At 63.3% G+C, this 49,562-nt stretch carries 35 protein-coding genes and 1 riboswitch; of the genes, 19 read left to right on the top strand and 16 right to left on the bottom strand.

The window, feature by feature from the left end:
- The 4 genes from ACQ4WO_RS27605 to rpsL all read right to left on the bottom strand — a co-directional run.
- A partial coding sequence (locus tag ACQ4WO_RS27605) for a GTP-binding protein (protein ID WP_204317187.1) occupies window positions 1-114 on the bottom strand: 114 nt, incomplete at its 3' end.
- A gap of 72 nt (window positions 115-186) precedes the next feature.
- A complete protein-coding gene (gene fusA, locus ACQ4WO_RS27610; protein WP_034753184.1) occupies window positions 187-2,292 on the bottom strand; it encodes an elongation factor G in 2,106 nt (701 codons plus the stop codon).
- Window positions 2,293-2,400: 108 nt separating this feature from the next.
- On the bottom strand, window positions 2,401-2,871 hold the full coding sequence (gene rpsG / locus ACQ4WO_RS27615) for a 30S ribosomal protein S7 (protein WP_010394377.1): 471 nt from the start codon (window positions 2,869-2,871) through the stop codon (window positions 2,401-2,403).
- A gap of 152 nt (window positions 2,872-3,023) precedes the next feature.
- Window positions 3,024-3,407, bottom strand: coding sequence for a 30S ribosomal protein S12 (rpsL, locus tag ACQ4WO_RS27620; protein ID WP_010394376.1), 384 nt, complete (start codon window positions 3,405-3,407; stop codon window positions 3,024-3,026).
- 425 nt (window positions 3,408-3,832) lie between these two features.
- On the opposite strand from rpsL, the gene ACQ4WO_RS27625 reads away from it, so the two are divergent.
- Window positions 3,833-5,758: a phosphoethanolamine transferase gene (locus ACQ4WO_RS27625; RefSeq protein WP_436484077.1), complete on the top strand. Its 1,926-nt coding sequence runs from the start codon at window positions 3,833-3,835 to the stop codon at window positions 5,756-5,758.
- A 9-nt stretch (window positions 5,759-5,767) separates the two neighbouring features.
- Here ACQ4WO_RS27625 and ACQ4WO_RS27630 read toward each other — a convergent pair whose 3' ends face one another.
- Window positions 5,768-7,333, bottom strand: coding sequence for a MutS-related protein (locus ACQ4WO_RS27630; protein ID WP_436484078.1), 1,566 nt, complete (start codon window positions 7,331-7,333; stop codon window positions 5,768-5,770).
- 207 nt (window positions 7,334-7,540) lie between these two features.
- On the opposite strand from ACQ4WO_RS27630, the gene ACQ4WO_RS27635 reads away from it, so the two are divergent.
- The 8 genes from ACQ4WO_RS27635 to ACQ4WO_RS27670 all read left to right on the top strand — a co-directional run bounded on the left by ACQ4WO_RS27635 (window position 7,541) and on the right by ACQ4WO_RS27670 (window position 16,469).
- On the top strand, window positions 7,541-8,806 hold the full coding sequence (locus tag ACQ4WO_RS27635) for an efflux RND transporter periplasmic adaptor subunit (protein WP_436484105.1): 1,266 nt from the start codon (window positions 7,541-7,543) through the stop codon (window positions 8,804-8,806).
- 34 nt (window positions 8,807-8,840) lie between these two features.
- A complete protein-coding gene (locus ACQ4WO_RS27640; RefSeq protein WP_436484079.1) occupies window positions 8,841-9,557 on the top strand; it encodes an ABC transporter ATP-binding protein in 717 nt (238 codons plus the stop codon).
- 9 nt (window positions 9,558-9,566) lie between these two features.
- Window positions 9,567-10,889, top strand: coding sequence for an ABC transporter permease (locus ACQ4WO_RS27645; protein ID WP_436484080.1), 1,323 nt, complete (start codon window positions 9,567-9,569; stop codon window positions 10,887-10,889).
- Window positions 10,890-10,917: 28 nt separating this feature from the next.
- Window positions 10,918-12,156, top strand: coding sequence for an ABC transporter permease (locus tag ACQ4WO_RS27650; protein WP_436484081.1), 1,239 nt, complete (start codon window positions 10,918-10,920; stop codon window positions 12,154-12,156).
- A gap of 28 nt (window positions 12,157-12,184) precedes the next feature.
- Window positions 12,185-13,537 (top strand): sigma-54-dependent transcriptional regulator, encoded by a 1,353-nt coding sequence (locus tag ACQ4WO_RS27655; RefSeq protein WP_436484082.1) that lies wholly within the window; start codon window positions 12,185-12,187, stop codon window positions 13,535-13,537.
- Complete coding sequence (locus ACQ4WO_RS27660) at window positions 13,537-14,868, top strand: sensor histidine kinase (protein WP_436484083.1); 1,332 nt, start codon at window positions 13,537-13,539, stop codon at window positions 14,866-14,868. Before ACQ4WO_RS27655 ends, ACQ4WO_RS27660 begins: the two co-directional genes overlap by 1 nt.
- A gap of 237 nt (window positions 14,869-15,105) precedes the next feature.
- Complete coding sequence (locus tag ACQ4WO_RS27665; RefSeq protein WP_436484084.1) at window positions 15,106-15,630, top strand: FxDxF family PEP-CTERM protein; 525 nt, start codon at window positions 15,106-15,108, stop codon at window positions 15,628-15,630.
- A 59-nt stretch (window positions 15,631-15,689) separates the two neighbouring features.
- Window positions 15,690-16,469 (top strand): spermine/spermidine synthase domain-containing protein, encoded by a 780-nt coding sequence (locus ACQ4WO_RS27670; protein ID WP_436484085.1) that lies wholly within the window; start codon window positions 15,690-15,692, stop codon window positions 16,467-16,469.
- 29 nt (window positions 16,470-16,498) lie between these two features.
- Here ACQ4WO_RS27670 and ACQ4WO_RS27675 read toward each other — a convergent pair whose 3' ends face one another.
- Entirely contained in the window at window positions 16,499-17,104 is a 606-nt protein-coding gene (locus ACQ4WO_RS27675; RefSeq protein ID WP_436484086.1) for a hypothetical protein, read from the bottom strand.
- A 31-nt stretch (window positions 17,105-17,135) separates the two neighbouring features.
- On the bottom strand, window positions 17,136-18,680 hold the full coding sequence (pdxR, locus tag ACQ4WO_RS27680) for a MocR-like pyridoxine biosynthesis transcription factor PdxR (RefSeq protein WP_436484087.1): 1,545 nt from the start codon (window positions 18,678-18,680) through the stop codon (window positions 17,136-17,138).
- Between the two features lie 109 nt (window positions 18,681-18,789).
- Between pdxR and ACQ4WO_RS27685 the strand changes: the two genes are divergently transcribed.
- Both ACQ4WO_RS27685 and ACQ4WO_RS27690 read left to right on the top strand, forming a co-directional pair.
- On the top strand, window positions 18,790-19,446 hold the full coding sequence (locus ACQ4WO_RS27685; protein ID WP_436484088.1) for a pyridoxamine 5'-phosphate oxidase family protein: 657 nt from the start codon (window positions 18,790-18,792) through the stop codon (window positions 19,444-19,446).
- 85 nt (window positions 19,447-19,531) lie between these two features.
- Window positions 19,532-20,362 (top strand): class I SAM-dependent methyltransferase, encoded by an 831-nt coding sequence (locus ACQ4WO_RS27690; RefSeq protein WP_436484089.1) that lies wholly within the window; start codon window positions 19,532-19,534, stop codon window positions 20,360-20,362.
- Between the two features lie 45 nt (window positions 20,363-20,407).
- On the opposite strand, the gene ACQ4WO_RS27695 is transcribed toward ACQ4WO_RS27690, so the two are convergent.
- The 3 genes from ACQ4WO_RS27695 to ACQ4WO_RS27705 all read right to left on the bottom strand — a co-directional run bounded on the left by ACQ4WO_RS27695 (window position 20,408) and on the right by ACQ4WO_RS27705 (window position 26,439).
- The gene (locus tag ACQ4WO_RS27695) at window positions 20,408-22,045 is read right to left on the bottom strand and encodes a serine hydrolase (RefSeq protein ID WP_436484090.1); all 1,638 of its coding nucleotides are present in this window, start codon (window positions 22,043-22,045) and stop codon (window positions 20,408-20,410) included.
- A 22-nt stretch (window positions 22,046-22,067) separates the two neighbouring features.
- Window positions 22,068-23,927, bottom strand: coding sequence for a M1 family metallopeptidase (locus ACQ4WO_RS27700; RefSeq protein WP_436484091.1), 1,860 nt, complete (start codon window positions 23,925-23,927; stop codon window positions 22,068-22,070).
- 118 nt (window positions 23,928-24,045) lie between these two features.
- Window positions 24,046-26,439, bottom strand: a complete 2,394-nt coding sequence (locus ACQ4WO_RS27705; RefSeq protein WP_436484092.1) for a M1 family aminopeptidase — start codon at window positions 26,437-26,439, stop codon at window positions 24,046-24,048.
- Window positions 26,440-26,585: 146 nt separating this feature from the next.
- Window positions 26,586-26,755, top strand: a riboswitch (yybP-ykoY riboswitch).
- A 21-nt stretch (window positions 26,756-26,776) separates the two neighbouring features.
- Here ACQ4WO_RS27705 and ACQ4WO_RS27710 point away from each other — a divergent pair.
- Complete coding sequence (locus tag ACQ4WO_RS27710; RefSeq protein WP_436484093.1) at window positions 26,777-27,352, top strand: TMEM165/GDT1 family protein; 576 nt, start codon at window positions 26,777-26,779, stop codon at window positions 27,350-27,352.
- Between the two features lie 110 nt (window positions 27,353-27,462).
- The gene (locus ACQ4WO_RS27715) at window positions 27,463-27,684 is read left to right on the top strand and encodes a hypothetical protein (protein ID WP_436484094.1); all 222 of its coding nucleotides are present in this window, start codon (window positions 27,463-27,465) and stop codon (window positions 27,682-27,684) included.
- Here the strand turns inward: ACQ4WO_RS27715 and ACQ4WO_RS27720 are convergent.
- On the bottom strand, window positions 27,681-36,308 hold the full coding sequence (locus ACQ4WO_RS27720; protein WP_436484106.1) for a GH36-type glycosyl hydrolase domain-containing protein: 8,628 nt from the start codon (window positions 36,306-36,308) through the stop codon (window positions 27,681-27,683). The genes ACQ4WO_RS27715 and ACQ4WO_RS27720 overlap by 4 nt on opposite strands.
- A 393-nt stretch (window positions 36,309-36,701) precedes the next feature.
- Window positions 36,702-38,729, bottom strand: a complete 2,028-nt coding sequence (locus ACQ4WO_RS27725) for an aminotransferase class V-fold PLP-dependent enzyme (RefSeq protein WP_436484095.1) — start codon at window positions 38,727-38,729, stop codon at window positions 36,702-36,704.
- 150 nt (window positions 38,730-38,879) lie between these two features.
- Between ACQ4WO_RS27725 and ACQ4WO_RS27730 the strand changes: the two genes are divergently transcribed.
- The gene (locus ACQ4WO_RS27730) at window positions 38,880-39,377 is read left to right on the top strand and encodes an Lrp/AsnC family transcriptional regulator (protein WP_046682091.1); all 498 of its coding nucleotides are present in this window, start codon (window positions 38,880-38,882) and stop codon (window positions 39,375-39,377) included.
- Window positions 39,378-39,489: 112 nt separating this feature from the next.
- Here the strand turns inward: ACQ4WO_RS27730 and ACQ4WO_RS27735 are convergent, their stop codons facing one another.
- Window positions 39,490-39,990 carry a thioredoxin family protein gene (locus ACQ4WO_RS27735; RefSeq protein WP_436484096.1) on the bottom strand — a complete coding sequence of 167 codons (501 nt, stop codon included), beginning with the start codon at window positions 39,988-39,990 and terminating at the stop codon, window positions 39,490-39,492.
- A gap of 294 nt (window positions 39,991-40,284) precedes the next feature.
- Here ACQ4WO_RS27735 and ACQ4WO_RS27740 point away from each other — a divergent pair, with 294 nt between their 5' ends.
- The 5 genes from ACQ4WO_RS27740 (at window position 40,285) to ACQ4WO_RS27760 (ending at window position 46,927) form a co-directional block, all read left to right on the top strand.
- The gene (locus tag ACQ4WO_RS27740) at window positions 40,285-41,451 is read left to right on the top strand and encodes an HPP family protein (protein WP_436484097.1); all 1,167 of its coding nucleotides are present in this window, start codon (window positions 40,285-40,287) and stop codon (window positions 41,449-41,451) included.
- A complete protein-coding gene (locus tag ACQ4WO_RS27745) occupies window positions 41,448-42,545 on the top strand; it encodes a M48 family metallopeptidase (protein ID WP_436484098.1) in 1,098 nt (365 codons plus the stop codon). Before ACQ4WO_RS27740 ends, ACQ4WO_RS27745 begins: the two co-directional genes overlap by 4 nt.
- 134 nt (window positions 42,546-42,679) lie before the next feature.
- Window positions 42,680-44,500 (top strand): DUF885 domain-containing protein, encoded by a 1,821-nt coding sequence (locus tag ACQ4WO_RS27750; protein WP_436484099.1) that lies wholly within the window; start codon window positions 42,680-42,682, stop codon window positions 44,498-44,500.
- Window positions 44,501-44,657: 157 nt separating this feature from the next.
- Entirely contained in the window at window positions 44,658-45,755 is a 1,098-nt protein-coding gene (locus tag ACQ4WO_RS27755) for an SRPBCC family protein (protein WP_436484100.1), read from the top strand.
- On the top strand, window positions 45,752-46,927 hold the full coding sequence (locus ACQ4WO_RS27760; protein ID WP_436484101.1) for a zinc-dependent alcohol dehydrogenase: 1,176 nt from the start codon (window positions 45,752-45,754) through the stop codon (window positions 46,925-46,927). Before ACQ4WO_RS27755 ends, ACQ4WO_RS27760 begins: the two co-directional genes overlap by 4 nt.
- A 58-nt stretch (window positions 46,928-46,985) precedes the next feature.
- On the opposite strand, the gene ACQ4WO_RS27765 is transcribed toward ACQ4WO_RS27760, so the two are convergent.
- The 3 genes from ACQ4WO_RS27765 to ACQ4WO_RS27775 all read right to left on the bottom strand — a co-directional run.
- Window positions 46,986-47,825: an HDOD domain-containing protein gene (locus tag ACQ4WO_RS27765; protein WP_034753622.1), complete on the bottom strand. Its 840-nt coding sequence runs from the start codon at window positions 47,823-47,825 to the stop codon at window positions 46,986-46,988.
- Window positions 47,826-47,901: 76 nt separating this feature from the next.
- Window positions 47,902-48,453 (bottom strand): helix-turn-helix domain-containing protein, encoded by a 552-nt coding sequence (locus ACQ4WO_RS27770; RefSeq protein ID WP_355646011.1) that lies wholly within the window; start codon window positions 48,451-48,453, stop codon window positions 47,902-47,904.
- A gap of 923 nt (window positions 48,454-49,376) precedes the next feature.
- On the bottom strand, window positions 49,377-49,562 hold a 186-nt coding region (locus tag ACQ4WO_RS27775), incomplete at its 5' end, for a hypothetical protein (RefSeq protein WP_436484102.1).

A 49,562-nucleotide genomic window follows, 5' to 3' on the forward strand; every position in this document is an offset into this window, starting at 1 on the left:
CTTCGACAGAACCGTTGCGATTGCAGCGGTCAGCGTGGTTTTACCGTGGTCGACGTGGCCGATGGTGCCGACGTTGACGTGCGGCTTGGTCCGTTCGAATTTACCTTTTGCCATTTTATTCTTCCTTAGAACAATGATTTAAATGTAGGGACCGGCATTCTCGTGAAAGCCGGCCCGGAACTTCTATTACTTAGCTTTCGAGCTTACGATTGCTTCAGTCACATGCTTAGGTGCTTCAGCATAGTGCTTGAATTCCATCGTGTAAGTCGCACGACCTTGGGTCGACGAACGCAACGACGTGGCGTAACCGAACATTTCCGACAGCGGTACTTCGGCCTTGATGATCTTGCCGCCACCGCCAGCAATTTCATCCATACCTTGCACCATACCGCGACGCGACGACAGATCGCCCATCACGGTACCGGCGTAGTCTTCCGGCGTTTCCACTTCCACGGCCATCATCGGCTCCAGGATGACTGGCGATGCTTTGCGGCAGCCATCTTTGAATGCCATCGAAGCGGCCATGCGGAATGCATTTTCGTTCGAGTCAACATCATGGTACGAACCGAAGAACAGCGTGACTTTCACGTCAACGACTGGGTAACCAGCCATCACGCCCGAAGTCAGCGTGTCGCGCACACCTTTTTCAACTGCAGGGATGTATTCGCGAGGAACGGTACCGCCCTTGATCGCGTCAACGAATTCGAAGCCCTTGCCCGGTTCTTGCGGTTCGATCTTCAGAACCACGTGACCGTATTGACCACGACCACCCGATTGCTTGACGAATTTGCCTTCCGACTCTTCGCACACTTTACGGATCGTTTCGCGGTAAGCCACTTGTGGCTTGCCGACGGTCGCTTCAACGTTGAATTCGCGCTTCATGCGGTCAACGATGATGTCCAGATGCAACTCGCCCATACCGGCGATGATGGTCTGGCCCGATTCTTCATCGGTACGCACGCGGAACGATGGATCTTCTGCAGCCAGGCGGTTCAGCGCCAGGCCCATTTTTTCCTGGTCGGCCTTGGTTTTTGGCTCGACTGCCTGCGAAATCACTGGCTCAGGGAAGACCATGCGTTCCAGAACGACGCTGGCTTTTTCGTCGCAAAGCGTATCGCCAGTGGTGGTGTCTTTCAGACCCACAACGGCGGCGATGTCGCCAGCGCGCATTTCCTTGATTTCTTCGCGTTCGTTCGCTTGCATCTGCACGATACGGCCGATACGCTCTTTCTTCTGCTTCACGGAGTTCAACACCGAGTCGCCCGAATTCAGGGTACCCGAGTAGCAACGGATGAAGCACAACTGACCGACGAACGGATCGGTTGCGATCTTGAACGCCAATGCCGAGAATTTCTCATTGTCGTCAGCTGCGCGCTCGACTGGCTGCTCGTCCTCGTCCAGACCTGGGACAGGTGGAATGTCGATTGGCGATGGCAGGTACTCGATGACCGCGTCCAACATGGCTTGTACGCCCTTGTTTTTAAAGGCGGTACCGCACAACATTGGAACGATTTCGCTGGCGATGGTACGCTGACGCAGGGCAGCCTTGATCTCTTCTTCCGAGAGGTCGCCTTCTTCCAGGTACTTGTTCATCAGGTCTTCCGACGCTTCAGCAGCGGCTTCAACCATGTTTTCGCGCCACTTGGCAGCATCAGCGGCCAGGTGTGCAGGAATGTCGCCGTATTCGAACTTCATGCCTTGCGAAGCGTCGTCCCAGATAACCGCTTTCATCTTGACCAGATCGATAACACCGGTGAAGACGTCTTCAGCGCCGATAGGCATCTGAATAGGTACTGGGTTGGCTTTCAGACGCGAACGCATCTGATCGTAGACCTTGAAGAAGTTGGCGCCGGTACGGTCCATCTTGTTCACGAAGGCCAGACGTGGCACTTTGTACTTGTTAGCCTGACGCCATACCGTTTCCGATTGTGGCTGCACGCCGCCGACTGCACAGTAAACCATGCAGGCGCCATCCAACACGCGCATCGAACGTTCCACTTCAATGGTGAAGTCAACGTGGCCTGGGGTGTCGATGATGTTGATGTGGTGAGCTGGGAAGTTGTTTGCCATGCCTTTCCAGAAGCACGTAACAGCAGCCGAGGTAATCGTGATACCGCGCTCTTGCTCTTGTGCCATCCAGTCGGTGGTGGCAGCGCCATCATGGACTTCGCCCAGCTTGTGGTTCACGCCTGTGTAGAACAGGACGCGCTCGGTCGTGGTCGTCTTACCTGCATCGATGTGAGCGGAGATACCGATATTACGATAGCGCTCAATGGGGGTCTTGCGGGCCATAATTAATCCTAAATGAATGGACAAAACCGAGCAGCATTTTTTTGCAAAAATGAGCCCGGCCTCGAACAACAGATGCTTGACAGCCGCCTTGCGGTAGCTGGCTTTATATTAGAAGCGGAAATGCGAGAACGCTTTGTTCGCTTCAGCCATACGATGGACTTCGTCGCGTTTTTTCATCGCGCCGCCGCGGCTTTCAGCCGCTTCCATCAGCTCACCGCCGAGGCGTTGTGGCATCGATTTTTCGCTGCGCTTGTTAGCAGCTTCACGCAACCAACGCATGGACAGAGCCATACGACGGACTGGGCGAACTTCGACCGGCACCTGGTAGTTTGCACCACCGACGCGACGGGATTTCACCTCAACCAGCGGCTTGGCGTTGTTGATTGCGGTAGCAAAAACTTCGAGCGGATCTTTGCCCGATTTTGCTGCGATGTGCTCGAAAGCACCGTAGATGATGTTTTCTGCAACCGATTTCTTACCGGACAGCATCAGCACGTTTACAAATTTAGCGACATCAGTGTTGCCGAATTTTGGATCTGGCAAAATTTCGCGCTTGGGTACTTCACGACGACGTGGCATATCAATTCCTTTCAATCTTCAGTTGAGCGCGCGTTCTTCGCACACTCGCGGACGACCATCATAGTCTTCCACTTACTCGACCAGATGCGGTCGACTACATTCACTTAGCTAGTTGCCACTGAGCGAAACTTGGGTTTGCTGCGTACAACTTATTACTTCTTGCCAGCTTTAGCGCGCTTGGTACCGTACTTCGAACGCGATTGCTTACGGTCTTTAACGCCTTGGGTATCCAGAGCACCGCGAACCATGTGGTAACGCACACCCGGCAAATCCTTGACGCGGCCGCCGCGCAACAGCACAACACTATGCTCTTGCAGGTTATGGCCTTCACCGCCAATGTACGAAATGACTTCGAAACCATTGGTCAGGCGAACTTTAGCGACTTTACGCAGAGCCGAGTTAGGCTTCTTTGGAGTCGTGGTGTAAACACGTGTGCAGACGCCACGTTTTTGCGGGCTGTTTTCCAGCGCCGGCGATTTGCTCTTCACGGTCAAAGCGACGCGTGGATTGCGAATCAATTGATTGATGGTTGGCATCGTTATAAATCCAACAAAAAACTACGATTAATAACCCGGGCAAGATGCCCGGCGACTAAAACCTCGTCCCGCTTTCATCTACTGCGCACCGGAGGCGCCCGCAGCCACTCGATTAGGAGCGGCCATGAAATGCCAAGTAATGCGTAAACGATGAGCAGAATAAAATCGAGAACTCGCTAGTTTAGACCTTGTGCCACAGGGGGTCAATCGGTTTACCGCTTTTTGCTATAAAAAAAGGCAAAAATGGCAGGCGTTTGTGGCATTTTGACTAATCTTTGGCAACGATGCGCGGATGCCGGCATGCGCAAACCATTGATGATTTGGCATTCTTTCCCTCCAGCCAAGCATCTGCTGTGCACATTCTTGTGTGACCGCAAGACAACAAAAGGATTGATAATAGCGGACATTTTTCGCTGCCTCCCCTTATGCGCTCCTTGCTTCGCCCCGCCAATCTGATCCTGCTCCTGACGTATGCGTCGCTGACGGCCGTGCCCTTCATCCCCGCGCTGCTGGGGCGTGCGCTCGAGCATCCATGGCAGATGCTCACGTTCGAGCTGCTGGCCTGGCTGGCCGTCTGGAGCGTGTTCAAGCGCCCCGCCTATTTCCACTGGCTGCTGGTGCCCGCCTTCCTGGCCTTGCCGACGGAAATCTACCTGTTCATCTTTTATGGCCAGGGCATTTCCACGCACCACCTGGGCATCATCTTCGAAACCAGTCCCAAGGAGGCAATGGAATTCCTCGGGCAAAAAGTCTGGCTGATGGGCGCCGTCATGCTGGGCGTGATCACCTGGTGCGCCCTGAGCTGGTATGCGGCCACGCGCACGCGCGACCTCGACTGGCGCGGCAAGACGCGCCCGGCCGCCTTCGTGCTGCTGATCCTGCTGTGCGGCTTCTGGTGGTATGGCTACGAATTCGGTTTCGAGGCCAAGACCGTGCACAGCGCCGCCGCGTCCGCCAAGGCCAGCAAGCCGGCGGCCAGCGGCAAGCCGGGTGCTTCCGGCTTCGGCGACGCCAGCTCGGCCGACGACGAAACGGAAGAGGAAGACGAGGAAAGCAACAAGCCGGAAAACGCCAGCATCGCCGGCGCCGATGAAACGGGCCTGGGCTGGCCCAGCCTGCCCCACTGGGCGCGCCTGCCCTACGCCTTCGACACCGTCAGCAATTCCTGGCCCTTCGGCCTGGCCGCGCGCGGCTTTGATTTCTACAAGGAACGCAAATACCTGGCCAAGCTGGGACAGAAAAGCAGCAGCTTCCGTTTCGGCGCGCACCAGCAACAGCCCGATACCAACCCGGAAGTGGTGGTCATGGTGATCGGCGAATCGTCGCGCTACGACCGCTGGAGCCTGAACGGCTACGAACGCGACACCAATCCCCTGCTGAAACAGGAAAGCAACCTGGTGCCGCTGGCCGACGTCATCACGGCCGTTTCCGCCACGCGCCTGTCCGTACCCGTGATCATCTCGCGCAAGCCGGCCACGCAAAGCCTCAAGGATGGCTTCTCGGAAAAATCCTTCCTGACCGCCTACAAGGAAGCGGGCTTCAAGACTTACTGGCTGTCGAACCAGATCTCGTTCGGCCAGTTCGACACGCCCGTGTCCGTATTTGCCAAGGAAGCGGACGTGGTGCAATTTCTGAACCTGGGCGGCTTTACCAACAGTTCGAACTTCGACCAGATCCTGTTCGATCCGTTCAAGAACGCGCTGGCCGACCCGGCGCCGAAAAAACTCATCGTGCTGCACACGCTGGGCAGCCACTGGAACTACAGCCAGCGCTATCCGAAGGCCTTCGACAAGTGGCAGCCTTCGCTGTTCGGCGTCGACAAGCCCGTCTACACGGACACGGCCATCAAGCCGCAGCTGAACAACAGCTACGACAGCTCCATCCTGTACACGGACTGGTTCCTGTCGAACGTGATCGGCATGCTGAAGGACGACGGCCAGCGCACCGCCCTGCGCAGCTCGCTCGTCTATGTGGCCGATCACGGCCAGACCCTGTACGACGGCACCTGCCGCCTGGCCTTCCATGGCCACAACACGCAGTTCGAATTCCACGTGCCCGCCTTCGTCTGGTATTCGCCGCAATTCAAGCAGCACTATCCGGACAAGGTAACGCAGCTGCGGCGCCATCAAAAGGCGCGCCTGTCGACGGAAAACATGTTCCATACCCTGCTCGACCTGGGCGACATCCGCTTCGCCGGCGAACAGCCCGAATGGAGCATCGCCAGCGCCCGCTTCAAGCAGCACAAGCGCTACGTCGACAGCTACGGCTGGACCAACTACGACAACGCCATCATCCGCGGCGATTGCCGCGAAGTGATCGACAAGAGCACGCCGGAAAAGCAGGACAAATAAGGGCGGCCATCACGCCCGTTCCAGCACGCCGCCGCAATCGGCCGGTTGCGCCATGTGCGTGCTGAGCCAGTCAAAAACGCGTCCGGCCTTGTCCGCGATACCGGCGTCAAAACCGCGCTGCGCCAGCAGCACGATGCCATTCGTGGCCTGCAGCACGCCGGGCGCCAGCAGCAGCGCGCCCCCGTCATCGCGGCGCACGCACCACGGCGCCAGACAGTCTTCCAGCAGCGGCCCCAATACCAGGTTGTGCGAGGAGACGATCACCAGGTGCTGCGCCGCCAGGCTGTGCAGCACGGCGGCGGCCGCCGCCACCGATTCAAGGTGATTCGTGCCACGGAAAATCTCGTCGATCAGGAACAGGGCCGGCGCGCCCTCTTCAGCCAGTGCCAGCAATTCGCGCGCGCGCCGCAATTCGGCGATATACAAACTTTCGCCGCCATCGAGCGAATCCTCGTTCTGCATGCTCGCATACACGGCCAGGCGCGGCACATCGGCGCTGTCCGCATGACAGAAGCCAAAGGCCCGTGCGCAGACCAGGTTCAAGCCTATGCAGCGCAGCAAGGTGCTCTTGCCGATACCGTTCTGGCCTGAGATGAAACCACCCTTGCCCTGCACGCCGAACGACAGCGGCGCGGCGTTCTCCAGCAAGGGATGCCGCATGCCCTGCAAAGCCAGCGCGCGCGGCGCTGCGGTACCCGCCCAGCAAAACACGGGCGCCGCACGCAACTGCCGTGCCAGCGCCAGATCCGCCTCCAGCTGCGCCACCTGGCTAAAGCTGTCGCGCAGGAAGGGCAACTGCTGCGCCACCAGCTGGCGCGTGCGGAAATAGCGCTTGACGTTTTTCAGCAGCAACCAGTCGCCATATTCGACCAGTACCGTATCGACGAAGGGCACGTAATGCAGCAGCGAGCGCTCGATGGCGCGCGTCAGCCTGGCCGCCTGCGCGCTGCCGGCAGCCAATGGCAAGACTGCCGGCACATCGAGCCGCGCCAGTGCGGTACGGGTTTTCAGCAGATAGCGCAAGGTATCGAGCGTGCGCTCCCACGCTTTGGCACTTTCGTAAAAACGCACCTGCACAGCCATCAACGCGACACAGGCGGCCAGCACGCCAAACAGCGCCGGCCAGCCCACCAGCCAGGTGGCGGCGATGGCCAGCACCAAGGCCAGCGGCACCAGCCATAGCCAGGTGCGCCACCATGGCGCCGGCGGCAGCGCCGGGCCGAACAGGGTTTCGCTCAATTCCGTATCGGCCTGGCGCAAGGGCAGGCAGGCATGCTCCATGGCGGTCACCTGGGCCGGGTCATCCAGCAACTGTTTGACGCGCGCGATCGAGGCAGGGTCGGCCTGGCCGCCGCTCAAGCGCCGGTGCAGCTCCTGCTGGCCGAAGATGCTGGTCTCGCGCGCCAGCTGCGAGGCATACTGGTCGAGCATCAGCTCGTCCCAGGTCTGGCGATCGAGCGATGGAGCTTCGCCCGTCAGCTGCTGCAGCATCGCCACGTCGCTGCGCGCGAAAGGATAATCGAGCGCCGGCGCGAAGACGCTGGCAGGGAAAAGTTGCTGGAGGAACGGATGCATGGCGCCTGTGGTGGAGTCAATGAAGGGAACGCCACAGCAGATGCAGGCGATTGCCAATTTATCAAGTGCGACTTGCACACGGACAGCGCCTGGACAGCGCGGACACGGCGGACAGCCGGACACCCGGATTTTTTCCCATTCAAATCAATGATTTAATCATTGGCATGGATCGTGCGTTGGAAAGGAAATCCTTCACGAGACATGACCATGATCCGCGATACCTCTTCCCAAGACGCCGTACTGTCCGCCCCGCCGGGCCAGCGCCACAAGCAACGCGCCCTGCTGCTCGCTGGCGCCGTCGTCATCATCGGCGCCGCCATCGCTGCCGTTGCCGGCTGGCGCAACAGCGAGCATTCCGTCAACAGCAGCCGCCTGCGCATCGCCGACGTCACGCGCGGCACCCTGATCCGCGACGCGGCCGTCACGGGCCGCATCGTCGCCGCCATCAGCCCGACCCTGTATTCGACCACGGTGGCCACCGTCACGCTGAAAGCGAAGGCGGGCGACACGGTGAAAAAGGGCGACATCCTGGCCGTGCTGGAGTCGCCGGACCTGTCCGACGCGCTCAAGCGCGAACAATCGAGCGTGCAGCAGCTGGAGGCGGAAGTGGCGCGCCAGCAGATCCTGGCCAAGAAACAGAAACTGCTGGCGCGGCGCGAAGCCGACACGGCGGAAATCGACCGCCTGTCCGCGCAGCGCACGCTTGAGCGCTATGAAAGCGTGGCGCAGGTGGGCATCATCGCTAAGATCGATTACCAGAAGGCCAAGGACGCCTTGAATTCGGCCGATATCCGCAGCAAGCACGCCTCGCAGGCGGCGGGCCTGGAAAGCGAAGACGTGAGCCTGGCGCTCAAGACCAGGGTCAACGAACTGGAACGCCAGCGTCTCGTCCGCGACAACGCCCAGCGCAGGGTCGATGAACTGACCGTGCGCGCACCCGTCAACGGTTTCATCGGCACCCTGTCGGTGGCCAACCGCAGCGTGGTGCAAGCCAATACGGCCCTGATGACTCTGGTCGACCTGTCGCAGCTGGAAGTCGAGCTCGAGGTGCCGGAAACCTATGTCGCCGACATCGGCCTGGGCATGCGCGCCGAGATCGAAACGGGCGCCATCCGGGCCACCGGCAAGCTGTCGGCGCTGTCGCCCGAAGTGGTGAAAAACCAGGTGCTGGCGCGCGTGCGTTTCGACGGCGAGCAGCCGGCCGGCCTGCGCCAGAACCAGCGCGTGGCGGCGCGCCTGCTGATCGATGAAAAACCGAATGTGCTGATGCTGGCGCGCGGCTCCTTCGTCGAAGCGGAAGGCGGCCGTTTCGCCTACGTCGTGCGCGACGGCGTGGCGATGCGCACACCGATCAAGCTGGGCGCGACCAGCGTGTCGGCCGTGGAAATTCTCGACGGCTTGAAGCTGGGCGACAAGGTCGTCGTCGCCGGCACGGAAAACTTCGAGAACGCGGCCCGCGTCTCGCTCAACTGACACATCATTCAACTTATACCCTGAGAGGCCCTCCATGCTGCGCATGCAAAACCTGAGCAAAGTCTACCGCACCCACATGATCGAAACCCACGCGCTGCGCGGCTTCGACATCCATGTGCAACAAGGTGAATTCGTCACCGTCACGGGGCCGTCCGGCTCGGGCAAGACGAGCTTTCTGAACATCGCCGGCCTGCTCGAGGAATTCACCGACGGCGAATACATACTCGACGGCGTCAACGTCAGGGGCATGGACGACAATGCCCGCTCGCGCCTGCGCAATGAAAAGCTCGGCTTCATCTTCCAGGGTTTCAACCTGATTCCCGACCTGTCGCTGTTCGACAACGTCGACGTGCCGCTGCGCTACCGGGGCTTCAACCGCGCCGAACGCAAGGAGCGCATCGAGGAGGCGCTGGCCAAGGTCGGCCTGGCGTCGCGCATGAAACACTATCCGGCCGAACTGTCGGGCGGCCAGCAGCAGCGCGTGGCGATCGCGCGCGCGCTGGCCGGCTCGCCCAAGCTGCTGCTGGCCGATGAACCGACGGGCAACCTGGACACGCAGATGGCGCGCGGCGTGATGGAACTGCTGGAAGAAATCAACGCGCAAGGCACCACCATCCTGATGGTCACGCACGATCCGGAACTGGCGCTGCGCAGCCAGCGCAACGTGCACATCATCGACGGCCAGGTGTCGGACCTGGTACAGCACCGCGCCACGCTGTCGGCCAAGCCGCAGCACGCGGCGACCGCGTAAGGAGAGCCCATGTTCCGCTACTATTTCACCTTGGGCTTGCGCAGCCTGCGCCGCAACCGCGCCCTGACGGCGCTGATGGTGCTGACCCTGGCCGTCGGCGTGGCCGCCAGCGTGTCCACCGTCACCATCCTGCACGCCATGTCGGGCGACCCGCTGCCGCACAAGAGCGACCGCCTGTTCGTGCCGATGATCGACATCCTGCCCGTCAAGGGCTACGTGCCCGGCGACAAACCCAGCTTCGCGCAATCCCAGATAAGCTATATCGACGCGCGCAATTTCATGGCCAGCAAAGTGGGTGTGCGCCGCACCGTGATGTACGGCGTGGCCGGCCCGGTCGAGCCGTTGCGCAAGGATATCGGCGTCTTCAATGCGCAGGGCATGGCGCCCACGCGCGACTTCTTTGCCATGTTCGAGCCGACGTTCCTGTATGGCCAGCCATGGAGCGAAGCCGACGACGCCAGCGGCGCCGATGTGATCGTGCTGAGCCGCGCGCTGTCCGAAAAGCTGGTCGGCAGCAGCAATCCGGTCGGCCAGCGCGTCACGGTGCTGGGCCGGCCCTACATGGTGACGGGCGTGCTGACCACCTGGGACGTGGTGCCACGCGCCCATCACATTATCGGCAGCAAGGGCGCATTCGGCCCGGAGGATGAATTCTTCATTCCGTTTGCCAGCGCCATCCGCCACGAAACCGAGCACGATGGCGGCATGAGCTGCAACGGCGACAATAACGCACCCGGCTACCAGGGCAGGCTCGCGTCGGGCTGCACCTGGCTGCAGTTCTGGTTCGAAATGGCCAGCAGCGGCGAGCGCGGCCAGCTGCAGCAGTACCTGGATGCGTATGCGGGCGAGCAGCGCAAGCTGGGGCGCATGAAACGCAATGCGCCGAACAGCCTGTACGATCTGAACGAGTGGATGAGCTTTTTGCAGGTAGTCGACAACGACAACAAGCTGGCGGCCTGGCTGGCGTTCGGCTTCCTGTTGCTGTGCCTGGTCAATACCATCGGCCTGCTGCTGGCGAAGTTTTCCGTGCGCGCCAGCGAGGTGGGCATCCGCCGCGCGCTGGGCGCCACGCGGCGCGACATCTTCCGCCAGTTCCTGATCGAAAGCGGCGTGATCGGCCTGGCCGGCGGCGTACTGGGCTTGCTGCTGGCGCTTGGCGCGCTGGCCGTGGTCAGCCGGCAGTCCGAGGACCTGGGCACCGTCGCGCACATGGACATACCGATGCTGCTGCTGACGTTTGCCATGTCGGTGCTGGCGGCCCTGATGGCCGGCCTCTTGCCTACCTGGCGCGCCTGCCAGGTGACGCCGGCCATCCAGCTCAAATCCCAATGAACATCGTTTACCCTACATGAGGTCCAGCATGGAAATCCGTCCCATCCTGTCGGCGCTGATGCGCAGCAAAACCGGCGCCGTCCTGGTGGCCGTGCAGGTCGCGATCAGCCTGGCCATCCTGGCCAACGCCCTGTATATCGTCAACGTACGCCAGGCCGTCGCCGCGCGGCCCAGCGGCGTGGCCGCTGAAAACGACGTTTTTTACGTCAATATCCAGAACCTCAACCGAGGCAGCCATGAGCGCCAGCTGGCCGAACAGAAGCGCCAGGCGGCACTGCTGCGCGCACTGCCGGGCGTGATGTCGGTGGCGCAAACGTCACAGGCGGTGCTGTCACGCTCCGGCCACATCACCAGCGTGTCGGCCAAGCGCGGCCAGGCCTCGGCCAGCGCCGAAGTGTCAACCTATGTCAGTCCCGATTCGCTGATCAGAACGTATGGTTTGCGATTGGTCGAAGGGCGCGATTTCCAGCCCGACGAGGTGCCCGAGATCAACGAAGACGTCGACGAGAGCTCGCCCAAGGTGCTGATACTGACGCGGGCGGCGGCGCAAAAGATCTGGCCCGGCGAGGCCAGCTTTGTCGGCAAGACCTTGTACCAGGGCACCGGCTCGGACGACCCGGAACTGCGCGTGGTGGGCGTCGTCGAGCGGCTGCAGACCCAGGGAGCGCAAACCAAGCCCCGTGGCGAATACTCGGCGCTGCTGCCGGCGCGCCTGACGGGCGGGCGTGGCCTGCTGCTGTACGCCGTGCGGGCAGAACCTGGCCAGCGTGACCGCCTGATGCAGGAGGCGGAACAGGCCATCCGCACCTCCAGCACGGACCGGCTGCTGGTCACCACCGACACCCTGGAACAGCATCGCAAGGCGCGCTACCGGGCCGACCAGGGCTTGTCATGGATGCTGATCGCCGTCTCGACCCTGCTGCTGCTGGTGACGGCCAGCGGCATCGTCGGCATCGCCAGCCTGTGGGTGGCGCAGCGCCGCAAACAGATCGGGGTACGCCGTGCACTCGGTGCGCGCCGCATCGACATCCTGCGCTACTTCCTGACCGAGAATTTCATGATCACCAGCGTCGGCGTGGCGTGCGGCGTGCTGCTGGGATTGGGCTTGAACCAGCTGCTGGTCAGCCAGCTGGAAATGGCGCGCCTGCCGCCCGGCTATCTGCTGGCCGGCGCGCTCGTGTTCTGGCTGCTGGGTGTGGGCGCCGTGTACGGTCCGGCATGGCGCGCGGCCAGCATTTCGCCGGCCACTGCCACCCGCAGTACCTGAGCCGGCACCTGAGTGATATGCTGCGCGCATGCCTACCGTACTGATTATTGACGACAATGCCGCCGTGGCCATCGCGCTCGATGTGCTGCTCTCCCTGCACGAGATCGACGCCGTGCGCGCGGCCTCGCCCGAGGAGGGCTTGCAGCTGCTCGAGCGCCACGCCATCGACCTGGTGGTGCAGGACATGAACTTCACGGCCGACACCACGTCGGGCGAGGAAGGCGGCGCGCTGTTCCACGCGATCCGCGCACGCTACCCGGATCTGCCCGTGATTCTGCTGACGGCATGGACCCAGCTCGACGCGGCCGTCGACCTGATCAAGTCCGGCGCGGCCGACTACCTGGCCAAGCCATGGGACGACCGGCGCCTGATCGCCAGCGTGCAGAACCTGCTGGAGCTGGGACAAGCCAACCGCGCGCTGCGCCAGCGCGTGGTGGCCGAGCAGCGTCAGCGCCACACCCTGGAACACGACTTCGACCTGCGCGGCATGGTATGGCAAGACCCGGCCACGGAACGAGTCGTGCACCTGGCGTGCCAGGTGGCGCGGGCCGACGTGCCCGTGCTCATCTCGGGGCCGAACGGCAGCGGCAAGGAACGCATTGCCGCCATCGTGCAAGCCAATTCCCAGGTCGCCAGCGGCCCCTTCGTCGTGCTCAATTGCGGTGCCGTGCCCGTGGAGCTGATCGAGGCGGAACTGTTCGGCGCCGAAGCGGGCGCCTACACGGGCATCACGCGCGCGCGCGACGGCAAGTTCGACGCGGCCGACGGCGGTACCCTGTTCCTCGACGAGATCGGCAACCTGCCGCTGGCCGGACAAATGAAACTGCTGCGCGTGCTCGAAACGGGACGCTTCGAGCGCCTCGGCTCGAACCGCGAGCGGCAAGTGAAAGTGCGCGTCATCAGCGCCAGCAACGCCGACCTGCCGGCGATGATCAAGGCCGGCACGTTTCGCGAAGACCTGTTCTACCGCCTGAACGTGATCGAACTGCGCCTGCCGCCGCTGGCCCAGCGCCCGCTGGACATCCTGGTACTGGCGCGGCATTTCCTGGGCAGCGAAAAGACGCTGGATGCGCAGGCGCAGGCGACCTTGCTGGGGCACGGCTGGCCGGGCAATGTGCGCGAACTGAAAAACGTCATGCAGCGTGCCAGCCTTCTGACGGCCGGCCCGGTGATCGGCGCGCTGGAAACAGGCTTGCCGCTGGCCGGTGTGGCATCGCCGCGCGCGCCGCAGGATGCCGCCGCGACGGAACCGGACCGCGACAGCGTCACGGCCGCTCTTGCGCGCGCACACGGCGTGGTGGCGCAGGCGGCGCAGGAACTGGGGCTGTCGCGCCAGGCCCTGTACCGGCGCATGGAACGCCTGGGCATCGCGCGCGGCTGATGGCCTACCGTCCCATGCGCCTCTCCCTGCTCACGCGCTGGACGGCGCTGATCGTCACCCTGCTGGTGCTGGGCATCATCATCGCCCTGCTGCTCGCGCACTTTTTGCCGGGCCAGCCGCTGCTGGTGCTGGCCGGTACCCTGCTGTGCGTGCTGCCGGTGGCGATCATTACCATCCGCGCCCAGCTGCAATCGATGCTGTCGCTGTTTCGCGCCTTGAGCGGTACGGTGACAAGCTACCAGGACGGCGACTTCGGCTTCAGCCTGCGCTGGCCGCAGGACGATGAGCTGGCCGACCTGGTGGCGGCCCACAATGCGCTGGGCGACGTGCTGCGCAAGCAGCGCCTGGACCTGGTGCAGCGCGAACTGCTGCTCGACACCATGGTGCAAAACACGCCGGTGGCCATGCTGCTGGTGGCCGAGGGCAGCGCCATCGTCTACGCCAACCTGGCCGCGCGCCAGCTGCTGCACCAGGGACGCCGGCTCGAAGGGCATCACCTGGCCGACATCGTTCAACAGGCGGCGCCGGCCCTGGCCGAAGCGCTGGCGCGCCGCAACGACGGCTTGTTTACCAGCGGCGAGGGGGAGCAGGAAGAGGTGTATCACCTGGCGCGGCGCAGCTTCAGCCTGAACGGACGCAAGCACGAACTGCTGCTGTTGCGCCAGCTGACCCTGGAGCTGCGGCGCCAGGAAGTGCAGACCTGGAAAAAAGTCATCCGTGTCATCAGCCATGAACTCAACAACTCGCTGGCGCCACTGGCCTCGCTGGCCCATTCCGGCGCCGAGTTGGTGCGCCGCGGCCAGACGGAGCGCCTGCCGCAAATCCTCGCCACCATCGAAGAACGCACGCGTCACCTGGAAACCTTCATCCTCGGCTATGCGCGCTTTGCCAAGCTGCCCGCGCCGCGTCTGGCGCCATGCGAATGGCAGCCTTTCCTCGACAGCCTGGCCTCGCAAGCGGCCTTTACGCTCGACGGTCCGCCGCCCGCGCAAGCGGCCTTGTTCGATGCGGCGCAAATGCAGCAAGCGCTGCTGAACCTGCTCAAGAATGCGCTGGAATCGGGCTCGCGGGAAGAGCACATCGGCCTGCACGTCAGCCAGGCGCATGGCCAGCTGCGCATCGAAGTGCGCGACCGCGGGCCGGGCATGAGCGGCGCCGTGCTGGAAAACGCGCTAGTGCCGTTTTATTCCACCAAGCGCAGCGGTACGGGGCTGGGCCTGGCCCTGGCGCGCGAAATCGCCGAAGCCCATGGCGGGCGCATCACCCTGGCCAACCGCGAGGGCGGCGGCCTGGCGGTGACCTTGATTCTCCCATTGCTGGACAGAAATTAGTTATCAGCGCAACGATTTTTAGACCACAAATCCCGGCCGATCTTTGAGTAAAATATTGACAATAATAATTATCAATATTGAAATCACTCACGTCCCATGCCCGTGTGTTAGAAATAAGCTATTTCAGTTTGCATAATGATATTGAAATAACTAATTGACAATGTGATGCCCCAGCGATAATTTATCAGCGCGGTACGGTTTTTTTGAAACATCAATCGTCTTTTCGCGGGGATCAACATGAAATTAAAATCACTCATGGCAGCGGCAGTACTCAGTGCTGCTTCCATCGGCAGCGCCAGCGCCGCCGACTACGTCGTCAACCTCGTCAATACCACGGGCAATCTGTGGACCAGCGGCTTCAACGCCGTGCCCAGTCCGCTCGGCGACTTCACCGATACCTTCACGTTCACGCCGAACGCGACCTTCGGTTCCACCGCGCAAGCCTTCCTGGCCAACCTGTCCGTCACAGGTTCGGACAGTTCCTCCATCAGCTTCACCAGCGCCAACCTGAATGGCATCGACCTGACCGGCTTTGGCGGCCCCACCCCCTTTGGCTATGCGCAGGGTGAAGCCCTGGCGCCTACGAGCATCCTGTTCAATGGCCCGCTGGTCCTCACCGTCATCGGCAACACCAAGGGCGGCAGCTATGGCGGCGTCTTCAACCTGAACCTGGCTCCCGTTCCTGAACCGGAAACCTATGGCATGCTGCTGGCAGGCCTGGGCATACTCGGCTTCCTGGCGCGGCGCCGCAAACAATCTTGAGCGCTCCCCCCAAAAGACGCCACGGCGTCTTTTTCTTTGGCGGCTGCTAAACTGGCGCCATGACGACCGACTTTACCTCCACCAGCCATACCGCTTTCAGCCACCCGGGCCACCCGCCCGCCACCACCACCGAACACCGCGGCATCCGCTACCTGCACCTGGGCACCAAGTGGGTGCAGGGCGCCATGCGCCTGGACAAACCCGATGCCATCGAGCTCGAATACGTGCAGATGATGATGATGTGGATGCTGTTCAAGACGCAGCCCAGACGCATCGTGCAGCTGGGCCTGGGCAGCGCCGCGCTGACCAAGTTCAGCTACCGCCGCTTCCCCGACGCCTCGGTCACGGCCGTCGAACTCAATCCGAACGTGATCGCCATCTGCGGCGCCCAGTTCGCGCTGCCGCCGAACGACGCACGCCTCGATGTGCGCGAAATGAATGCGCTCGACTTCGTGCTCGACCCGGTCAACCATGGCACCGTCGACGCGCTGCAAGTGGACCTGTACGACGAAGACGCGCGCGGCCCCGTGCTCGACACGCCCGAGTTCTACCAGGCCTGCTTTGACTGCCTGACGGACGACGGCATCATGTGCACGAATGTCTTCGGCGACTTCCCCAACTACGACAAGAATTTGCAGGCTATGGAACTGGTATTCGACGCCGTCGTCTGGGTGCCGGAAATGGAAGATGAAAACATCGTCGTGCTGGCCTTCAAAAAATCGCCATCGCTCGACTTCAGCGATTTATACGAACGCGCCGCCACCATCAAGAAGCAGTTCAACCTGCCCGCCAAGAACTGGGTCAACGGCTTGAAACAGTGGATGCAGGACCAGCAGTAAGCCCCATCGGGCGCGGTGCCCGTGCGATCTCATTCAAGAGCCTCTTCCCATCGCCCTTCGGCGCGATAAAACCCCAGCTTCTTGTCGCCCTTGAAGCGCGCGGCCTTCATCAGGCCAGCGAGCTCGCTGGAGAGCAACAGGTCGCCCGATTGCGCATCCCTGGCGATCTGCCTGGGCGCCATGGCATCGTCGCGGAAAAATCTGCTCGTGAAATAGATGATGTTGCCCTTGTCATCTTTTTCCGCGATTGAACGCTCGAGGTCCACCGTCTGTACTTGTTGCGCCGCATTGACGATGTAAAACGGCTGCTCCACCAGTTCACCGCCCGCCATGATGCAGGCGGGGGCGAGCAATTCCACGTCCTGGCCGGCAGCGCCGGCGAGGAACTCGGCCAGGCGGGCCGAGACCAGCGGCACCTCACCGAGCAGCCACAGGCAGTCATATTTCAGCAGCCGTTCCCTGGGACAGACAAAATGCACGGGTGGCTTGTCCATACCAGGCGGAAAAGGCGCACCCTGCAGCAGGTCCAGATAGTCGAAGTTCGATCCGGCCGTCTCATACGACCCACGTTCCTTGTCGTAGGAACCGGTGAGTTTGTCATTGTAATAAATCGGGGCTTTCCAGCTCAGTATCATGGGCAGTACTCTTCCGCAGCCTGGCAAAAGCCTATTGTGCCAGCCTCGCCTGCCCAGCCGCGCCGGCTTGCGCAAGCACTGCGCCCAGACGGCGCGCCAGACCATCCATGTTCTCGGCCGGCACCTGCGCATAACCGAGCAAAAACCCGTTCCAGCCTGCCCCTTCTCCAGTCCCCTCGCCAGTCCCCTCGCCCGTCCCCTCGCCCGTGCCATGCGCGGACAGCGCCAGCGCCACGATGCCGTCCTGCGCGGCGCGGCGGCTCAGCGCCAGGTCATCCCATGCGCGATCGTGAAAACGCAGCGCCAGGTGCATGCCGGCCGTGCCGCCGTGGATGGCCGCGCCCCCACACGCATGGCGCTGCAGGGCCTCGCTCAAGGCATCGCGCCGCTGGCGGTACAGGCGACGCATGCGGCGCACGTGGCGCGCAAACAGGCCGCTGCGCAGGAACTCGGCCAGCGCCAGCTGTTCGGCCACGCGGCCACGCGCGGCGCCCTGCGCCTGCATCTGCGCGAAGGCTCCCGCCAGCGCGGCCGGCACGACGATAAAAGCCAGACGCAAGGCGGGGAACATGGTCTTGCTGAAGGTGCCCAGATATACGATGGGCGCGTCGGCCACCAGTCCCTGCATGGCTGCCAGCGGTGGCCCGCCATGACGAAATTCGCTGTCGTAATCGTCTTCGATGATCAGGGCGCCGGCCGCGCGCGCGCGTTCGAGCAGCGCCATGCGGCGCGCAGGACTGAGTACGCTGCCCGTCGGATACTGGTGCGATGGCGTCGTGTAGATCAGCCGCGGCGGCGTGTCGCGCCAGTCCTCGTCCGTCGGCGCGATGCCATCGATGTCGACGGCGATACCCGTCACCTGCAAGCCGGCGCCACGGCCCGCCGCCAGCGCGCCGCCATAGCCGGGATGCTCGATCCACAAGGTATCGCCCTGGTCGGCAAAGGCGCGCAGGCAGACATCGAGGCTGCTCTGCGTGCCGTCCGTGATGAACACCTGGCCCGCATCGCAGACGACGCCGCGCGCGGCGCGCAAATGCTCGGCGATGGCCATGCGCAGCTGCGGCTCGCCGGCCGGGTCGCCGTAATTGAGCTGACGCGGCGTCAGCGCGCGCCACGCGCGGTCCAGCATGCGGCGCCACTGCGCCAGCGGAAATTCGTCGAGCGCCGGCACGCCAGGCGCAAACGCACCCATCGCGTCGGCGGGAAACACCACCGCCGCGATGGCATCCTGCCCCGCCACGCCGCGCAAACGCCGGGCGCGGCGCGACAAGCCGTCATTGCTGCCTGCAGCAGCAGGTGCCGCTTCCGGCACGCCAACGCTGCCGGCGACGACGGTGCCGCGCCGGTCCGGCAAGACAAACCCTTCGCTGGCCAATTGCTCGTAGGCGTACAGCACGGTATTGCGCGCCAGTCCCAGTTCGGCCGCCAGCACGCGCGTGGCGGCCAGGCGCGTTCCCGGCGCCAGCTGGCCGCTGCGGATCGCCGCGCGCAGGCATTCATGCAGCAGGCGCTGGCGCGGCCAGCCCCGCTCACGGTGCGTGCGCTCGAATACGTTCAGCAGCAAAGCAAAATCCATGTGGCCCCCTCAACTGTGGCTCTAAATTATTTCTTACTTCTGGATCTTTTTTCAGGGCCAGATGCCGATTATAGTGCGGCCTTCCTCTTCAACCAACGGGATTTCCGCCATGACCGCTACCGCCCTGCCTCCCAGCCCCCGTACCCGCGTGCGCCGCGTCGCCGAACTGGCCAGCTACGAGCAAGCCGCCCTGTACGCCATCCTCGACGCCGCCTACCTGTGCCATATCGCCTTCCACGACGACAAAGGCAGCCATTGCATCCCGACCGCCTGCTGGCGCATCGATGGCCACTTGTACATCCATGGCTCGAACGGCAGCCGCATGCTCAAGCTCTTGCAAGATAGCGACGTATGCGTGACGGTCACCCATCTCGACGGCCTGGTGCTGGCGCGCTCCGCCTTCAACCACACGATGAACTACCGTTCGGCGATGGTGTACGGACGGTTTGAAAAAGTCAGCGATATCGGCCAGCAGCATGCGGCCATGGACGCGCTGATGGAAAAGCTGATGCCGGGACGCCTGGCGCACGTGCGCGGCGGCAACACCAAGGAATACGCGGCTACCACCGTGCTGCGCATCGCGCTCGACGAATACGCCGTCAAGCAGCGCAAGGGCGGCCCGCTCGACGACGCTGGCGACATGGCGCATGCCGTCTGGACGGGCGAACTGCCGTTTACGCACGGCCATGGCGCGGCCATCGCCGATGCGCTCAATACCAGCGACATGCCCGCGTATGCCGCCGCATGGAGTACGGAATCCGCTTGACCGGCCAGCGTGCTTGGCCGATGATCGGCGTTGATGGCGATCGCCACCAAGTTAGCAACCGATCCAATCACGCATGGAGCATATGATGATGAAGCGAGTATCCCAGGCCGCAGCCCTGACGGTCATGCTGGCCTGTGGCGGCAGTGGCGCGGCACTGGCCGCCGATGCGGGCGACGCGGCCCTGAAGGCGGCCATTGCCGGCAGTGCGCGCACGCCGGCCAATGCGCTGCGCGACAGCGCCCGCCACCCGTATGAAACGCTGACGTTCTTCGGCATCAAGCCGACAATGACGGTGGTGGAGCTGGCGCCCGGCGGCGGCTGGTACACGGAGATCCTGGCGCCCTACCTGCGCGACAACGGCAAGCTGATTGCCGCCGGCAACGACCCGCAGTCAAGCAGCGAAGGCGCACGCCGTGGCGCGGCACGCTTCCAGCAAAAACTCGACGCCAATCCAGCCGCCTTCGGCAAGGTGGACATCGGCGCCTTCGCGCCGCCCACCACCTACCGCATCGCACCCAAGGGCACGGCCGACATGGTGCTCACCTTCCGCAATATCCACAACTGGATACCGATCGGCGAAGCAGGCATGCAGACCTTGTTCAAGGAAGTGTACGACAGCCTGAAACCGGGCGGCGTGTTCGGCGTCGTCGAGCACCGCCTGCCGGCGAACAAGGCGCAGGACGCCACAGCCAGCAGCGGCTACATGCACGAAGCGTATGTGATCAAGCTGGCCGAGAGCGCGGGTTTCAAACTGGCGGCCAAGTCGGAGATCAATGCCAATCCGAAAGACACGGCCGACCACCAGGGCGGCGTCTGGGCGCTGCCGCCCACCTACGCCAACAAGGACGTGGACCGGGCCAAATACACGGCCATCGGCGAGAGCGACCGCATGACCTTGAAGTTCGTCAAGCCATAGTGAGCGTGTCGGGTTACGCGCAGCGCGCTAACCCGACCTACCATCTTATTTCTTCACTTCCTTGGGCTTCACCGGCACCAGGCTCAGGTCCTGGAAGTCGTAGCTGAAATCCGTCTCGGCCGACACGGGCGCCATCTTCACCCGGTCGATGCTGCCATCGGGATTGAGCGAGAACGTCACGTAGGCGTCTGCGTTGAAGTTGCGCTCCTTCCAGCGCACGATGAAGGTGTCGTGCTGCCAGTGTTCCAGCTCGCCCGTCAGGTCCGGCGTGCGCGTGAAGCTGAGGATATGTTTTTTCCCTTCCGGCTTGATCACGATCTTGCCGTACCAGGCGTCTTCATACTCACCGTCGTACGATGCCAGCGGCAGCGACGGCTGCGATCTGGCCGCGCGCGCGCTCGACGCCTTGCCCTGCTTTTTCACCTCTTCCGCATGCTGGTCCTGCTCCACCTTGGCCACCAGCGCCAGCCAGTCCGATGGCGCCGCCTGCAGGTAATGGTCGAGGATGCGCCATTGCAACGCCGTCATCGAACCGCCATTTTCCGCATTGGTGAGGATGGCCACGCCCAGTTTCGCTTCCGGCACCATCACCACGCGCGAATAGAATCCCTGCAGCGCGCCCCCGTGCATGGCGACCTTCATGCCTTTGTAGTCGCGCAGCTGGAAGCCCAGGCCGTACGCGCTGAAGTTCGGTTTCGTCGCGGCCAATGCCGGTTTCGGCTCGGCAATCTTGATCGGCGTTTGCGCCGTCCACATTTCGCGGCCCTGCTTTTCGCTGAACAGGCGCGCGTCCTTGCCGTCCTTGTCCTTCACGCCGGCGATCTTGCCGCCGTCGAGCAACACCATCATCCACTTGGCGATGTCTTCCGCATTCGTGTTGATGCCGACGGCGCCCACGGCATTCGGCACGGGCATCGATTTGACGGCGGCGATCTTGCCGTCGATCTTGCTGTGCGCATTGGCGACGTCGGGATTGCCCGCATTTTCAGCCAGGCTGGTGGTGGTGCCCGTCATGCCCAGCGGCGCCAGGATGCGCTCATGCATGGCCTCGCCCCAGCTTTTCCCCGCCTTGTCGGCGATGATCTTGCCGGCCACGATGTACAGCAGGTTATCGTAGGCATAGCTGTTGCGAAAACTCGTGGCCGGACGGATGTAGCGCAGCTTCTCGATGATCTCGTCGGTGCTGAAGGTCGTCGTCGGCCACCACAGCAAGTCGCCGGCGCCCAGACCCAGGCCACTGCGGTGCGTCAGCAAGTCGCGGATGGTCATGGCGCCCGTCACGTAGGAATCGTGCATCTGGAAGCCGGGCAGGTGCTTGGTGACGGGATCGTCCCAGGCCAGCTTGCCCTCGTCGACCAGCATGGCCAGCGCGGCGGCCGTGAAGCCTTTCGAGTTCGATGCCACTTCGAACACGGTCTTCGCATCGACGGCGGCCGGATCGCCCAGCTTGCGTACGCCGAAACCCCTGGCGGTGATGACCTTGCCATCCATGACGATGGCGATCGCCATGCCGGGTACGTCGAACACTTTCAGGGCGGTGGCGACGTCGCGGTCAAGATCGAAGGCAGGCGCGGGCGCCGGTGCGGCAGCAACAACAGGGGCGGCGTCAACAGCCAGCGCCGGCACGGCGATGGCGGAAAACGCCAGCACGATGGCGGCGGCAAGACGGTTCATGGTATGCATGGTCAGGATGTCCAAAGAAGGTTCAATGCGCTTGCGCGGCCATCAATTTGTCGACGCTTTCCTGCGTCACCGGGTGGTAGCGTTCGCGCGCCTTCGCATACACGTCCTTGGCCCAGGCGTGGCCTTGCGGCGTCTTCATCAGGGCGCTGTACAGGGGCACGACGAACTTCTGGCGGCCCACGCTCATGAGGAATACCTGCAAGGGCTGCTGCACGTCGTAGCCGGCGTTCACGGAGGCCAGGTAGAAGCGGTAGGCGACTTCATTGTTGCCGCTCTTGCCCACGCCGTAGACCTGGTCCAGCTCACGCAATTGCGCCGCGCTGGCCTTGTTGTTGATGTCGTTCAGGAAGTGCATCGATTCGATGGCGATCCACTTGTCCATGCCCAGGTCTTTCGTCGGCAATGTGCCTTTCAACCAGGCGTCGCGATGCTGGTCGAGCAGCGCCAGGCGCGGCGAGACGACGCGCTGCGCGCTGGCCGGCACGCCCGTGCCATACAGCCATTCATCGAGTTCCGCTTCCGGCATCACGGCCGGATGCTGCGCCAGCAGGTTCTTGCGCAGGTAGGCGATGAACTGCTCCGTCGTCACGCTCTGGAACGCGTGCTGGTCGAACCAGCCGCGCAGGAAAGGATCGAATACGGCGCGGCCGGCACGGCGCTCCATGGTGGCCAGGAACCAGGCGCCTTTCGGGTAGATGATGCCGTCGTCCGTGTACGTTTCGGCCGGATTGGCGTCCGCATCGCGCGTGATCAGCGCCGTTTTCGCGGCCGGCAGTTCCTTGATCGAGGCGGCCAGTTCTTCCTGGTCGACCTGCACGCCCATCTGCGCCACTTCGCTGCCATACAGCTGCTCGACGATGCGCGTGGTGACGTAGGTGGTGAAGCCTTCGTTGAGCCACATGTGCTTCCACGAGGCGTTGGTGACCAGGTTGCCCGACCACGAGTGGGCCAGTTCATGCGCGATCAGGTCGACCAGGCTGCGGTCGCCCGCGATCATGGTCGGCGTGAGGAAGGTCAGGCGCGGGTTTTCCATGCCGCCGTAGGGGAACGATGGCGGCAGCACGATCATGTCGTAGCGTCCCCATCCATATGGGCCATACAGCGCTTCGGCTGCCTGGATCATCTTTTCCGTGTCGGCCAGCTCGTATTCGGCCGCCTTGATGCGCGGCGGTTCCGCATATACGGCGGAGCGGGGACCGAGCTTGCGCACTTCCAGTTCGCCGATGGCAATGGCCAGCAGGTACGATGGAATCGGCTGCGGCATCCTGAATTTCCAGCCGCCCTTGCCCGTCGCCTTTTCATCGTTCTCGGCGCTCATCACGACGCGCATGTCCGCTGGCGCATCGATGCGCGCGCTATACGTAAAACGCACGGCCGGCGTATCTTGCGATGGCACCCACGAGCGGGCGTTGATGCTTTGCGACTGGCTGAACATGAAAGGCAGCTTGCCCGACATGGTCTGCTGCGGCATGAGCCACTGCAACGCGATGGCGTTGGGCGCCGTGTGATAGTAGACGCGCACTTTGCCCGGCTGGCCCGTGGCGGTGATACGCAGCGCCTGACCCTTTTCCGGGTCGGCCTTGTCCAGCTGGTACGGCGCCATCTGCCAGGCGCCGCGCTTGTCCTGTACCTGCACTTTCGCGATCGACAAATCGCGCGTATCGAGCACCAAAGTGCGCGCCGCCGGATCGATCCAGTTCAAGGACAGCTCGGCATAGCCGGAGAGGGTCTTTTGCTTGAAGTCCGCTTTCAGGTCCAGCTGCAGGTCGCGCGTGCGCACCTGGTCGTAGCGCGCGTAGCTGAGGGGGTCGGCGTGCGCGGCCAGGGTTACCTGGCAAAGGAGCGCACAGCCCAGCGCGCGCAGGAAGGTCAAAGTTTGCATGGTCGTCTTTTGAATGATTTGCGAAAGCCCCGGTCCGTGTGCGCCGGGGCGTCGCGCAGAATAGCACTTCCGGCGCAGGCCGGCAGAAAAAAGCGCCGGACTGGCCGGCGCTGTTTCCCTATTTTGCTTCCGGCCTGGCCTCGGCCTTGGCCTCGGGCGCCTTGAGCGGCGTATTAAAATCCTTCATCAGGTTGTTCTTGTCGCGATCGAGCTTGAAAAGCTCCAGGCGCGATGGCGTGATTTTTCTCGGCCAGGCGTTGTTGCTGTTGTCAATATCGGCCGTCTCCCAGTACGGGTCCTGCACCAGGCCCACCATCGGTTCGTCCGTGACGATCACCTTGCTGATCTTGTGCGGTGCATAGCGCCACACTTCGGCCGGCACGCGCTCGATGATCTTCTTGCCGCTTTTCAGTTCGATCTCCAGGATCAGCGGCATCACCAGGCCGCCGATATTCGAAAAGTCGACCAGGTACAGATGCTTGCCCATGTTGCGCTGTTCCAGCAACTTTCTCTCCCACGGTTCCAGCGTTTCCTGCTCTTCCGCATAGCTGTTGCGGTCCTTGTTGGTGACCGTGAAGTCATCGTGCCGGTTGTAGAAATCCTTCAGCGCGGGATCGATGTCGACCTTCTTCGGCAGCGCCTTGTTGCGCTGGTCCGAGATCGAGATGGGCTGCGCGTCCTTCTGCGCCTTCTTCCACGCTTTCTCGACTTCCGGATTCTTCGTGCTCACGCCATATTCACTGATGCCGTCGATGCTGATATCGACCGCATCGGTGGTATAGAACCAGCCGCGCCAGAACCAGTCCAGGTCCGTGCCGGACGCGTCTTCCATGGTGCGGAAAAAGTCGGCTGGCGTCGGGCGCTTGAACTTCCAGCGCAGCGCGTACTGCTTGAAGGCGAAGTCGAACAGTTCGCGCCCGAGGATGGTCTCGCGCAGGATGTTGAGCGCCGTGGCCGGCTTGTCGTAGGCGTTCGCCGTGAACTGCAGCAAGGACTCGGAATTGGTCATGATGGGCACCTGGTTCTGGCTGCGCATATAGTCGACGATCTTGCGCGGCTCGCCATTCCAGGACGGGAAATGCTCTTCCCACGCCTGCTCGGCCAGGTACTGCAGGAAGGAATTGAGGCCCTCGTCCATCCACGTCCACTGGCGCTCGTCGGAGTTGACGATCATGGGGAAATAATTGTGGCCCACTTCGTGAATGATCACGCCGATCAGATCGTATTTCGTCGTTTTCGAGTACGTGAGTTCGCCCGTCTTCTTGTCCTTCACGGGGCGCCCGCCATTGAACGCAATCATCGGGTACTCCATGCCGCCCACGGCACCGTTGACGGAAATCGCGTTCGGGTACGGATAGTCGAAACTGTATTTGTTGTACTGCTCGATCGCGTGCACGACGGCGCGCGTGCTGTACTGCTGCCACAGCGGATTGCCCTCATTCGGATAATACGACATGGCCATCACGCGCTTGCCGCCGCTGTCCAGGCCCTGCGCATCCCAGATGAACTTGCGGCTCGAGGCCCACGCCACGTCGCGCACATTGGCCGCCTTGAAGTGCCAGGTTTTCATCCCCGCAGCCTTGCCCTTTTCCGCCGCCAGCGCTTCCTGCGGCGTGATCACCAGCAGCGGCGTGTTGCTGTTTTTCGCCCGCGCCAGGCGCTCGCGCTGCGCCGCGTTCAATACGGCCGCAGGATTTTGCAGCTCGCCCGTGGCGGCCACCACGTGGTCGGACGGCACCGTCAGATACAACTCGTAGTCGCCAAACTCCAGCGTGAATTCGCCGGAGCCGAGAAACTGCTTGTGCTGCCAGCCGACGGCGTCGTAATACGCGGCCATGCGCGGAAACCACTGCGCGATCTGGAAGATCGTGTTCTTGTCGTCTTCAAAATACTCATAGCCGGAACGCTCGACGAGCACCTTCTGGTCATTGATCCGATACGACCAGTCGATACTGAACGTGACGCTCTGGCCGGGCGCCAGCGCCACCGGCAGGTCGATGCGCAGCATGGTCTGGTTGACGGCATACGGCAGCGGCTTGCCGTTGGCCGCTTTCACGGCGGTGAGCTTGAAGCCGCCGTCAAATTCGCGCCCGGCATGGATGGCGCGCAAGTCCTCGAATTTCAGCGCCTCGTCTTCGTTACCACTGAGCCAGGCCTGGCGCGATGGCGCACTCAGTACGCGGCGCTGGTCGGCATCCTGGCGCAAGCCATTCTGGTCCAGCTGCAGCCACAAATAGGCGAGGCTGTCGGGCGAGCGGTTGTGGTAGGTGATCTGCTCGCTGGCCGTGATGGCGCGGCGTTCCTCATCGAGCGTGGCGCGGATCACGTAATCGGCGCGCTGCTGCCAGTAGGCGTGGCCGGGCGCGCCGGACGCCGTGCGGTAGCTGTTCGGCGTGGGCAGCAATTCTTCCAGCTGGCGGAACTTGTCGTCGAAGGGCGCGGCGGCGCACAGGCCGGGCAAGGGAGAAAACAAGGTCAGACACAGGGCAAGCAAGCGAACGAGGACCGGCATGGCGCATTCCATCTGGGAGTCGTGGACAGAACTGCATTCTAAGTCGAGTCTGTTTGCAAACCGACCATTGTTGTCGAAGTCCCACACACCGGGCCGCGCCCCACCCCGGCGCTACTGGCGCCGGGGTGGGCATTGGCGTATGATGCGCCTCGAACATTGGGGAGTAGTCGTCCTGCGGTCCTGCCGCGGGAACCTGTATCAACATGATTGGCCCGCAGGCCATGGTGCAGGTGGTTGCAGAACTTGACGAGACCATTGATCCAGGGCGGCCGCATGGGCCGGAGTCGCCCGTGGATCATTGGTTAATTCGTCCGGCCCGCGTACCTCTTGCAATCTCATGGAAGCATTCCTCATCTCCACCGGCATCGTCGGTCTCGCTGAAATCGGCGACAAAACCCAACTCCTGGCCTTTCTGCTGGCCGCCAAATTCCGCAAGCCCCTGCCCATCGTGCTGGCCATTTTCGTCGCCACCATCGCCAACCACGCGTTTGCCGCCGCCGTCGGCGCCTGGATCACCAGCATGCTGGGCCCCGACGTGCTGCGCTGGGTGCTGGGCGTCTCCTTTCTGGCCATGGCCGCCTGGACGCTGATCCCCGACAAGCTCGATGAAGACGAGACGAAGCTGGTCAAATACGGCGTCTTCCTGACCGCCCTGATCGCCTTCTTCATGGCGGAAATGGGAGACAAGACGCAAGTGGCGACGGTGGCGCTGGCGGCGCGCTACCACGATATTTATTCCGTCGTGCTGGGCACCACCTTCGGCATGATGCTGGCCAACGTGCCGGCCGTCTACCTGGGTGACAGGATCGCCAACCGCGTCCCGCTGCACCTCGTGCACGGCATCGCGGCGCTGGTCTTTGCCGTGCTGGGCGTGGCCACCCTGCTGGGCGCAGGCGCCGCCCTGGGGTTCTGAGGCGCCTTACATAATTTCTCATTTACAATATTCATGTTCATAATTACAATGTCGGCGACATGAATACCGGCGCGCCTATCCCGAACGGCCGGCGCTTTCTTGAGGAATGTATGCAGTTAAATAGAAAAGTGGCGGCGCTGTGCCTGGCCGCTTGTGCCAGCCAGCCTGCGGCCGCCATGGCGGCACCCGTGAACTACCACCGCCAGACGGCAACGCAGTCCGCGCCCGAAGTGCGCACGCGCGACCTGCTGCTGTTCGGCGCCGGCTTGATCCTGCTGGCCGGCCGGCGCCGTCCCGAACACGATACGTGGCAAGTACGCGGGCAAGACTAGAGCAGCAGTAGCACCGCATATTCGCGGCCCTCGTCGCGCAGGGTGATGCTGTTGCCGACCTGCGCCACGCCATCGAGCGACAATCCCGCCGGCCGCCCCTGCGCCCGCTCCACCGTGATGGCATAGCTGCTGGCGCCGAAGCGGTAATGCAGCTTGAAGCTGCCCCACTCGGCCGGCATGGTCGGTGCCATGCGCAGCACGTTCGCTTCGCGCGTCAATCCCAGCAGGGATTCGACGATCAGCCGGTACAGCCAGCCCGACGATCCCGTGTACCAGCTCCAGCCGCCCCGTCCCACGTGCGGCGCCACGGCATACACGTCGGCCGTCACCACGTACGGTTCCACCTTGTAGCGCGCCACCGCCTGCGCGTCAGCGCCATGGCGCACGGGACTGATCATGCGCAGCAGCTCCCACGCCTTTTCGCCGTCGCCCATGCGGGCAAACGCCATCGCCGTCCAGATGGCCGCATGCGTGTACTGGCCGCCGTTCTCGCGCACGCCCGGCACATAGCCGCGGATGTAGCCGGGATTGAGGTCGGCCTTGTCGAACGGCGGATCGAGCAGCTGGATCACGCCCGAATCGCGGCGCACGAGGCGTGCATCGACCTGGCGCATGGCGCCGGCGACCCGCTCCTTGTTGGCGGCGCCCGACAGCACGCCCCAGCTTTGCGAAATCGAATCAATCTGGCATTCCTCGTTCGTGTGCGAACCCAAGGGCGTGCCGTCGTCGAAATACGCGCGTCGGTACCACTCGCCATCCCACGCATGTTCCTCGACGTTGGCGGCCAGTTTCACGGCTTCATCGCGGCAGAACTGGGCAAACGCAGAGTCGCCGCGCAGCATGGCCACTTCGGCGAAACGCTGCAGCACTTCGTACAGGAAGAAGGCCAACCACACGCTCTCGCCCTTGCCATGTTCGCCCACCTTGTCCATGCCGTCGTTCCAGTCACAGGAACCGATCAGCGGCAAGCCGTGCACGCCCAGGCGCAAGCCATGGCGGATGGCGCGCACGCAATGCTCGTACAGGTCGGCCGACTCGCCCGAGCGCACGGGCAGGTCGTAATACGAATCCTCTTCCGGCTTGACGGCGCGGCCCTCGATGAAGGGCGCCACTTCCGACAGTACGTTGACGTCGCCCGTGGCGATCACATAGCGGCAGGCGGCCAGCGGCAGCCACAGGTAATCGTCGGAGCAGTGCGTGCGCACGCCGCGGTCCGACGGCGGATGCCACCAGTGCTGCACGTCGCCCTCGACAAACTGGTGCGCCGCGCACAGCAGCAAGTGCTTGCGCAGCAGCTGCGGCGCCGTGTGTATCATCGCCATCGCATCTTGCAGCTGGTCGCGGAAACCGTAGGCGCCGCCCGACTGGTAATAGCCGCTGCGCGCCCACAAACGGCAGGCAATGGTCTGGTACATCAGCCAGCCGTTGGCGATCACGTCGAGCGACGGATCGGGCGTTTCGATGCGCACGGCGCCCAGGGTGCTGTCCCAGTGCGCGCGTACCGCGTCGAGCGCACTGCGTGCCGCGTCCTTGCCCGCATGGCGCTGCACCATGGTGCTGGCATCGGCATTGCGGCGCCCGCCCACGCCGAGGATAAAGACGATTTCGCGCTCCTGTCCCGGCTGCAGTTCGAACGGTACCTGGATGGCGGCACACTGGTCCAGCCCCGTACCCGCCTTGCCGGACAGGCGCACGCGACGCAGTGCCGCCGGCTGCGCCAGGCTGCCGTTGCGGCCGATGAATTCATTGCGGTCGCAGGTGATGGAGCGGATGCTGGCGTCCGTATTGAAGAAGCCGACCCGGCCCGAAAACTCCGTGTTGTAGTTATTGCGCGCAAACAGGGCGCCGCTGATCGTGTCGACCTCGGTGGCCACGTGCATGCCGGACTTGGCGCGCAGGTCGGCCATCACCCATTCCACATAACCGGTGACGGACAGGCGGCGCGGCACGCCGCTGTCGTTGCGCACCTTGATCACCGAATATTTGACGGCCGCATCGAGCGCCACATAGGTGCACAATTCCGTGGCGATGCCGCCTTCGCTGTGTTCGAAAATGCTGTAGCCGAAACCGTGGCGCGTCACGTAGTCGCCGCTGCCGCGCGCCGGCAGTGACGTGGGTGACCAGAACTGGCCGCTTTGCTCGTCACGCACATAGAACGCTTCGCCGGACAGGTCGGAGACAGGGTCGTTCTGCCATGGCGTGAGGCGGAATTCATGCGCATTCTCGCTCCACGTGTAGGCCTGGCCCGCTTCCGACACCACCGTGCCGAATTGCGCGTTGGCCAGCACGTTCGACCACGGCGCCGGCGTCTGCTTGCCTTCTGCCGTGGTGATCACATATTCGCGGCCGTCGGGTGTAAAACCGCCGAGGCCATTTTCCAGGATCAGCTCGCGCTCTGGCGCCCGGTGCGGCACGCCGCCCTGTTCGCGGCCCGGGTCCTGCAGCAGCGGCGGCATGCGCAGCACGGGGCTCGGTGGACGCTTGACCTGCTCGGCCAGGGTGCCGCGCAAATCGCTGATGATGGCGCGCGCCACCGATTGCAGCAAGATGCGGTCTTCGTTGGCGATCTGCTCGGCCAGGCGCACGAAGATGCCGCCCGGGCGGTCGATCGCCTGCGCATCGATGCCCGACGCGATCAGGCCCATGATCTGGTCGTGCAGCAGCTGGCGGTAACCCGACTGCTCTTCGTACCAGATCACCAGGTCGACGATCAATCCTTTCAGGCGCCAGTAGGCATGCGCCTGCACCATCTGGCGCGCCAGTTCGATATTGGCCGCGTCGCGTATCTGCAGCAGCACGATGGGCAAATCGCCGGAAATGGCGTACGCCCACAGGCCGGACTGGCCGCGCTGGTTCTTGATCAGGATGCTGGCCTCGGCGCGCAGGGCCGCATTCGGATAGATCACGGCATTGGCCAGGCGCGCATACAGCTGCGCGTCCGCTTCGCTGGCATTCAACTGGCGCAGCACCACCTGGCTGTGCGTCCAGGCCAGCTCGAACACGCGGTCGGCCAGATGGCGGTCCTGGTATTTGTCGATCAGGTGCAGCGCCGCCTCGCGCTGCTCGGCCATGCCGGTCACGCTGTCGACGGTGACGGCCTGGTCGGGTTCTAGCGTGATGACGTAGCGGATGGCCACGATGGGGTCGAGCACGGAACCGTGGCCGCCACTGAGCGGGCCACCGTCCTGCAGCGCCTGCGGCAGCTGCGCCGTGTTGCCGCGGCCGATGAAGCGCGCACGGTCCGTCTCGAACGATACTTCGTAGCGCTCGATATCGTGCACGGTCATCACATGCAGCAGCCATGGCATCTGCTCCTCTTTCGAGCGGGGCCGGCGCGTGCACAAAATCGCCTTTTCATGCGCGAGGATTTCCGTCTGCACGAACAGTTTGCTGAACGCGGGATGGGCCGCATCGGCCGCCGCCGGCGCCATCACCACTTCGGCAAAGCTGGTGATCTCGATGCGCCGCTGGCGATTCGAATTATTGCTGATGCGCGTGCGCCTAATTTCGATGTCGTCCTCGGGCGAGACGACGATTTCCGTGTACAGGTCCAGGCCATGGTCGGCGCGGCGGAACTCGGCCCGCCCCTCGGAAAAAATCACTTCGTATTTCTTCGGTTCGGCCAGGGTCGGCTGGTACATGGTGGACCAGACTTCGCCATCATCGAGGTCGCGCAGGTAGCAGAAATTGCCCCAGTTATCGCGCGTGCTGTCTTCGCGCCAGCGCGTGACGGACAGGTCTTTCCAGCGGCTGTAGCTGCCGCCCGCATTGCTCACCATGACGTGGTAGCGGCCGTTCGACAGCAGCTGCGTTTCCGGCACGGCGCTGTTGGCTTGCGTGAGGATGCGCATCGGCATGGCCTGCTCGGGCGCGCCGCTGCGCAGCACCGCCAGTTCGGCCGTGTTCGAGTAAAACGCGCCCGCCTGCGGCGTGCGTTCCTGCAGCACCAGCAAGGCCGATTGCAGCAGCGGATCGGACTCGAAACGGCGCTGCATCGGGCGGTCGTGCAGCAGGTAGCTGAGTGCCAGAAAGCCCATGCCCTGGTGGTGCACCATGAAGGAGCGGATGATGGCGCTGCCCTGCCCGCGCGGCAGGCGCGCCGTGGTGAAATCGATCGCTTCAAAAAAGCCGTAACGGCCCATGTAGCCGGCCGCCTGCATGCGCTGCAGGTTCTGGCACGACGCTTCCGGCTGCACCATCAGGCCCATCATGCTGGCGTACGGCGCCACCACCAGGTCGTCGGCCAGGCCTCGCTTCAGGCCCAGCCCAGGCACGCCGAAGGCACGGTATTGATAGTTCAAACTGGCGTCGACCGTGTTGTAGCCGGACTCGGAAATCCCCCATGGCACGTCGCGCTGGCGCCCGTAATCGATCTGCGCCTCGATGACGGAATGGTAGGTCTGGTCGAGCAAGGTGTTCGGGTAGTTCGGCATCACCAGCAGCGGCATCAGGTACTCGAACATCGAGCCGCTCCATGACAGCAGCACGGGCTGGCCGGCCACCATGCACAGCTGGCGGCCCAGGGCGAACCAGTGCTCCTGCGGCAGCTGGCCCTGGGCGATGGCGACGAAGCTGGCCAGACGCACTTCGGAAGCGAGCAAATCGTAGTAGCTGGGGTCCAGGCGCCGTTCGCTGACGTTGTAGCCGATGGCCAGCAGTTTTGTCGACGGGTTGTACAGGAAGCCGTATTCGATCTGCGCGAAGTCGCGCGCCTGGCCTGCCGCGTGGGCGATGTCGCGCATGTGGCGGCCCGCCTGTTCGCGGCCCTGCGCCAGCAAGGCGGCCAGCTCCGGCTGCGTGCCTTCCGGCGTTTCCAGGTTGGCCAGTTCACGCAGGGTCGGCACGCGCAGCCACGCAGGATCGACGCCCGCCTGCGCCGCCCAAGGCGCCAGTTGCAGCAATTCGGCCAGCGCCGCGCGGCACTGGCGCGCCAGCGCACCCGCCCACATGGACAGCTCGCCATCCTCGCTTTGCAAGGTCAGCGACAGCAGCGCATCGGCCGCGCCATTCGCGGCGGCGAGATAAGCATGCCATTCGGCCAGGCTGGCGGGTGCGGCCTGCGCCTGCAGCAAGTGCAGGGCGTCGCGCATGGCCTTGCCCTCGCCTTCGGCGGCGATGAATTCCTGCAGCACCTGCGCCGTCGTGCGGATGCCCTGCACCACTTGCGCGCCGATGATCGGGGCGTCATACAGTTCCACCAGTCCCGGCTGCAAGGTCAGCAGATGGCCGGCCAGGTTGCCGCTGTCGACCGTCGAGATGTACATGGGCTGCAGCGCCTTCAAGGTCTGCGTGTCGTACCAGTTATAGAAATGGCCCTGGAAGCGCTCCAGCTCGCCCATGCTGTGCAGGGTGGCGCGGCTGCGCTCGATCAACTGGCCCAGGGTGATGTAGCCGAAGTCGTAGGCCGTCAGGTTGGCCAGCAGCGCCAGGCCGATATTCGTCGGCGAGGTGCGGTGCGCCACCACGAGGTTCGGATGTTCCTGCATGTTATCGGGCGGCAGCCAGTGATCGTCCGGCCCGACAAAGGTGTCGAAATACGCCCAGGTCTTGCGCGCCACGCCATGCAAAAACCGTCCCTGCTCGGCCGACAGGCGCGCCACGGCACGCTCGATGGGGCGGCTGATCCACCAGGCGATGGCAGGTGCGGCCAGCCACAAGAACAGCACCACGGCGGCGGCGGGCAAGGCTTCCGGACGCCAGTACAGCAAGGCAGCGAGGGTGGCAAGCGCCAGCGCGGGCGAGCACCACATGGCGCGCCAGCTGTCGGCCTGCGAACCTGACGATACATGCAGGTTCGAGGCGCGCCAGTCGAGCAAATGCTTGTGCGACACGCCCAGGCGCCACAGGGTGCGCACGATGGCATCGAGGCTGATCCACGCTTCGTACGGCAGGAAGACGAGGGTCAGCATGGCATGCGAAAACTGCACGCCGCAGCGCCGCTCGAAGGCGGCCAGGTGCTGGCGCCACAAGGTATCGCGCGGTTTGCGCAGCAAATCGTACAGGGCCGAAAAAACAGGCGGCAGGAAAATGATGGCCAGCACGGCCGCGCTCCAGAAGGCCACGTGCGGCAGGAAGCCCCACACCAGCAACAGCGACAAGGTGGTCGCGGGCGCGACGACGCTGCGGCGCAGGTTGTCGAACAGCTTCCAGCGCGACAGCATCGACAAGGGATTGCGTTCGCGCTTGCCCGCGCGGCCCGGCACACGACCCAGCAGCCAGCCGATCAATTGCCAGTCGCCGCGGATCCAGCGCTGGCGGCGGCTCACGTCGGCGTCGTAGCGGGCCGGGTATTCCTCGTACAGCTGCGAGTCGCTCAAGAGGCCCGCACGCAGATAACAGCCTTCCAGCAGATCGTGGCTGAGGATTTTATTGTCGGGCAGGCGCTGGCCCAGTACGCGCTCGAAGATGTCGAGATCGTAGATGCCCTTGCCGATGAACGAGCCTTCATAAAACACGTCCTGGTACAGGTCGGAGACGGTGCGCGTGTAGGGGTCGATGCCCGGCTCGCCGCCACACAGCAGCTCGTAGCGCGACGCGTTCGCGCTGGGTAGCGCCACGGCCACACGCGGCTGCAGGATGCCGTAGCCGGCCACGACGCGCGTGCCGGCCGCGTCGAGCACGGGACGGTTCAGCGGGTGCATCATGGTGGCGATGAATTCGCGCGCCGCGTCGCGCGGCAGTTGCGTATCCGTGTCGAGCGTGATCACGTATTTGATCGTGCGCAGGCCGCGCAACTCGCCTTCCACCAGCGAGAATTTGTCGCGCGCGCCGCCGCGCAAAAACGCGTGCAGGTCGGACAATTTGCCGCGCTTGCGCTCCTGCCCCATCCACGCATTCTGCTGCGAATTCCACAGGCGCGGACGGTGCAGCAGCAGGAACGGTCCCACATGGCCCAGTTCCTCGGGGTCGGCCGGGTCGCCGTTTTCCTTGAACTCGACGCCCTCCACACGGTATTTCTCGTTCAGGTTGCGGATGGTCTCCTGCGCCTGGCGCAGCAGGGCTTCGTCGCCGGGCATCGTTTGCGCCTCGGCGTCGACGAAGTCCGTCAGCAGGCAGAAACGCAGGTTCGGGTCGCGGTTGGCGAGATAACGCACTTCCAGCGCCTCGCACAGGGCCGCCACGTTTTCCTCGCTGTAGATCAGGGTCGGCACGACGACGATGCCGCGCGCATCCGACGGAATTTCAGCCTGGTAATCCATGCGCGGCAGCGGGTGCGGCGACGTCATCAGGGTCGCCAGCCAGTTCACCACGGCCACAGCCAGCTGGCTGCTGCCCAGCAGCGCCAGCGCGCCCAGCGCCGCCAGGGGCCAGCCCTGCACGCCATGGCGCACGGCGCGCTCGAGCAGCAAGGCGCTCGTCGCCAGGGTCAGGAACGAGATGGCACCCAGGTAGACGGCCAGCGGCGCAGCGCGCGCCGTATGTTGCAGTGCCTCGACGAAGGGCAGCTTGGCGCCGGCCTGCTTTTCCAGCACCAGCACGCCGCGCCCCACCAGATAAAAGCCGATGTGGCCGCGGCGCGCGTCATTGCCGTTGCCGTGCGTGTGCGCCAGCTGCACCACCATCTCGGCCACTTCCACTTCGCTGCGCGCGCTGCGCCTGGCGATGCGTTCGATGGCGTGGCGGTAGCTGTCGCGCGTGGCGAAATCCATCAAGCCATACGTGCCGGCCGGATCCAGGCGCAAGGTTTGCTCGACCACGCTCATGGTCTCGACGAATTCCTGCCAATCCATGGTGCCGAGAAAACGCAGGCTGCCGATGCTGTTGGCGATCGACACCTGGTCGGCCGCCTGCTGCCCGATTTCGGACTGGATCTGCTGTTCGATGGTGAGGCCCGACTCGGCCAGCTTGTGCGTCAGCCACGACAGCGCCAGGGTCAGCGAGGAACTTTGCCCCTGCAGGCGGCGCGACAATTCGGCCACGAAGGCGCTGGTCATCGGCGGATTCGAACGGGCCATGTCGGCGACGAGCAGGATCAAGCCGCTGGGATTGCGCTCGGCGATCTCCGTCATCTGGTCGGCCCAGGTATTGGCCAGGTCGCGCTGCATGCGGTCGTCGGCCACGCGCACGGCCACGCGGCGCAGGTTTTCGATCAGGGCAAGACGCAACATGATGGGCACGGCCCACAGTTCACCCAGGGTCAGGGTGGCCACATCCTGGTAAGCCTCGACGAAGTGGCACAGGTTTTCCAGGTCGACCCTGCCATCGCCGTGCGAGATGATTTCCAGCGCAATTTTATAGACGCGCGGGCAGCCGGCGTCCGGGCCCGACGCCAAGCGCGGCAGCTCCTTGCTGTAGTTCTTCGGCAGGTGGCGCCGCGTGGTGCGGATCTGCTCTTCGATCAGATAAAAATTATCGAGCAGCCACTCCGAGGCGGGCGTGACCTGGCGTCCGCTTTTGACGGTCGCCGTCAGCTCGTTGACGGTGGCCGTGATCAGGGCCGCATTGTCAGCCAGGCGCGCCAACAGGCGGTCGCGGCCGTGATGCTTGCCCACCGCATGGCCGGTGGCCACGTGCTTGCCGTGGGCGGCCATCTGCATGGCGCTGAATAATTCGGAACGCAGGGGCAAGGCATCGTCGCGCGCGGCGTCGAAGGTGTCCGGTGCAAGGGAATGGTCGCGGAAGATTTCTTTAACTTTGGAAATCTGTTCCTTGATCTGCTGCGTGACAACTGCTGTGTACTCTTTCAACTTGGGCCTCGCTAGGTGCGCGCACGCAGCCAGCGGCCACCGTCACGCGGGCCCAGTCTGGAAGAACACGATCGGACACTGGCGAAGACGGAAAGCGAAGCGCCGGAGCGTTGCGACGAATCTCAGGGTATAGGGAGATTTTCTGAACTTCATCGTAGGAGGGCGACGCAGGCAAGACCGTGCGCTAGCGTACATAGCTGGCGCTTTGGCAGCGTGTCGGCAAAGAAATTTGCAGACTGGACAGCAAAAGAATGCCACAGGGAAACGAACGGCTTGCTCCGTGCGGATAATGGCACGGAGCAATATTTCAAAGAGGAAACCTCAATCCGTTCAGGCAGCGATGGCCAGCGGATGGCGCGTCGCCTCCGCCATCGCCATGCCGCCATTGAGTTGCCATGCCGCGCCGTGACCGAGGCGGCGCAGGCAGGCGGCGGCGCGCGCGCTGCGGTTACCGCTGCGGCAGAAAAAGACCAGTGGACGCTGCGGCTGCTGCAGCCACGCCGCCACCTGTCCCGCCAGGCGGCTCAGCGGTACGTTGCGCACCTCGCAGCCCTCGAACACCGTGCCGGCGCACGCCGCGTGTTCATACGCTTCGCGCACGTCAACGAGGATGGCGCCGGGATGCTGGCGCAGGAAACCGGGCAAGGCGGCCGCATCGAGCTGCAGTTCGGCGGCCGGCACGCTACCGTCCAGCACCGTACGCACGGTAGCGCAAATGCTGCCGTCGTCGCCTGACGCGCACAGCACGGTGTCCTGCGTCAGCAGCGCCGCGTCCAGCAAGGGCGCCAGCGCTTCGGGCGCCAGGGCGCCGATGAAGGCGAAGCGCTGCTCCAGCAGGTACACATGGGTTTCGCCACACTCGATGCGGCGCAAACGCTGCTGGCCCAGCGCCAGCTCACCATCGATATCGACGCGACCGACTTGTTCGATCTCGAGTTCCTGCAGCAGCGCCAGGCGCGCCACGCCATGGTCGGTCGGCGCCGTCGTGTGCACGATGGCGCGCAAGGCCAGGTGCTGGCAGCGGATAAAGGCAGCCAGGCGCGGCACGAGCGCGGCGACGGGATCGATGACGACGCAACTGGCGCTGGCAGCGTCGCTGAGCAGCCAGGTGCACTGGCCATCGACGCTCAGCTGAATCACGCCGTCCTGCGGCGATGGCGCCAGCGCCGACGGCAGCAGACAGCTGCTGCGCAGCGCTTCGCCGCAGCGCTCGATGCGCGCGCAGGCGGCCGCCACCGTCGTCGCGTCGATCAAGGGACCGAACGACAAACGGATGGCCGAGCTGGCACGCCATTGCGGCACGTGCATCGCTTCCAGCACATAGCTGGGGAGCGCCTTGGCGGCGGAACAGGCGCTGCCCGAGCTGACGCGCACGCGCGCCGCGTCGAACAGGTCCAGCAGTTCCTTCGACGACAGGCCGGGCACGGAAAAATTGAGCGTCGTCGACAAGGACAAGCCGAACGGCATATTGAACACGATGCCGGGGAAGGCACGTTCCAGGCTGGCCACCAGCTGCGCGCGGAAAGCGGCCAGGTCGGCGTGGCTGCGGAAAGTCTTGCCATCGTCGAGCGCGGCCAGCACGGCGCCCAGCGCGGCGATGCCGGCCATGTTTTCCGTGCCCGAGCGCAGGCCCGCTTCCTGGCCGCCGCCCATCATCAACGGCGTAAATGGTGCACCGGCGCGCACGTAGAGCATGCCGATGCCCTTGGGCGCATACAGCTTGTGGCCGGAAAACGGCGCGTAATCGATGCGCGTGGCGGCCAGGTTCAGTTTCAGCTTGCCCAGCGCCTGCACGCAATCGACCATCCAGTAGGCATCGGCACCGCGTTCCTGCAGCAGCTGGGCGATGGAGGACAAATCGCTGACGACACCCGTTTCATTATTCGCCGCCATCGTGCACAGCATGGCCGCGTCGCCGATCAGCGCATCGAGCGCCTGCAAATCGTGGCGCCCCTGCGCATCGACGGGCAGCTTGCGCACTTCCAGATTCAAACCCAATAGCCGGTTCCAGTGCGCCAGGCTTTCCGGCACGGCCTTGTGCTCGGTCGCGCCATACAGCAGCAGGCTGCCGATGTGCTTGCCCGCATCGCGCCGTTCGCGCAGCGCGCACAGGGCCGACAGCACGGCCGTCTGGATGCCTTCGGTGGCGCCGCTGTTGAACATCAAGCGGCCGTCGCCCACGCCCAGCAAGCGGGCGGCGCGCCGGCGCACGCCATCCATCATGGCCTTGGCCTGCAACCCCGTCGCGTGGGTGCTGCTGGGGTTGCCATAGCCCTGCTCCATCGCTTGCCGGGCGGCGGCAACGGCGGCGGGCAGCACGCAAGTGGTGGCATTGCTGTCGAGGTATATTTCTTTCATGATGGCAGTCTGAGTATTCTATAAAGGGGCAGCGCAGGCGGCTGGAACATATGGATAGTCTACCGGCCCGCCCCCGTGAAGATATGCCAAAAAATGCTGCAAACGATGTACTATGCAGCATGTTCATGCTATAAAAACTGGAATGATAAAATGAATTCACCAAACGCTTCGCTCGACAAATTCGACTGCGCCATCCTGGCGGCCCTGCAGCAGGATGGCACCTTGTCGATCGCCGCCCTCAGCGAGAAGATCGGTTTGTCCAGCACGCCGTGCTGGAAGCGGGTCAAGCGTCTGGAGGAAGAGGGCTATATCGAGAGCCGCGTGGCCATCGTGAACCGGCAAAAAGTGGGCTTGCCCGTGACCGTGTTCGTCAGCGTACGCACGGGCCAGCACGATGAAAAATGGCTGCGCCGCTTCGCCGCCGCCGTCATCGTCTTGCCCGAGGTACAGGAATTTCACCGCATGAGCGGCGACATCGATTACCTGCTGAAAGTCGTCACCACCGACATCAAGGGGTATGACACCTTCTACAAAAAGCTCATCAAGGCCGTGCAATTGACGGGCGTGTCGTCCGCTTTTTCCATGGAACAAATCAAGTGCAGCACGGAATTGCCGCTGGAATTGATCGCCCACGGCTTGCCTGCCTGAACGTATTTCTGCGCCGCATGGAGGCGCGTGAAATCACGCACGTTGACATCCTGCGCATGTCAGGCAAGCTCTGCCAAGCGCAGGGGCCAGCGTGTCTTCATGCTGGAAGAAATTAAATCGCCGGCGCTTTCACGCTCGCCGCTTGCTTGAAGAAATCATAGATGCCGCTCTCGCTCATGCGGCGGGCATTGGCCAGTTCGCCGCCCTTGGTGGCGTACAGCACCTGGTTGTTGTCGCTCGAGACCAGCACGGCAGCCGGGATGCCTTTCTTGAGCGGATTGCCATAGGCTTGCGCCACGTCCAGGTTATGGTCGAAGTTACCCACGTCGACCTTGACGACCTTGAACTGCTGTTGCATCAACTGCGCGTTCTTGCCTTCCTTCAATGCCTTGTCGAGCGCGCGGCAATCCTCGCACCAGTTGGCGCCAAAGATCAGCAAGACGGGCACGTGCGCCGCCTTCGCTTCGGCCAGCGCGCGGGCCACGTCGGCCTTGGCGTCGGCCGCCGCGTTGTACGGCAAGTGCGGCGTGGCGACAGGGTTGCTCGGTGTGGGGGCGGCGGCAACGGCGGTACCGGCAAGCAGCAGGCTGGCAAGGAAAAGGGAAAGGCGCATGCGGGCTCCTGAAAGAAATCGTGAGGCCGGCTGAACAGCTGCCAGCGGACGTGATTGTCTAGAATATGCCTGCTCGTGAGAAATATCCACCATTTAATTGCACTGTGCTTATGCGGAAAACGTATAAGCAGCACCCAAAGAGCCGTCCGCCATCGCGGCCGCCAGGAACTTGCCGGCGCAGCATGGCTTGCAAGCGGTCTGTGCCGAAGATTGATGCCCGCAGGCAGCGAAATGGAGCGCATGGGATAATATGGGGCTCACACTGAGCAACGCGGCCCGAACGCGCCCTCCTCCATGACGACTTCTTTCCTGGCACGCTGGCTGCCGCAACCGAACAACGGCAGCCGCCGCGAACAATTGCGCGCCTGCGCGGGCGCCATCTGCGGCTTGCTGCTCACTGGACTCATCTGCCATTTCCTGCTGGCCCCCGACAGCGCCAGCGTCTACCTGATCGCGCCCATGGGCGCCTCGGCCGTACTGCTGTTCTGCCTGCCGGCCAGCCCGCTGGCGCAACCGTGGTCCGTGGTGGGCGGCAACGTCATCTCCGGCCTGGTCGGCATGGCCTGCGTCAAATGGCTGGGATCCAGCGTGGGCGTGGCGGCGCTGGCCGCCTGCCTGGCCATCGGCGCCATGTTTGCCCTGCGCTGTCTGCATCCGCCGGGCGGCGCCGTCGCCTTGACCACGGTGGTTGGCGGCGCCAGCGTGCATGCGGCCGGCTTTGAATTCGTCTTCATTACCGTGCTGTTCAATTCCGCCGTGCTGGTCGCTTGCGCCGTGCTGTACAACAACCTGACGGGGCGCCGCTACCCGCACATCCAGCAACTGGTGGCGCCGCATCCGCACGATACCAAGGATGACGTGCCCAGCAACCGCCTGGGCTTTTCGCCCGATGACCTGGACGCCGTCTTGCGCCAGCACAGCGAAGTGCTCGATATCAGCCGCGACGATTTGCAAGCGATCTTCCTGCAAACGGAAATGCGCGCCTACCAGCGCCGCTTCGGCGTCGTCACCTGCGCCGACATCATGTCGAAAGACGTGCTCAGCGTGGAATTCGGCACGCCGCTCGATGTGGCCTGGCGCACCATGCGCGAGCACCAGGTGGGCGCCCTGCCCGTGCTGAACCGGGCGCGCCGCGTCATCGGCATCATCACGCAGACGGATTTCCTGCGCCATGGCGGCCTCGACGATTACCAGGGCATGCGCCAGCGCCTGCGCGGCCTGCTGCAACGCAGCGGCCTGTCCCACAGCGACAAGCCGGAAGTGGTGGGACAGCTGATGACGCCGTCGCCGCACACGGCGCGCCTGGGCACACCCATCATCGATCTGGTTCCCCTGATGGCCGACGCCGGCTACCACCATATTCCCATCCTCGACGATGAAGAGCGCCTGGCCGGCATCATCAGCCAATCCGACCTGATGGCGGCCCTGTACGAAAGCCGCTTTGCCGAGGCCGCCGCATGACGCTATTCCAGGCACTGCTGACCGGCCCCGACGGCGGCCCGGCGGGCACGGCCGTCAGCGCGCATTTTTTCGGCAGCCAGCTGGCCATCGACGCGCCAGGCCATGGCGTCGATGTGGCGCAGCTGATCGTCAGCGTGGGCGGTGTCGACGAGCCGGAACTGTTTCTGAACTGGCTCGACGATCAAGGCCGGCAAGCGTCGCTCAAGCCGCTGAGCGCGAGCGACATCGCCATCGTGCTCAAAGAAGCGCCGGCCGCGCTGCAGCCGCAACTGCAGCGTTTGTGGGGCGAGCGCCAGCGCAACCGGCGGCAGGTGTCGGGCTGGCTGGCCGGTTTTACGGGCGCGGCCGTCGTCACGGCGGCTCTGCTGTGGTGGCAAGGCGGCCATGCCGTCGGCGCGCTGGCGGGATGGATTCCCTTGTCGACGGAAAAACAGCTGGGCGAACTGGCCCTGTCGCAAGTGCGCGCGCAGGGCGGCATCAGCGAAAGCGGCGTGGCGCAGCAGACGGTGCAGGAGATCGGCCGCAAGCTGACGGCCGGTTCACGCTACCAGTACCGCTGGCTGGTCAAGCACGACGACACGGTCAACGCGTTTGCCATGCCGGGCGGCATCATCGTCGTGCATACAGGCTTGCTGCGCCAGGCCGCCGACCCGGGCGAGCTGGCCGGCGTGCTCGCGCATGAAGTGCAGCATGTGGAGCAGCGCCATTCGCTGCGGCAAATGATCAGCAGCCTGGGCTGGGGCGCCCTCGTGGGCGTGACCATCGGCGACATCAGCGCCGTGGCCGCCATGCTGGCGCACCAGGCCGGCACCCTGTATTTCAGCCGCGACATGGAAGAAGAGGCGGACCGCCAGGGGTTACTCGCCTTGCAGCGCGCGCGCATCCAACCCGACGGCATGCTGCGCTTTTTCCAGAAGCTCGATGACAAGGACAAGGCCAAGGTGCCCGACTGGATTTCCTCGCACCCGCAAACGGCGGCGCGCGCGCAGCAGATCCGCAGCCTGATCGCCGCCACACCCTGCCCTGCCTGCCTTCCTCTGACCAGCAGCCACTGGCAAGCCATGAAAGCGGCCCTGCCGCCTACGGCAAAATAGCAACATTCCTCTCGTACAATTTATCCAAACGTACTGGGCAATGGCGTATGCTTACGCCCCGGCTGCTCCATCGCGACCGGCCACCCCGACCCACAACGCCTCCGTTCATTCCCTCCTTACAAAGGACATCGCGCATGAAGCATCGTTTTGCCGCCGGCACCCTCGGCACCCTGGCCATCTCCCTGTTGCTCGCCTACGCACCCATGGCGCAAGCGGCCCAGCCTGCTGTCAAAACAGCCGGCGCGCCCGCCGTCAGCGCGCCGAAAGCAAAGCAGCAGCTGCAAGTGCTGGCCGACACATACTACGATGCGCTGGCCCGTTTCGAGCCGATCAATGCCACCGAGAGCGGCGACAACCGTTTTGATGACCAGCTCGGTTCAGCCATCGTGCCCGCAGCGCGCGCAAAACAGTTCGCGCTGTACCGCCAGTACCAGAAGACCCTGCGCAGCATTGCCCGCGCGCAGCTGTCGCACCAGGACCGGATCAACTACGACATCCTCGACTATGAACTGGCCACAGCACTGAGCTTCGAGCGCTTCCCCGAATACCTGCTGCCGCTGAACCAGATGGACAGCATGCCCGTCACTCTCGCCAATTATGCGGGCGGCGAGGCATCGCAGCCTTTGACCACGGTCAAGGAGTACGACGCTTACCTGAGCCGTATCGGCCAGTTGCCGGGCTGGATAGACCAGGCCATCGCCAACATGAAAGTCGGCATGCAAAAGGGCATCGTGCTGCCGAAGGCGCTGACGGAATCGGCCCTGCCGCAATTCAAGAAGCTCGTCAGCGCCACGCCGCAGGACAGCGTCTATTACACGCCCATCAAGAACTTGCCGGCCAGCTTTTCCGACGCGGACAAGGCGCGCCTGACGCAAACCTATACCGTCATCATCGAGGCCAAGCTGATGCCCGCGCTGCAGCGCCTGTCCACCTTCATGGAGCGCGATTACCTGCCGGCCGGCCGCACGAGCAGCGGCTGGAGCGCCCTGCCCGATGGCGCCGCGTGGTACCAGGCGCGCGTGGCCAGCAGCACCACCACGGATCTGCAGCCGGAGCAGATCCACGCCATCGGCTTGAAGGAAGTGGCGCGCATCCAGGAACAATATGCAATCGTGGGCCCGAAAATGGGCTACAACGGCCCGGCCGCCGGCTTGCCCGTGTGGGTGTCGGAACAGGCGAAATACCGTCCGTTCAAGACGGAGCAGGAAGTGCTCGACGTCTACCGCAAGCTCAACGTACTGTTGGACAGCAAATTGCCCGCCCTGTTCACCCTGGTGCCGAAGGCGCCGCTGGACTTGCGCCTGGAACCTGAACTGAGCCGCGACACGGCCGCCGACCATTACACGGCGCCGGCCGCCGACGGTTCGCGCCCTGGCGTGTTCTGGTCCGTCGTCACCGACCCGAAACTGTATGGCGACACGGGCATGACCACCCTGTTCCTGCACGAAGGTAAACCTGGCCACCATTTCCACCTGGCGCTGGTGCAAGAGATGGACTTGCCGAATTTCCGCCGTTTCGGCGGCAACAATGCCTTCACAGAAGGCTGGGCCCTGTATGCGGAAACTCTGGGCAAGGAAATGGGCCTGTTCGAGGATCCGGCCCAGTATTTCGGCCATTTGAACGACGAGATGCTGCGCGCCGTGCGCCTGGTGGTCGACACGGGCTTGCACACCAAGGGCTGGACGCGCGAGCAGACCATCAAGTACATGCGCGATACCCTCGGCTATGACGCCGTGGCGAAAAGCGAGACGGAACGCTACATGGCCTGGCCGGGCCAGGCCCTGGGCTACAAGATCGGTTCCCTGAAAATCGTCGAACTGCGCCAGCGCGCACAGCAGGCGCTGGGCGACAAGTTCAGCCTGCCGAAGTTCCACGAAGTGGTGCTTGGCGACGGCACCCTGCCCCTGAAACTGCTGGAAGCCAAGGTCGACCGATGGATCGCGCAGCAGAAGTAAGCTAACCGCGTCTCGCAACAACGGCAGCGCCAACCGGGGCTGCCGTTTTTTTTGCACCGATATTTGATCTGGCGCAGATCCAGCGCATCTCGCGCACGCCAGCCGGAACGCGTACAGGTCGATGCTGCCTAATTCCCATACACTGAAGGGAGGCAGCATGCAAAGCGAAGACAGGAACAATGACGCCACGGCTGGCCCGCCCGCATGGCAACCGTCAACGGAGATACCCAATGATGCAGGCGCATCCGCCCATGGGCATGAGGCCATACTTCACTACACGAGCGCGCACGGCCAGGCCGATGGACGGCTGCAGCGCCACATTCCCGACGATACCGCGCATGGCAGCCATGGCCTGATCACGGCACTTGGCTGGCTCAGCATCGGTCTGGGCCTGGTCCAGCTGGTGGCGCCGCGCGGCCTGGCGCGGGCCAGCGGCTTGCGCGGCGTCTCGTCTGTCTGGATACGCGCCATCGGCCTGCGCGAAATGGCTTGCGGCGTGGCCTTGCTGCGCGGAGAAAGCAGGCCGGCATGGCGCTGGTCGCGCATCGCTGGCGACGCCATGGATCTGTCGCTGCTGGGCGTGGCCATGGCCAGCCGGCACAATGCGCGCACGCGCCTGGCGGCGACGGCAGCCGTGGTGGCAGGCGTGACGGCCATCGACTATATCGCCAGCGCACAACTGGCGCCGCGCAAGCTGAGCGAATTGCCCGCGCCCGGAGAAGAGGGGCTGGCGCTGCAAAAGAGCGTCATCGTCAACCGTTCCGCCGACGATTGCTATCGCGCCTGGCGCGACCTGGAACACCTCCCCCGCTTCATGCCGGGCCTGCAGTCGGTGCAGGTAATCGACGCGCGCCGCTCGCGCTGGAACAGCGTCGAAGGCGAGTGGATAGGCGAACTGACGCAAGAGCGTCCGGGCCAGAGCATGCGCTGGCGCGCGGCGGAAAATCATGCGGAAACAGGCGCGCTGGAACTGTCGCCCGCACCGGGCGGGCGCGGCACCGTGGTCACCATGCAACTGCACATGCAGGCGCCGGTCGGCAAGGTGGGAGCGGCCGTGGCCGGCCTGTTCAGCCAGGCGCCTGCCTACAAGATCGAGACCACCTTGCGCCGCTTCAAGCAGTGGATGGAAACGGGCGAGGTCAGCACCACCGAGGGTCAGCCGTCGGGCAAGCGCAGCTTCAAGACGCGCTTGCTGCACAAGGCTGGCGGCACGGCATCTTCCCCTCGACCGCAAGCAAACGGAGGTGTGTCATGAAGGCCAATTGCTGGCACGGCAAGCGCGACGTACGAATCGAACAGGTGCCCGATCCCGCCATCCTCAATCCCGGCGACGCCATCATCAAAGTCAGTTCCACGGCCATCTGCGGCTCCGACTTGCACCTCTACAATGGCGTCGTGCCCACCATGGAACAAGGCGATATCCTCGGCCATGAGTTCATGGGCGAGGTGGTGGAGGTGGGTTCCGCGGTGCACAAGCTCAAGGTGGGAGAACGGGTGGTGGTGCCATTTCCCATTGCCTGCGGACGCTGCTTCTTTTGCGAGCAGCAGCTGTACTCGGTGTGCGAGAACTCCAATCCCAATGCCTATATGGCGGAAAAGATGTGGGGCCATTCGGGCGCGGGCATCTTTGGTTATTCCCACCTGACGGGCGGCTATGCGGGCGGCCAGGCCGAATATGTGCGCGTGCCGTTTGCCGACGTCGGCCCCATCAAGGTACCGGACGAGCTCAAGGATGAACAGGTACTATTCCTCTCGGACATACTGCCGACCGGCTACATGGCGGCCGAAGCCTGCGCCATCACGCCGGGCCAGGTGGTGGCCGTCTGGGGTTGCGGCCCCGTAGGGCAGTTCGCCATCCAGAGCGCCTTCCTGCTCGGCGCCGAGCGCGTCATCGCCATCGACCACTACCCGGAACGCCTGCGCATGGCGCGCGAACTGTCCGGTGCGGAAACCCTGCATTTTGATGCCGTGGACGTGCCCGACGCCCTGCGGGAAATGACGGGAGGACGAGGCCCCGATGCCTGCATCGATGCCGTCGGCATGGAAGCGCACGGTTCCGGCGTCAGCTATATCTACGACCGCCTCAAGCAGACGATGAAACTGGAATCGGATCGTCCCACGGCCCTGCGTGAAGCCTTGATGGCATGCCGCAACGGCGGCGTCGTCTCGGTGCCAGGGGTATATGGCGGCTTCAGCGACAAGATCCCGTTTGGCTCCATCATGAACCGTTCATTGACCATCAAGACGGGGCAGACACACGTGCAGCGCTACATGCAGCCGCTGCTGGAAAGGATACAACGGGGCGAGCTCGATCCCGGCGCCATCATTTCCCACCACTTGACCCTGGACGAAGCGCCGCACGGCTACGAAATCTTCCAGAAGAAGCAGGAGCAATGCATCAAGGTCGTGCTGCATCCGGGCCCCTGACGGCGCTGGCAGGCAGCGCGGCCGGGCCAGGCGAACAATGCGCTGATCCCGGACGAGCTCAGACGAGCAGCGCGGCACTCATCGAGCGCACTTCCTCGGCCGATTCGGCGAGGATGCTTTGCAGGGTCTCGTTATCGATAATGAAATCGATGACGGAATCGGAGGGCGTGAGCATTTCCACATACGTCACCTGCAACGGCGACTGCACGGGCGACAGTTGCTTGGCCAATAACAAGGTGTCGAGCAGGGAGTCGGGCGGAATCGACAGCAAGCCATCGCGCAAGCCTTCGATGGCTTCGCTCACGGCCAGCGGAATCAAGAGCTTCTTCATGACTTCGCGGGAAATGATTTCTTCTGCGGACTCCATCCAGTGATCCGCATCGTCGTCGAGCAAGCCAGGAAATTCGTCAGCACGCGACAACAGGTAAAAACCGCCCACCTCATGCACGATGCCGGCGAACAGCGCCGTGTCGGCATCGACGTGCGTCACGCGGCGGGCAAGCACGTGCGCCAGCGCCGCCACGTGGGCAGTGTGTTCCCACAGCTGGGCCGCCTTCTGGCGCAGGACGGGATCGATGATCTTGCTGCCGAACTGGCGCACCACCATTGCCGCCACCAGCGCGTACAGATTGCGGTAGCCCATGCGCATGACGGCGGCGCGCACGCTGGTCACGGGCGCCGCATCGCCGCGGCTGTAGACGGCCGAGTTGGCCAGCGCGACCGTGCGCGCCGCCAGCAAGGGCTCGGCCAATACCAGCTTGATCGCATGGTCGATATGGCAGTCCGGTTCAGCCAGAGCCAATTGCAATTGTAGTGCGGAATTAACGCTCGTGGGAAACGTTAATTCGCCGCGCACCGCCTGGGAAACAATTAAACCGAAAGCCTGTAGTTTATTCATCATACGATCAATCCGCCTCAGATATTATTCTGGCCAACAATTTCATGCATCAGAAATTGAATGCCAGGCCCGGCCTTTAGAATACAGATGGCATGTCATTCGTTTGTAATGAAGAATCCGGTAATGCCAGCGCATGCAATAGTGATTCATCGCCGATGACAAACAACTTCGGCTGCTGTAATACCTGCAGCAGAAATGGCTGGCCTTCACGTAGCCGCCGGCGATAATCGGCCAGCGTATATAGGTTGGGATTGATTTTACGCCGTAAGGTTCGCTCGGCCGGGGCCAATCCCGTCAACAGATCGCCATAATTGGCTTCTTCACCCACCAGCAGCAAGTCGATGGCGCTGCCGGGCATGTCCTGTCCCTTCGCCGTGGCACCAGACACGAAGGCCAGGTGCAGTTGGGTACGCAAGGGCGCCAGGGCCATGCTGAGCACGCCGACGATGCCGAAGGTTTTCTGCACCAGCCCGCTCAACTCCGGATACACGAGGCTTTCCTTGTTGGGCCAGAAGCGCCGCACATTGCCGATCCGCTCCGACGTGATCAGGCCGGCCTCATGCAGCCGGCGCAGTTCCCGCTGCGCCGACGCGCTACCCAGTCCCGTCAAGCGCATGATCTCGTTCAAGTGAAAGCCTTCATTCACGCGGACAAAGAGCAAACCCAGCAGTTTCTGCTGGGCGGGAGTAAACAGGGCTTGGGCAATCATGCGCCAAATTTTAGCATGAATAAACTGGAAACTGGCGTGGCGTAGACAATAGGGCGTGCTCCCACAACAACGCCGTGTTGCGCCGTCACCGGCAATTGGACGAGCCCATGCGCAACGGATGACAATGACACAGCGGCAGGCAGTTCGCAGCCACATTCCTTGTGAGCGCTCACTTCAGATTCGCTGGCGTGCCGGCTGGATATCGCGGTCCACCGCAACCGCCATCTGACGCAATGGCATCACCTGGTTTAGCCCATCAATTCAAGCATGCACGACATAACAGTAACTCGGGCATATTTATTCAGAAACCACACAGGATGAATATCGGTATATAGGTTTGATTTTCAATCTCAGCCGTCAATACCAGCATGGCTCAGCAGGAGTTTCAATGCCTGGTTCCTTCTTCATTTACTTATCCTGCCAATAGAAAATACCAAGCATGAATAGGAAATATCCGATGATCGCGTCCTTTTCGATGCATCGTATAAATGATGATTTATAGTGGTGATACCGTCTGACAATTGAAGCAGCACTAGGATTTTTCGCCTTCCAATCTGTTTGTATGCGTGCGTGTATTCGTTAATGCGTAAAGCATAAAAAAAAGCACCCGAAGATGCCGTTCTTATCAGCTAGCAGCGCAGATTACGCTTCGTCGCCGTGATGTTGCCGGGTTTCGATAACCAGCATATCTTCGGTAGCTTCACCGGCCAGGGGGCTTTATCGGTCAGCAGCGGGGCTTGAAACTCTGCGGTCTTCTCTTTGCCTGTGCGGTGGAAGGCCGCAGTAACGGACATAAAAAAACGGCACCCGAAGGTGCCGTTCTTGTCAGCTAGCAGCGCAGATTACGCTTCGTCGCCGTGGTGTTGCCGGGTTTCGATAACCAGCAAATCTTCGGTAGCTTCACCGGTCAGGGGGGCTTTATCGGTCAGCAGCGGGGCTTGAAACTCTGCGGTCTTCTCTTTGCCTGTGCGGTGGAAGGCCGCAGTAACGGACATAAAAAAACGGCACCCGAAGGTGCCGTTCTTGTC

Source organism: Janthinobacterium aestuarii (assembly GCF_051380835.1).
Taxonomy (GTDB): domain Bacteria; phylum Pseudomonadota; class Gammaproteobacteria; order Burkholderiales; family Burkholderiaceae_D; genus Janthinobacterium; species Janthinobacterium aestuarii.

What these genes read in the sequence shown, in the direction of transcription:
- fusA (WP_034753184.1), bottom strand. Translation starts at nt 2,292, where the DNA reads ATGGCCCGCAAGACCCCCATTGAGCGCTATCGTAATATCGGTATCTCC.
- rpsG (WP_010394377.1), bottom strand. Translation starts at nt 2,871, where the DNA reads ATGCCACGTCGTCGTGAAGTACCCAAGCGCGAAATTTTGCCAGATCCA.
- rpsL (WP_010394376.1), bottom strand. Translation starts at nt 3,407, where the DNA reads ATGCCAACCATCAATCAATTGATTCGCAATCCACGCGTCGCTTTGACC.
- ACQ4WO_RS27625 (WP_436484077.1), top strand. Translation starts at nt 3,833, where the DNA reads ATGCGCTCCTTGCTTCGCCCCGCCAATCTGATCCTGCTCCTGACGTAT.
- ACQ4WO_RS27630 (WP_436484078.1), bottom strand. Translation starts at nt 7,333, where the DNA reads ATGCATCCGTTCCTCCAGCAACTTTTCCCTGCCAGCGTCTTCGCGCCG.
- ACQ4WO_RS27635 (WP_436484105.1), top strand. Translation starts at nt 7,541, where the DNA reads ATGATCCGCGATACCTCTTCCCAAGACGCCGTACTGTCCGCCCCGCCG.
- ACQ4WO_RS27640 (WP_436484079.1), top strand. Translation starts at nt 8,841, where the DNA reads ATGCTGCGCATGCAAAACCTGAGCAAAGTCTACCGCACCCACATGATC.
- ACQ4WO_RS27645 (WP_436484080.1), top strand. Translation starts at nt 9,567, where the DNA reads ATGTTCCGCTACTATTTCACCTTGGGCTTGCGCAGCCTGCGCCGCAAC.
- ACQ4WO_RS27650 (WP_436484081.1), top strand. Translation starts at nt 10,918, where the DNA reads ATGGAAATCCGTCCCATCCTGTCGGCGCTGATGCGCAGCAAAACCGGC.
- ACQ4WO_RS27655 (WP_436484082.1), top strand. Translation starts at nt 12,185, where the DNA reads ATGCCTACCGTACTGATTATTGACGACAATGCCGCCGTGGCCATCGCG.
- ACQ4WO_RS27660 (WP_436484083.1), top strand. Translation starts at nt 13,537, where the DNA reads ATGGCCTACCGTCCCATGCGCCTCTCCCTGCTCACGCGCTGGACGGCG.
- ACQ4WO_RS27665 (WP_436484084.1), top strand. Translation starts at nt 15,106, where the DNA reads ATGAAATTAAAATCACTCATGGCAGCGGCAGTACTCAGTGCTGCTTCC.
- ACQ4WO_RS27670 (WP_436484085.1), top strand. Translation starts at nt 15,690, where the DNA reads ATGACGACCGACTTTACCTCCACCAGCCATACCGCTTTCAGCCACCCG.
- ACQ4WO_RS27675 (WP_436484086.1), bottom strand. Translation starts at nt 17,104, where the DNA reads ATGATACTGAGCTGGAAAGCCCCGATTTATTACAATGACAAACTCACC.
- pdxR (WP_436484087.1), bottom strand. Translation starts at nt 18,680, where the DNA reads ATGGATTTTGCTTTGCTGCTGAACGTATTCGAGCGCACGCACCGTGAG.
- ACQ4WO_RS27685 (WP_436484088.1), top strand. Translation starts at nt 18,790, where the DNA reads ATGACCGCTACCGCCCTGCCTCCCAGCCCCCGTACCCGCGTGCGCCGC.
- ACQ4WO_RS27690 (WP_436484089.1), top strand. Translation starts at nt 19,532, where the DNA reads ATGATGAAGCGAGTATCCCAGGCCGCAGCCCTGACGGTCATGCTGGCC.
- ACQ4WO_RS27695 (WP_436484090.1), bottom strand. Translation starts at nt 22,045, where the DNA reads ATGCATACCATGAACCGTCTTGCCGCCGCCATCGTGCTGGCGTTTTCC.
- ACQ4WO_RS27700 (WP_436484091.1), bottom strand. Translation starts at nt 23,927, where the DNA reads ATGCAAACTTTGACCTTCCTGCGCGCGCTGGGCTGTGCGCTCCTTTGC.
- ACQ4WO_RS27705 (WP_436484092.1), bottom strand. Translation starts at nt 26,439, where the DNA reads ATGCCGGTCCTCGTTCGCTTGCTTGCCCTGTGTCTGACCTTGTTTTCT.
- ACQ4WO_RS27710 (WP_436484093.1), top strand. Translation starts at nt 26,777, where the DNA reads ATGGAAGCATTCCTCATCTCCACCGGCATCGTCGGTCTCGCTGAAATC.
- ACQ4WO_RS27715 (WP_436484094.1), top strand. Translation starts at nt 27,463, where the DNA reads ATGCAGTTAAATAGAAAAGTGGCGGCGCTGTGCCTGGCCGCTTGTGCC.
- ACQ4WO_RS27725 (WP_436484095.1), bottom strand. Translation starts at nt 38,729, where the DNA reads ATGAAAGAAATATACCTCGACAGCAATGCCACCACTTGCGTGCTGCCC.
- ACQ4WO_RS27730 (WP_046682091.1), top strand. Translation starts at nt 38,880, where the DNA reads ATGAATTCACCAAACGCTTCGCTCGACAAATTCGACTGCGCCATCCTG.
- ACQ4WO_RS27735 (WP_436484096.1), bottom strand. Translation starts at nt 39,990, where the DNA reads ATGCGCCTTTCCCTTTTCCTTGCCAGCCTGCTGCTTGCCGGTACCGCC.
- ACQ4WO_RS27740 (WP_436484097.1), top strand. Translation starts at nt 40,285, where the DNA reads ATGACGACTTCTTTCCTGGCACGCTGGCTGCCGCAACCGAACAACGGC.
- ACQ4WO_RS27745 (WP_436484098.1), top strand. Translation starts at nt 41,448, where the DNA reads ATGACGCTATTCCAGGCACTGCTGACCGGCCCCGACGGCGGCCCGGCG.
- ACQ4WO_RS27750 (WP_436484099.1), top strand. Translation starts at nt 42,680, where the DNA reads ATGAAGCATCGTTTTGCCGCCGGCACCCTCGGCACCCTGGCCATCTCC.
- ACQ4WO_RS27755 (WP_436484100.1), top strand. Translation starts at nt 44,658, where the DNA reads ATGCAAAGCGAAGACAGGAACAATGACGCCACGGCTGGCCCGCCCGCA.
- ACQ4WO_RS27760 (WP_436484101.1), top strand. Translation starts at nt 45,752, where the DNA reads ATGAAGGCCAATTGCTGGCACGGCAAGCGCGACGTACGAATCGAACAG.
- ACQ4WO_RS27765 (WP_034753622.1), bottom strand. Translation starts at nt 47,825, where the DNA reads ATGAATAAACTACAGGCTTTCGGTTTAATTGTTTCCCAGGCGGTGCGC.